At 66.4% G+C, this 56,024-nt stretch carries 58 protein-coding genes, 1 tRNA gene and 1 rRNA gene (1 of these 60 running past the window's edge); 14 read left to right on the top strand and 46 right to left on the bottom strand.

The window, feature by feature from the left end:
* Positions 1–1,257: the 3' portion of an MFS transporter gene (locus E0T84_RS21635; RefSeq protein WP_070946117.1), read on the top strand. Its footprint begins 36 nt before the window's first position; the window shows 1,257 of its 1,293 coding nt (coding positions 37–1,293); the start codon falls outside the window, past its left edge; the stop codon is at positions 1,255–1,257.
* On the opposite strand, the gene E0T84_RS21630 is transcribed toward E0T84_RS21635, so the two are convergent.
* A complete protein-coding gene (locus tag E0T84_RS21630) occupies positions 1,235–1,630 on the bottom strand; it encodes a DUF4267 domain-containing protein (protein ID WP_138745486.1) in 396 nt (131 codons plus the stop codon). The two genes, E0T84_RS21635 and E0T84_RS21630, sit on opposite strands and share 23 nt — an antisense overlap.
* A gap of 120 nt (positions 1,631–1,750) precedes the next feature.
* Between E0T84_RS21630 and aceA the strand changes: the two genes are divergently transcribed.
* Complete coding sequence (aceA, locus tag E0T84_RS21625) at positions 1,751–4,033, top strand: isocitrate lyase ICL2 (protein ID WP_070946115.1); 2,283 nt, start codon at positions 1,751–1,753, stop codon at positions 4,031–4,033.
* 15 nt (positions 4,034–4,048) lie between these two features.
* Here aceA and E0T84_RS21620 read toward each other — a convergent pair whose 3' ends face one another.
* From E0T84_RS21620 to E0T84_RS21605, 4 genes are all read right to left on the bottom strand, one after another.
* Positions 4,049–4,819, bottom strand: coding sequence for an SDR family NAD(P)-dependent oxidoreductase (locus tag E0T84_RS21620; protein ID WP_138745485.1), 771 nt, complete (start codon positions 4,817–4,819; stop codon positions 4,049–4,051).
* Positions 4,806–5,807 carry a hypothetical protein gene (locus tag E0T84_RS21615; RefSeq protein WP_171055132.1) on the bottom strand — a complete coding sequence of 334 codons (1,002 nt, stop codon included), beginning with the start codon at positions 5,805–5,807 and terminating at the stop codon, positions 4,806–4,808. Before E0T84_RS21615 ends, E0T84_RS21620 begins: the two co-directional genes overlap by 14 nt.
* A 64-nt stretch (positions 5,808–5,871) precedes the next feature.
* Positions 5,872–7,017 carry a sulfotransferase gene (locus tag E0T84_RS21610; RefSeq protein WP_138745483.1) on the bottom strand — a complete coding sequence of 382 codons (1,146 nt, stop codon included), beginning with the start codon at positions 7,015–7,017 and terminating at the stop codon, positions 5,872–5,874.
* A gap of 1 nt (position 7,018) precedes the next feature.
* Positions 7,019–7,894: an SDR family NAD(P)-dependent oxidoreductase gene (locus tag E0T84_RS21605; protein WP_138745482.1), complete on the bottom strand. Its 876-nt coding sequence runs from the start codon at positions 7,892–7,894 to the stop codon at positions 7,019–7,021.
* Positions 7,895–8,014: 120 nt separating this feature from the next.
* On the opposite strand from E0T84_RS21605, the gene E0T84_RS21600 reads away from it, so the two are divergent.
* Entirely contained in the window at positions 8,015–8,968 is a 954-nt protein-coding gene (locus E0T84_RS21600; protein WP_138745481.1) for a LysR family transcriptional regulator, read from the top strand.
* A gap of 19 nt (positions 8,969–8,987) precedes the next feature.
* On the opposite strand, the gene E0T84_RS21595 is transcribed toward E0T84_RS21600, so the two are convergent.
* The 3 genes from E0T84_RS21595 to E0T84_RS21585 form a co-directional block, all read right to left on the bottom strand.
* Positions 8,988–10,448, bottom strand: coding sequence for an HNH endonuclease signature motif containing protein (locus E0T84_RS21595; protein ID WP_138745480.1), 1,461 nt, complete (start codon positions 10,446–10,448; stop codon positions 8,988–8,990).
* Positions 10,449–10,687: 239 nt separating this feature from the next.
* Positions 10,688–11,992 (bottom strand): acyltransferase, encoded by a 1,305-nt coding sequence (locus tag E0T84_RS21590; protein WP_138745479.1) that lies wholly within the window; start codon positions 11,990–11,992, stop codon positions 10,688–10,690.
* A gap of 4 nt (positions 11,993–11,996) precedes the next feature.
* Complete coding sequence (locus tag E0T84_RS21585) at positions 11,997–13,232, bottom strand: hypothetical protein (RefSeq protein WP_138745478.1); 1,236 nt, start codon at positions 13,230–13,232, stop codon at positions 11,997–11,999.
* A gap of 81 nt (positions 13,233–13,313) precedes the next feature.
* Between E0T84_RS21585 and E0T84_RS21580 the strand changes: the two genes are divergently transcribed.
* Positions 13,314–13,964, top strand: a complete 651-nt coding sequence (locus E0T84_RS21580) for a glycoside hydrolase (RefSeq protein WP_371726202.1) — start codon at positions 13,314–13,316, stop codon at positions 13,962–13,964.
* 84 nt (positions 13,965–14,048) lie between these two features.
* Here the strand turns inward: E0T84_RS21580 and E0T84_RS21575 are convergent, their stop codons facing one another.
* Positions 14,049–15,293, bottom strand: coding sequence for an oxygenase MpaB family protein (locus E0T84_RS21575; protein WP_138745476.1), 1,245 nt, complete (start codon positions 15,291–15,293; stop codon positions 14,049–14,051).
* Positions 15,294–15,343: 50 nt separating this feature from the next.
* Here E0T84_RS21575 and E0T84_RS21570 point away from each other — a divergent pair, with 50 nt between their 5' ends.
* Positions 15,344–15,982, top strand: a complete 639-nt coding sequence (locus E0T84_RS21570) for a TetR/AcrR family transcriptional regulator (protein ID WP_138745475.1) — start codon at positions 15,344–15,346, stop codon at positions 15,980–15,982.
* Positions 15,983–15,993: 11 nt separating this feature from the next.
* Here E0T84_RS21570 and E0T84_RS21565 read toward each other — a convergent pair whose 3' ends face one another.
* Genes E0T84_RS21565 through E0T84_RS21555 form a run of 3 tightly spaced genes read right to left on the bottom strand, consistent with a single transcriptional unit; the run spans position 15,994 to position 20,232 of the window.
* Positions 15,994–17,952 (bottom strand): serine/threonine-protein kinase, encoded by a 1,959-nt coding sequence (locus E0T84_RS21565; protein WP_249383708.1) that lies wholly within the window; start codon positions 17,950–17,952, stop codon positions 15,994–15,996.
* Between the two features lie 34 nt (positions 17,953–17,986).
* Positions 17,987–18,925, bottom strand: a complete 939-nt coding sequence (locus tag E0T84_RS21560) for a glutamate ABC transporter substrate-binding protein (protein ID WP_138745473.1) — start codon at positions 18,923–18,925, stop codon at positions 17,987–17,989.
* A complete protein-coding gene (locus tag E0T84_RS21555) occupies positions 18,925–20,232 on the bottom strand; it encodes a hypothetical protein (RefSeq protein ID WP_070185133.1) in 1,308 nt (435 codons plus the stop codon). The genes E0T84_RS21560 and E0T84_RS21555 overlap by 1 nt, the downstream gene beginning before the upstream one ends.
* A 502-nt stretch (positions 20,233–20,734) precedes the next feature.
* Between E0T84_RS21555 and E0T84_RS21550 the strand changes: the two genes are divergently transcribed.
* The 4 genes from E0T84_RS21550 (at position 20,735) to E0T84_RS21535 (ending at position 23,499) form a co-directional block, all read left to right on the top strand.
* Positions 20,735–21,364, top strand: a complete 630-nt coding sequence (locus E0T84_RS21550; RefSeq protein ID WP_070188240.1) for a hypothetical protein — start codon at positions 20,735–20,737, stop codon at positions 21,362–21,364.
* Between the two features lie 218 nt (positions 21,365–21,582).
* The gene (locus tag E0T84_RS21545; protein ID WP_249383707.1) at positions 21,583–22,212 is read left to right on the top strand and encodes a hypothetical protein; all 630 of its coding nucleotides are present in this window, start codon (positions 21,583–21,585) and stop codon (positions 22,210–22,212) included.
* Positions 22,209–22,562: a hypothetical protein gene (locus tag E0T84_RS21540; protein WP_070188242.1), complete on the top strand. Its 354-nt coding sequence runs from the start codon at positions 22,209–22,211 to the stop codon at positions 22,560–22,562. Before E0T84_RS21545 ends, E0T84_RS21540 begins: the two co-directional genes overlap by 4 nt.
* Before the next feature lie 445 nt (positions 22,563–23,007).
* Positions 23,008–23,499: an SRPBCC family protein gene (locus tag E0T84_RS21535; RefSeq protein WP_070188243.1), complete on the top strand. Its 492-nt coding sequence runs from the start codon at positions 23,008–23,010 to the stop codon at positions 23,497–23,499.
* A gap of 525 nt (positions 23,500–24,024) precedes the next feature.
* On the opposite strand, the gene E0T84_RS21530 is transcribed toward E0T84_RS21535, so the two are convergent.
* From E0T84_RS21530 to E0T84_RS21475, 12 genes are all read right to left on the bottom strand, one after another.
* Positions 24,025–24,390, bottom strand: a complete 366-nt coding sequence (locus E0T84_RS21530; RefSeq protein ID WP_138745471.1) for a hypothetical protein — start codon at positions 24,388–24,390, stop codon at positions 24,025–24,027.
* Positions 24,390–24,701 carry a hypothetical protein gene (locus tag E0T84_RS21525; protein WP_138745470.1) on the bottom strand — a complete coding sequence of 104 codons (312 nt, stop codon included), beginning with the start codon at positions 24,699–24,701 and terminating at the stop codon, positions 24,390–24,392. The genes E0T84_RS21530 and E0T84_RS21525 overlap by 1 nt, the downstream gene beginning before the upstream one ends.
* 2 nt (positions 24,702–24,703) lie before the next feature.
* Complete coding sequence (locus E0T84_RS21520; protein ID WP_371726197.1) at positions 24,704–25,546, bottom strand: phage major capsid protein; 843 nt, start codon at positions 25,544–25,546, stop codon at positions 24,704–24,706.
* 107 nt (positions 25,547–25,653) lie between these two features.
* The gene (locus E0T84_RS21515) at positions 25,654–26,121 is read right to left on the bottom strand and encodes a hypothetical protein (RefSeq protein WP_138745469.1); all 468 of its coding nucleotides are present in this window, start codon (positions 26,119–26,121) and stop codon (positions 25,654–25,656) included.
* A complete protein-coding gene (locus tag E0T84_RS21510; protein WP_138745468.1) occupies positions 26,121–26,696 on the bottom strand; it encodes a hypothetical protein in 576 nt (191 codons plus the stop codon). The genes E0T84_RS21515 and E0T84_RS21510 overlap by 1 nt, the downstream gene beginning before the upstream one ends.
* A complete protein-coding gene (locus E0T84_RS21505) occupies positions 26,696–28,006 on the bottom strand; it encodes a phage portal protein (protein ID WP_138745467.1) in 1,311 nt (436 codons plus the stop codon). The genes E0T84_RS21510 and E0T84_RS21505 overlap by 1 nt, the downstream gene beginning before the upstream one ends.
* Complete coding sequence (locus tag E0T84_RS21500; RefSeq protein WP_138745466.1) at positions 28,003–29,475, bottom strand: terminase large subunit domain-containing protein; 1,473 nt, start codon at positions 29,473–29,475, stop codon at positions 28,003–28,005. Before E0T84_RS21500 ends, E0T84_RS21505 begins: the two co-directional genes overlap by 4 nt.
* Entirely contained in the window at positions 29,472–29,972 is a 501-nt protein-coding gene (locus tag E0T84_RS21495; RefSeq protein WP_138745465.1) for an HNH endonuclease, read from the bottom strand. The genes E0T84_RS21500 and E0T84_RS21495 overlap by 4 nt, the downstream gene beginning before the upstream one ends.
* Entirely contained in the window at positions 29,966–30,349 is a 384-nt protein-coding gene (locus E0T84_RS21490) for a hypothetical protein (RefSeq protein WP_138745464.1), read from the bottom strand. The genes E0T84_RS21495 and E0T84_RS21490 overlap by 7 nt, the downstream gene beginning before the upstream one ends.
* Positions 30,346–31,446 carry an AAA family ATPase gene (locus tag E0T84_RS21485; RefSeq protein ID WP_249383706.1) on the bottom strand — a complete coding sequence of 367 codons (1,101 nt, stop codon included), beginning with the start codon at positions 31,444–31,446 and terminating at the stop codon, positions 30,346–30,348. Before E0T84_RS21485 ends, E0T84_RS21490 begins: the two co-directional genes overlap by 4 nt.
* Positions 31,443–31,787 carry a hypothetical protein gene (locus E0T84_RS21480; RefSeq protein WP_249383705.1) on the bottom strand — a complete coding sequence of 115 codons (345 nt, stop codon included), beginning with the start codon at positions 31,785–31,787 and terminating at the stop codon, positions 31,443–31,445. Before E0T84_RS21480 ends, E0T84_RS21485 begins: the two co-directional genes overlap by 4 nt.
* Entirely contained in the window at positions 31,788–31,982 is a 195-nt protein-coding gene (locus E0T84_RS21475) for a helix-turn-helix domain-containing protein (RefSeq protein ID WP_138745463.1), read from the bottom strand.
* 192 nt (positions 31,983–32,174) lie between these two features.
* Between E0T84_RS21475 and E0T84_RS21470 the strand changes: the two genes are divergently transcribed.
* Both E0T84_RS21470 and E0T84_RS21465 read left to right on the top strand, forming a co-directional pair.
* Positions 32,175–32,717, top strand: a complete 543-nt coding sequence (locus tag E0T84_RS21470) for a hypothetical protein (protein WP_138745462.1) — start codon at positions 32,175–32,177, stop codon at positions 32,715–32,717.
* Complete coding sequence (locus tag E0T84_RS21465; RefSeq protein WP_138745461.1) at positions 32,710–33,849, top strand: site-specific integrase; 1,140 nt, start codon at positions 32,710–32,712, stop codon at positions 33,847–33,849. Before E0T84_RS21470 ends, E0T84_RS21465 begins: the two co-directional genes overlap by 8 nt.
* Positions 33,850–33,950: 101 nt before the next feature.
* Here E0T84_RS21465 and E0T84_RS21460 read toward each other — a convergent pair.
* From E0T84_RS21460 to E0T84_RS21415, 9 genes are all read right to left on the bottom strand, one after another.
* A tRNA-Pro gene (locus E0T84_RS21460) sits at positions 33,951–34,027 on the bottom strand.
* An 80-nt stretch (positions 34,028–34,107) separates the two neighbouring features.
* On the bottom strand, positions 34,108–35,049 hold the full coding sequence (locus E0T84_RS21455; protein WP_070188244.1) for a sulfite exporter TauE/SafE family protein: 942 nt from the start codon (positions 35,047–35,049) through the stop codon (positions 34,108–34,110).
* A 244-nt stretch (positions 35,050–35,293) separates the two neighbouring features.
* The gene (locus E0T84_RS21445; protein WP_371726201.1) at positions 35,294–36,061 is read right to left on the bottom strand and encodes a sulfite exporter TauE/SafE family protein; all 768 of its coding nucleotides are present in this window, start codon (positions 36,059–36,061) and stop codon (positions 35,294–35,296) included.
* Between the two features lie 81 nt (positions 36,062–36,142).
* On the bottom strand, positions 36,143–37,555 hold the full coding sequence (gene der / locus E0T84_RS21440) for a ribosome biogenesis GTPase Der (protein WP_070188246.1): 1,413 nt from the start codon (positions 37,553–37,555) through the stop codon (positions 36,143–36,145).
* Positions 37,552–38,238 carry a (d)CMP kinase gene (cmk, locus tag E0T84_RS21435; protein WP_138745460.1) on the bottom strand — a complete coding sequence of 229 codons (687 nt, stop codon included), beginning with the start codon at positions 38,236–38,238 and terminating at the stop codon, positions 37,552–37,554. Before cmk ends, der begins: the two co-directional genes overlap by 4 nt.
* Positions 38,235–39,005 carry a pseudouridine synthase gene (locus E0T84_RS21430; RefSeq protein ID WP_171055129.1) on the bottom strand — a complete coding sequence of 257 codons (771 nt, stop codon included), beginning with the start codon at positions 39,003–39,005 and terminating at the stop codon, positions 38,235–38,237. The genes cmk and E0T84_RS21430 overlap by 4 nt, the downstream gene beginning before the upstream one ends.
* A 1-nt stretch (position 39,006) precedes the next feature.
* Positions 39,007–39,744 (bottom strand): SMC-Scp complex subunit ScpB, encoded by a 738-nt coding sequence (gene scpB / locus E0T84_RS21425; RefSeq protein WP_138745459.1) that lies wholly within the window; start codon positions 39,742–39,744, stop codon positions 39,007–39,009.
* An 8-nt stretch (positions 39,745–39,752) separates the two neighbouring features.
* Positions 39,753–40,631, bottom strand: a complete 879-nt coding sequence (locus tag E0T84_RS21420; protein WP_070188250.1) for a segregation/condensation protein A — start codon at positions 40,629–40,631, stop codon at positions 39,753–39,755.
* Complete coding sequence (locus E0T84_RS21415; RefSeq protein WP_070188263.1) at positions 40,628–41,512, bottom strand: ParA family protein; 885 nt, start codon at positions 41,510–41,512, stop codon at positions 40,628–40,630. The genes E0T84_RS21420 and E0T84_RS21415 overlap by 4 nt, the downstream gene beginning before the upstream one ends.
* A gap of 118 nt (positions 41,513–41,630) precedes the next feature.
* Between E0T84_RS21415 and E0T84_RS21410 the strand changes: the two genes are divergently transcribed.
* Complete coding sequence (locus tag E0T84_RS21410) at positions 41,631–42,383, top strand: O-methyltransferase (RefSeq protein WP_138745458.1); 753 nt, start codon at positions 41,631–41,633, stop codon at positions 42,381–42,383.
* Here the strand turns inward: E0T84_RS21410 and xerD are convergent.
* The 6 genes from xerD to E0T84_RS21380 form a co-directional block, all read right to left on the bottom strand.
* Entirely contained in the window at positions 42,380–43,336 is a 957-nt protein-coding gene (xerD, locus tag E0T84_RS21405) for a site-specific tyrosine recombinase XerD (RefSeq protein ID WP_070188251.1), read from the bottom strand. The two genes, E0T84_RS21410 and xerD, sit on opposite strands and share 4 nt — an antisense overlap.
* Entirely contained in the window at positions 43,333–43,953 is a 621-nt protein-coding gene (locus tag E0T84_RS21400) for an NUDIX hydrolase (RefSeq protein WP_138745457.1), read from the bottom strand. Before E0T84_RS21400 ends, xerD begins: the two co-directional genes overlap by 4 nt.
* Positions 43,946–45,712, bottom strand: coding sequence for a CTP synthase (locus E0T84_RS21395; protein ID WP_171055128.1), 1,767 nt, complete (start codon positions 45,710–45,712; stop codon positions 43,946–43,948). Before E0T84_RS21395 ends, E0T84_RS21400 begins: the two co-directional genes overlap by 8 nt.
* 127 nt (positions 45,713–45,839) lie before the next feature.
* Complete coding sequence (locus E0T84_RS21390; RefSeq protein WP_138745455.1) at positions 45,840–46,781, bottom strand: copper transporter; 942 nt, start codon at positions 46,779–46,781, stop codon at positions 45,840–45,842.
* 15 nt (positions 46,782–46,796) lie between these two features.
* Positions 46,797–47,981 carry a putative cytokinetic ring protein SteA gene (steA, locus tag E0T84_RS21385; RefSeq protein WP_138745454.1) on the bottom strand — a complete coding sequence of 395 codons (1,185 nt, stop codon included), beginning with the start codon at positions 47,979–47,981 and terminating at the stop codon, positions 46,797–46,799.
* 100 nt (positions 47,982–48,081) lie between these two features.
* A complete protein-coding gene (locus E0T84_RS21380) occupies positions 48,082–48,603 on the bottom strand; it encodes a CGNR zinc finger domain-containing protein (protein ID WP_138745453.1) in 522 nt (173 codons plus the stop codon).
* A gap of 144 nt (positions 48,604–48,747) precedes the next feature.
* Here E0T84_RS21380 and E0T84_RS21375 point away from each other — a divergent pair, with 144 nt between their 5' ends.
* On the top strand, positions 48,748–49,209 hold the full coding sequence (locus E0T84_RS21375) for a VOC family protein (protein ID WP_138745452.1): 462 nt from the start codon (positions 48,748–48,750) through the stop codon (positions 49,207–49,209).
* A 15-nt stretch (positions 49,210–49,224) separates the two neighbouring features.
* On the top strand, positions 49,225–50,124 hold the full coding sequence (locus tag E0T84_RS21370) for a pyridoxamine 5'-phosphate oxidase family protein (RefSeq protein ID WP_138745451.1): 900 nt from the start codon (positions 49,225–49,227) through the stop codon (positions 50,122–50,124).
* Here E0T84_RS21370 and recN read toward each other — a convergent pair.
* The 7 genes from recN to rrf form a co-directional block, all read right to left on the bottom strand.
* Positions 50,121–51,884, bottom strand: a complete 1,764-nt coding sequence (gene recN, locus E0T84_RS21365) for a DNA repair protein RecN (protein WP_070188258.1) — start codon at positions 51,882–51,884, stop codon at positions 50,121–50,123. The genes E0T84_RS21370 and recN overlap by 4 nt on opposite strands.
* 6 nt (positions 51,885–51,890) lie before the next feature.
* Complete coding sequence (locus E0T84_RS21360; RefSeq protein WP_070188259.1) at positions 51,891–52,814, bottom strand: NAD kinase; 924 nt, start codon at positions 52,812–52,814, stop codon at positions 51,891–51,893.
* Positions 52,811–53,620: a TlyA family RNA methyltransferase gene (locus E0T84_RS21355; protein WP_070188260.1), complete on the bottom strand. Its 810-nt coding sequence runs from the start codon at positions 53,618–53,620 to the stop codon at positions 52,811–52,813. Before E0T84_RS21355 ends, E0T84_RS21360 begins: the two co-directional genes overlap by 4 nt.
* A gap of 6 nt (positions 53,621–53,626) precedes the next feature.
* Positions 53,627–53,833: a hypothetical protein gene (locus E0T84_RS21350; protein ID WP_070188266.1), complete on the bottom strand. Its 207-nt coding sequence runs from the start codon at positions 53,831–53,833 to the stop codon at positions 53,627–53,629.
* Positions 53,834–53,846: 13 nt separating this feature from the next.
* Positions 53,847–54,863, bottom strand: coding sequence for an HAD-IIA family hydrolase (locus E0T84_RS21345; RefSeq protein WP_138745450.1), 1,017 nt, complete (start codon positions 54,861–54,863; stop codon positions 53,847–53,849).
* Position 54,864: 1 nt separating this feature from the next.
* Complete coding sequence (locus E0T84_RS21340) at positions 54,865–55,716, bottom strand: tetratricopeptide repeat protein (RefSeq protein WP_171055127.1); 852 nt, start codon at positions 55,714–55,716, stop codon at positions 54,865–54,867.
* A 191-nt stretch (positions 55,717–55,907) separates the two neighbouring features.
* A 5S ribosomal RNA gene (gene rrf / locus E0T84_RS21335) occupies positions 55,908–56,021 on the bottom strand.
* Positions 56,022–56,024 lie beyond the last annotated feature (3 nt).

The raw sequence follows: 56,024 nt of genomic DNA, 5'->3' as shown, positions 1-56,024 counted from the left end.
GCCGCGGTCGCGTTGCTGGCCCTGGTCGGAACCCTCAATTACGTAGACCGGTTCCTGCCCTCGGTGCTGGCCGAGCCCATCAAACACGAACTCGCACTGTCGGACACCGCGATCGGAGTGATCAACGGGTTCGGGTTCCTTGTCGTGTACGCGGTGCTCGGCATCGCGGTGGCCAGGCTCGCCGACCGCGGCACCTACGGCGCGGTGGTGGCTGCCTGCCTGACGCTGTGGGGCACCATGACCATGCTCGGCGGCGCGGTGCAATCGGGATTTCAGCTCGCCCTCACCAGGGTGGGTGTCGCGGTGGGCGAGGCGGGCAGCACCCCGGCCGCGCACGCCTACGTAGCCCGCAACTTCGCCCCGCAGCGTCGTGCGGCGCCGCTGGCAGTGCTCACCTTCGCGATCCCGCTGGCCAGCGCCGCCAGCCTGATCGGCGGTGGGCTGTTGGCCGACAACCTCGGCTGGCGAACGGCTTTCGTGGTGATGGGTGCGGTCAGCGTCGTGTTCGCGCCGCTGGTGCTGCTGCTGGTCGGGGTGCGGCAGTCGCTGCCGGTGGCACCGCCCCAGGAACAGGGCACGCAGGCCAAGTGGTGGGCACTGTTGCGCAAGCCCAGCTTTTTGGCACTGGTCTGCGGTACCGCGTTCATCGCGGCCGCTGGATATTCGCTGACCACGTTCACCCCGGCCTTCCTGATGCGGACAAGGTCCATGACGCTGAGCGAGGTCGGCTGGGAATACGGCGTGGCCACCGGGACAGCCGGAGTCCTGGGACTGCTGATCGTGGGCCGACTGGCGGATCGACTGGCCGCGCGCGATCCGCGGTGGCTGCTGTGGATCGTCGTGCTGACCACAGCCCTGCTGCTGCCGGCCTCGGTGTTGGCGTTCACGGTCACCAGTCGCACGGCATGCGTGTGGTTTCTGGCGCTCAGCTACATCATCGGAACCTCGTACCTGGCCCCGTCGATCGCGGCCATCCAGCGGCTGGTGGTGCCCCGGCAACGGGCGACCGCATCGGCCATCTTCCTGTTTTTCAATGCCACCCTGGGAGCGGTCGGTCCCTTCGTCACCGGCCTGGTGAGCGACACGCTGACCCCCGATCTCGGCGCACACGCACTGGGCCGGGCCCTGCTGATCTTGGTACCCACCCTGCAACTGGCAGCCATGGGCTGCTATTTCGTGGCCACCCGCTGGTACCGCAGCGACATCGTCGAGGAGGCAGATCTCGCGGCCCGGGCTAGCCTGCAGCCGGATCCTTAGCGCGCTGCCGGCCGCGGGTGGCGCCCCACAGCCCCACCGCGATGCCGACCACGGCACCCCCGAGGCCGATGACCTGCTGTGACCGTGGCAGCCGATCGTGTACCGCCATCCCGCCGAGCAGGTCGGCGGCGTCAGCGCCGCCGGACGCCAGGAACCAGCCGCGGGTGTCCTTGCCACGCGCTCCCGCGGCAAGGAGCAGCCCGCCGATCAGTGCGTCGCGGTATCCCATCGACCGCCACATCAGCTGCGCGGTCGCGTCAGGTGCTTCCCGTCCGCCCCACCAGCGGTCCGCCCGCTTCGGGACGACGAGAAACGAGACACCCGACGCGAATCGGATGGCGCCGGCGGCCAGCGCGGCCCGGTCGATCGACATGCGGTGCAGCCTAGGACCCTCGGGCCCGCCGCACGGGGAAGTCCTGAGAAATCTCCCAACCGGCTCCGGCGTCACGACTTGCCAGCAATGATTGGGGTACCCGAGTTCAGGAGCGCACACATGGCCACAATGGAAGCCAACGCACGAACCAACTCGTCATTCGAGAGCGATGTCGAGGCCACCCAGGCATACATCGACAGTCCCCGCTTCGCAGGCATCACCCGGCTGTACTCGGCGCGTCAGGTCGCCGAACAACGTGGCACGATTCCGTCGGACTATCCGGTGACCCGTGAGGCCGCGACGGATTTCTATCTCTATCTTCGCGATCTGTTCGCCCAGAAGCAGAGCATCACCACCTTTGGGCCGTACTCGCCGGGTCAGGCGGTGGTGATGAAGCGGATGGGGATCCGAGGGATATATCTCGGTGGATGGGCCACCTCGGCCAAGGGCTCCATCAGTGAAGATCCCGGGCCCGACCTGGCCAGCTACCCGCTGAGCCAGGTGCCCGACGAGGCTGCCGGGCTGGTGCGCGCACTGCTGACGGCCGACCGCAATCAGCAGTATCTGCGGCTGCGGATGACCCCCGAACAGCAAGCGGCCACCCCGGCGGTCGATTACCGGCCGTTCATCATCGCCGACGCCGACACCGGCCACGGTGGCGATCCGCACGTCCGCAACCTGATCCGCCGCTTCGTCGAATCCGGGGTCCCGGGATATCACATCGAGGATCAACGGCCGGGCACCAAGAAGTGCGGGCACCAGGGCGGCAAGGTGTTGGTGCCCTCGGACGAGCAGATCAAACGGCTCAACACCGCCCGGTTCCAGCTCGACATCATGCGGGTGCCGGGCATCATCGTCGCGCGCACCGATGCGGAGGCGGCCAACCTGATCGACAGCCGCGCCGACGAGCGTGACCAGCCGTTCCTGCTGGGAGCGACGAACCTGTCGGTGCCCACGTACAAGTCGTGTTTCCTGGCGATGGTGCGGCGGTTCTACAACCAGGGGGTCACCGAGCTCAACGGACACCTGCTCTACGCCCTTCCCGAGGGCGAGTATGAGACTGCCGAGGCCTGGCTGCAACGCCAGGGCATCACGAACACGATCGACGAGGCCGCCAAGGGTCACCGGACCGGTGACTCCGTGGATGCCATGTTCGACAAGGTCGAGTCGGCGTTCGTCGAAGCGTGGCAGGACGACGCCGGCCTGAACACCTACGGTGAGGCGGTCGCCGAACTTCTGGAATTCCGGGAACGCGAGGGCGAACCGGCCGCGATGAGCGCTGCCGACTGGCGCACGTTCGCCGCTCGCGCGTCGCTGTACACGGCGCAGCAGAAGGCACACGAGTTGGGCGCCGACGTGGCTTGGGACTGTGAGCGGGTCAAAACCCCCGAGGGTTACTACCAGGTGCGCGGCGGCATCCCGTATGCGATCGCGAAGTCCCTGGCGGCAGCGCCGTTCGCCGACATCCTCTGGATGGAGACCAAGACCGCCGATCTGGCCGATGCCAAGCAGTTCGCCGACGCCATCCACGCCGAGTATCCCGACCAGATGCTGGCCTACAATCTCTCGCCGTCGTTCAACTGGGACACCACCGGGATGACCGATGACGAGATGCGGGCCTTCCCCGCCGAACTCGGCAAGATGGGGTTCGTCTTCAACTTCATCACCTACGGCGGCCATCAGGTCGACGGCGTGGCGTGCGAGGAGTTCGCGACGTCTCTGCAGCAGGAGGGCATGCTGGCGCTGGCCCGACTGCAACGCAAGATGCGGCTGGTCGAATCTCCTTACCGCACACCGCAAACCCTGGTCGGCGGGCCACGCAGCGACGCCGCGCTGGCCGCCTCGTCGGGTCGCACCGCCACCACCAAGGCGATGGGTGCGGGCTCCACGCAGCATCAGCACCTCGTCCAGACCGAGGTGCCCAAGAAGCTGCTCGAGGAGTGGCTTGCGATGTGGGGCGACTACTACAAGATCGGCGAGAATCTGCGCGTTCAGCTTCGGCCGCGTCGCGCCGGCTCGGACGTGCTCGATCTCGGTATCTACGGCGACGGTGCGGAGCCGCTGGCCAACGTCGTCGTCGACCCCATCAAGGATCGGCATGGCCGCAACATCCTGACGGTGCGCGATCAGAACACCTTCGCCGAGAAGCTGCGCAAGAAGCGTCTGATGGACCTCATTCACGTGTGGCTGATCCACCGGTTCAAGCCGGAGATCGTCTACTACGTGACGCCGACGGAGGACAACGTCTATCAGACCGAGAAGATGAAGGCGCACGGCCTGTTCAGCGATGTGTACCAGGAAGTCGGCGAGATCATCGTCGCCGACGTGAACCAGGACCGCATCGACGAACTGCTGGCACCCGACCGCGAGGCGCTGGGCCGGTTGATCCGCAAGGAGGACTGAGGTTTTCGCGGTGCGTCACTGCCGCATGTGCGACGCACCGCCGATGTACCACGTCTGGCCGTTGATCCATTCGGCGTCGTCGGACAGCAGGAACGCGGTGACGGCGGCCAGGTCGGCGGGCCTGCCGAGCCGGGTGACCTTGGCCGCCATCAGAAACATCTGCTGGATCTGCTGATCGTTCTGGCGTTCCTGGGTCTCCCCCATCACCAATCCAGGCATGACAGCGTTGCTCCGAATACCCTTGGCCCCGTAGTTGTTCGCCACATGCCGGGTGAGCTGGTTCACCGCGGCTTTGGAGGCATTGTAGGCCACGTGCATCGGATCGGTGCCCAGTGACCCGCCCGATGAGGTGTTGACGATGCTGCCGCCGCCGGCGTCGAGCAGGTGCGGCAGCACGGCACGGATGGTGCGCACGAAACCGAGCAGGTTGACGTCGAGGGTGCGGCGCCATACCTCCAATGGGGTGTCGAGAATCGTGGTGTCGCGACCGAGATTGTGCTCCGACAGGTCCGCACCGACGTTGTCCAATCCGTGGACCGCGCCGAACTCGGTGATCGCGGCGTCGATCAGGCCACGGACGGAATCGTCGTCGGCCAAATCGAATTCGACGGCAATCGCGGCGCCGCCGGAGGCGGTGATGGTCTCGACGGTGGCTTTCGCGCCTTGCATGTTGACGTCACCCACCACCACTGCCGCACCCTCGGTGGCCAGACGTTTCGCGGTGCCGGCACCGATCCCTGTGGCTCCCCCGGCGATGATGAACGTCTTGCCCTCAAGCCCGAGCATCGCCGAGGTCAATCTTCTCGATCGGGTTCGAGCGCTCGAGCATGCCGTAAGTTTCCTCACCGTCCCAGCGATAGCGCACCCCGGCCTGCTGCAGGGCCGGGAAGTTCGGGTTCTCCTTCTTCATCTCCCGCACCGAGAAGGTGTTGTCGTTGTGGTGGATATCGTGGGTCGAGAACACCGTTTCACCGTCGATGTGCACTGTGCCGTCGTCGGTTTCGAGCACCACGGAGACGTCCTCGCCGACTGACTGCAGCTTGGTCAGCCAGGGCGCCTGCACCGCCCGGGCCGGGATCAGATCGCCGTCACCGGTGAAGAGGTAGCCCTCGTTGAACGTGGGCTGACCATCGTCGCGCGGCGGGTAGGCGATGTAACCAAATGCCTTGCCACTCGGGAACACCGCCGATTGCCAGGCATGTCCCCAGAAGCTGCCCAGCTTACGCACCCCCTGCCGACGGATTCGCAGACCACTGCCGGTGAAATCGTGCCTGTTCCCGTTGATCGTCACCGATCCGTGGGCCCGGAACAGTTGCTCGTAGCGCGGCCCGCCCATGAGGTCGCCTTCCACCGAGTTCTTGATCTGTTCGCCGGCGTCACGCTGCAGCGCGCCCTGGATCCAGGGTGGGACAGCCATCTTCGCCTCGACGTGGAACTCCACATCGACCAACGGCCCGTCCGATTTTCCGGCGACCAGGTCGGCCGAGGACGTCTCGACGGCCTTGCCCGCGTATGTCATCGTCCACGTCTCGAACGGCTCGACGCACCGGAAGGCCAGCCCGCCCGCGCCGAGAACGGTGGGCTTGCCATCGGGTCCTTCGGGTGGCAGCGACGGCCCACCGTCACGCAGGCGGTACACCCGCCCGTCCGGAAACGCGAGGTTGATCTGCATCTCGTGGTTGTCCCAGTTTGCGGCGACCGCCTCGATCCCGATGCGGGGCAAACCGATCTGGCCGCGATCGTCGACGGTCCAGAAGCTCACCGAATCCCGCATTTCGGGATTGTCCGGGCGCTGCGCGAATACGTACTCGCGGGACGTGTCGATTCCGCCCGAGAGGTCAATGGCCATGCGAACTCCTGTTCTCGTGGGTGGTCCAAAGGGAGACACGTTCGGTGTAACGCGCGAAGCGGGGACGCACCTGTGCAAGGTCGATCTCGAACAATGCCGGGTCGGCGTGGGAGCTGGGTTCCCGTTCGGCCGCGGCCTGAGCCCACCAACTGTCCATCCGCTGCGCGAATTCGTCGGTCATCTCCATACCCAGCCAGCTGTACAGGCCGCGGACTTCACCGATGGGGTCGGTCTGCATCGCCCGAAAATCGATGTCGTAGAACCGGTCCTGGATGTTGGCCGTGCGGAACTGCAGTGCCCGGTCCATGCCCAGCGACCAGTGTTCGACGTTGAGCCGACCTATGTACGGCCGGTCGATCTGATCAGTGAACGTACCGATGATGTCAGCGTAGAGATCGGCTACCGACAGGATCACGTCGGTGGGATCCCGATGTGTCATCACGAATCGGGCATCGGGAAAAACTTGGCTCACCGCGTCCAGCCACAGCACATGCGAGGGACACTTCAGCCGCCATGGCCGCGCGGGCTCGCCCCACTGCAGTAGCTTCATCACCCGCCGCTGGTACGCCAGAGTCGTTGTGAGATCGGCCTTTTCCACGAGCCAGGAAGAGTACGTCGGGACCTGGGCGAAAGACTGGAACAGGTGGGATTTGAAGTCGAGAGCCATCAGCTCGTGGCATTCCATCGGACCGTGCGTGTCGGTGGGAACGTGATATCGGGTGCCGACCATCTCGCCCTTACCTTCGGGCGCCCCCGACTCTGCCCGCGTCGACGGCGGCGGACATGGCTGCGCCGATTCCCACTTTCGCAGGTAGCGCACTCCAGGGTCCTGGGCGAGCAACATCGACAGCGCTGTGGATCCGGTGCGCGGCAGACCCAGACCGATGACGGGCGCGACGACCGGCACGTCGTCCATCTCGGGATGGCGCCGATACCAGTCTTCGACCTGTAGTCGCTGCGCGAGATATCCGATGATTCGCGGATAGAGAAAAGCCTCGCCGCGCGCGTTGAGTCGGGCCTCGGTATCCAGGGACTCCAGCAGGATCGCCAGACCCTCCGCGAAGGAGTCGTCACCGAAGTCCGTCAGGCCGGTCTGTTCTACCGCCTTTGCCTTGATGTCTGCGACGGTCGGCATGTCAGTTCATCCACTGCCCGCCGGCGACGTCAATTGTCTGGCCGCACAGATAATCGGCTGCCTCCGAGGCCAGGAACGCCACCATGTTGGCCGCTTCCTCGGGCAATGATGCACGCCCAAGCTGCACTTGCGTGGTGATCGCTTCGAGGATGGCGCCCCGGCCGGCGAAATGCGCCGGTGTCTTCGGGTCGAGGAGGTACTCCATCATCTCAGGTTTGATCATGATCCCGGGCGCCACTCCGAGCACGTTCACCCCGCGGGAGGCCACCTCGTGGGCGAGATTGCGGGTGAAGCCGACGACGCCTGACTTGCACGCGTTGTACACCACCAGGCCGCGTTGCTGGATCCGGCCACCCACCGAGCCGATGTTGATGATCTTGCCGGAACCTTGCGGCAGCAGGAATTCCAGCGCGGCATGGGCGCCGTACATCATCATCGTCAGGCTCCCCAGCACGGTGTGGTCGATGTCGGCCTTGGTGTGCTTCTCGAACGGGCCGCCGACGACCATGACGGGGTTGTTGACCATGATGTCCAGCCCACCCAATGCGTCATGCGCGGCACCGACCGCGTCATGTACCTGGTCCCAGTCGGACATGTCGGCCTTCACGGGATGGGCGTTGACACCCCACCGCTTTTCGATCTCGGCGGCGCGGCGCTCGACCTTCTCGAATGTGCGCCCGATCAATGCCACGTCGGCGCCCAACCCGGCCAAGCGGTTGGCGATCGCCTGGCCCAGGCCATCACCGCCGGCGCCGGTGACGAAGGCCTTCTGGCCCGACAGATCCATCAACTCGGTGACGCGTTTGTCGATGATGTGCCGAGGCAGGCTGTCGAGATTCAAAGCGGCGATGGCGTCGGCATCGTCGTGGACCGTCATGGGGTGTCTCCTCTCACCATGGCTTGTCTGGAGACGCTAGGGCCCCGGCCGAGTGGTGAGGTAATACCGATTTCGGCATCCAGTCATGCCGATATTCGATGGCTGGTATATCTCGAACCGATGGATACCCACCGGCTCAAATACTTCTTGCGCATCGCCGAGGAGCGCTCGATCACCCGCGCGGCTGCGCTCTTGGGTATCGCGCAACCGGCCCTGAGTCGTCAGCTACAACTGCTCGAAGATGACCTCGGCGTCACGTTGTTCACGCGTACCCGTCGCGGTGTTGAGCTGACCGAAGCCGGCGAACGACTGCGGGTATCCACCGCGGGGCCGCTGCGGCAGTTGGAATTGGCCGTGCAGTACGCCGGCACTCCGTTGGCTCGGCTCGACCGCACCTTGCGGCTCGGGTTGCCCGAGACGACCGTCGACCTGCTGGCCGCACCACTTCTCACCAGCCTGACCACGGTGTTTCCGGAGGCGACGTTCTCGGTGACCGTCGGGAGCACCGACCAACTCGTCGAAGCCATGCTCAAAGGCGCGGTCGACGTGGCGCTGATCAACCCGGTCCCCGATGAACGGGTGTTCTACCGAGAGTTGTTGGCCGAACAGCTGTTCCTGATCGGTGGGCCCGAGACGAGTCTCGAATCCACCCGCGCCGTCGCATTCGCCGATGTCGTCGCACTCCCCCTGGTGGTACCGCGCTCATCCTCGGGCGTCGGTGTGGCGCTGCAGAATGCGGCGCTGCGCGCCAAGGTGACTTTCAGCCATCGTACGACGACCGACTCCGTTGCCGTGATGAAGAACGTGATCGAGGCGGGCATCGCCTTCGGGATCCTGCCCCGCTCCGCCTGCAGCCGCGAAATCGATGACGGGCGTTTGCGATTCGCGTCCATCGCCGACACCGCACTCAGCCAGCGCATCGGCGTCGCCGCAACCGAGCAACTCGATCTGCCGCGCGAGGTGAGCGTCAAGATCGGCGACACTATCCGCGAAGAGGTGACGATGCTGATCAAATCGGGCGCGTGGAGCGCGGACCTGATCGCCGCCTCGGAATGGAATCCGATGCGCGGATAATCCGAGAAGACGGCCCCGCTCAGAAGGGTGGTGGTGGTCCGTATTCTTCGGCGAGCCAGGCTTGGTAGTCGTGTTCGGTTTGGAGGTCGTTGTTGAGTTCGGCGCGTAGCCGGCGTTCTTCGTTGATGCGTTCTTGACGGTCGTGTTCGCGGGTTTTGCTGCGTTTGGGCATCTTGGTGTCGCGGTGGGGGCTGGGTGGTTCGGGTTCGGGCAGGTTGAGGTTTCCGGTGGGGTGGGCCAGGGTCGGAAACATCCCTGCCCCGTGGGGTTCGGTGAGGTAGGTGTGGCCGGTGGGTGCGATGACTATGACTGTGCCATCGGGGAGTTGGCGGTCGGACCAGCCCGGGCAAAACGTTTTGACCAAGTGGTGGGCTCGGCAGTAGAGCTTGGTGTTGGACGGATGCGTCGGGCCTGCGGGCCAGGGTGCGGTGTGGTCGATGTCGCAGCGTTGGGCTGGGGCGTCACAGCCGGGGAAGCGGCAGGTGAGGTCGCGCCAGCGGATGAATTCGGTGAGCGCGACCGAGGGTCGATACCGCGGCTCACCCACGCTGGCCTCGGTGGGCTCCTCGCCGGGCTCTGGCTCGGGTACGGGTAGGGGTTTGATTTTGGCTGAGCGGGCCAGGTCCCGCACGGTCTCGGCGGGCAGGATCCCATGCCCGGGTAGATATCCAGGATCGTTCGAGGTGCCGTCGAGGGTGGTCTGGTTGGCCAGCACGTGGATCACCGCGGCATCGGCGGCCGCCCGCTTCTGGCCGGCGGCACAATCCTGGCGTCCGCACCGGCAGGCCAGTTGGGCTTGCCCGCGGGCCACCGGCCCGACCGCATCAGCACGGCGCTGCTCATGGGTACGTGGATCATGCTCACACACGGTGCCGGCCACGGCATCGAGGCGCTGATTCAACGCTGCCCCATCGGCCGCGTCCAGATTGGCCCAGATGGTGGCCTTGCCGGGGCTGCCCGCCTCGATCTGCACGAACCGTTCCTCGGTCAGATCCGGCGGGACGCGCACTCCGTTGGGATCGAGTTTGGCGACCCACTGATCGATGCGGTCGCGCAGTTGTCGTTGCGAGAACCGCATCCACCGGTGTGCGCGGGCGGCCAGTTCGGCATCCAGCCCGGCCCACACCGACCGGTCCACGATGCCGGTGCGGGCAATGATGGCGCACACCACCCGATAATCGATCTCCCCGACCGCGAACCGGGCGGCGACCAGCGGGAGTTTGTCGCGTAGCACCCGGGCGTGATGCACCTGGGTGCCGGCGCGGCCCCGGCTCAGCCGCATCGCCGCGGAGACTTCGGCGCACACTTCCTCGAACGGATCGGTGCGCCACAAAATGCTGTCGATCAACTCCTGTTCGCGCAGGCTGTCCAGCGCCCCGATCGCGGCCAACCGGCCCGCGATCGCCACCGACTCCGCCCGGGTGGCGGCGCTGATCGCATCGATCAGCGCCACATCGGAAACAGCATTCGGATCGAACACATGTTCGATGCTACACCCTTCCACTGACTCAAACTTTTTGGCAGGGTCGCCACTTGTGGATAACTGCGGCCACGGCACCTCAGGGCCGTTGCCAGATCCGCAGTTGCACGGTGACTTCGGCCAACGCCAACTTCAGCTGTTCGTTTTCGATCTGTCCGGATCCCAGTGAAATCTCCTCAGTCCAACGGAGTCGTCGAACGGTTCTTCGGCGCCCTCAAATACGAGCATCTGTTCCGCGGCTACATCGGCGACAGTGCTCGTCCGGCACTCACCCGCGCAGCGATGCACGCGATCACGAACCCACCGAGGGCCGACCAACCCAGCACTCCGTCGAGGCCGTTCTTGGCCATCAGCGTCAACGCGGCGCCGGCGACGCACAACAGCGCGCCGGTCAGCATCGACCGGATGCCGCGGACCTGGACCGCATCGTCCCACCACGGCAGCGGGCGGTGCTCCAACGGTGACAGCAGCCGGAAGGCCACTGCCATGAGGACACCGAAAACGACTGCACGCAAAGCCAGATGAGCCCAGAAGCCCGGTGCATGAGGATCGAACGCGTCAAGGCCGAGCGCGTGCAGACTGAACGCGGCAATCGCAATCACTGGGATGTGCCACAGGTACAGCGTCATGGCTCCCCCGTTGCCGGTCGCCACCCAATGCCAGACCCGCGGACGGGCTGCCCAGCGCCGGATCGGATCCGCGGCCGCGATGAACAGACACGGCATCCAGGTGCAGTGCAGCGCCAGCAGCAGGGTGGGCGGTGACACATTCGAGATGTGCTCGGTCCCGGTGACGACGAGGGAAACGTCGTAAATGCCGGTGAGAGCGAGGATTACCTGTGCGGCGAAGGTGACGACCGCGATCGCCATCGCACGCTTGGCACAAATCAGACGGCGTGCGTAGGCCACCCCGATCACCACGGGAATCAACCAGACGATGACCAAGTTGGCAGTGCCCGCCTCGGGGGTGCCCACGGCGAAGCGGATCGCATCCATCGCCCCCGCCGCCGCGAGGAGTCCTGCGGCCGACAGCGCCAGCGCCCGGCCGGTACGCAGGCGCATCAGCGCCGGGACGAAGGCCAGCACCACCAGGTAGACACCCAGGAACCACAGCAGCGCCACGCACTCGCGTCCGAGTGCCGCGGCGGACTCGGCCCCCATCGTCGCGTGCACCACGAGCAGGATCACCGACCACGCGGCCAGGTACCAGAACACCGGACGACACAGCCGCTGGGCACGGGCAAACAACCACGCGCCCCACGAGCGACCGGCATGCCAGCTGTAGGCCCCCGCGGCCCCGCCGGCGAGGAAGAACAGTGGCATCACCTGCAGTACCCAGGTGATCGGGGCCAGCGCAGGCAACGCGCCGAGGATGTTGCCGACCCGCACGCCCCCGGAATCGATCGTGGCCAACAGCAGCGCGCAGTGCCCGAAGATCACCACCAGAAGCGCACCGAGTCGGGCTACGTCGACCGCGCGGTCGCGGTCGGGTTTGGCGCTGAGCGTCACGGCATCTGCCGACGGCACCACATCGGGACTTGGCATGGGTTCAGTCTGCCGGGCGATGGACCGGGTTGGGATGGGTAGTCCTACCCTGTTTTCCCGGTTTTGGCCACAACATCACACCCGCCGCGAGCAGCAACGCCGAGGGCACGGCCCACACCACAAACCACGCCGACCGTCCCGAACCTGCGTTCAGCGCCGCGTCACCCATGGGCACCGTGCGCGCCCACCCGATGAACGCATCAGCCACCGGGAGCACACCGAACAGGTACCGGGTGGTGCGCAGCCCCACCGGCAGTCCGATCAGCTCGACCTGCCGGGTCAGCCGACCGGCCAGATCCCGGTCGCCGTTGGCCCGAGCTGCCGCCAGACCGACCGCCGATGCACTCAGGCTCACCCCGAAAATCAGCGGCCCGCTGTCGACGTCCGCGGAACCGCTGGCGCCGGAGGGGTACTCCAAGACGCCGACCAACCCGGCCTTCCTCGTGACGAACCGGGAAGAAAACCGCTGCCACTGATCATCTTTGGCTCCGACCACGTCATCGACCGCGGGCCAGAAAGTCTGAATGATGGCCTGGGAAGACCCGCGCGGGCCGGTCAGCGCGCCGGCCCGGTGATCGACTCGGTGTGGCAACAAGCCCGTGTCCGGATCGGCGGCGACCAGTGCCCGCTCACGCCAGTGGGCAAGGTCCCTGTGCCACGGCAGTGCAAGCAGTGAGATCGCTTCGGCGAGCGCTCCCGCTGCCACAACCGAATCACACGGCCAGAACTGGCCCGGATAGCTGGCCGGAAACGGTGAAGTCGATTGTCCCAGAGCTGAATGCACGATATCGGCCCGTTCCCGCACCGCCGCACGATCCGCATCGGAGCCCGAAGCCTGCGCAATGGCCACAGCCAGGGCCAGTGACCAGCCTGCCGCGAAGATCCCGTGGTCCGGGACCATGCCGCGACCGAATACTGCCAGGGATTCCGGGGTTTCGATGGCGGCGAGCCGGGTTCGGGCCCGAGCAAGGTACTCGGCGGATCGAGGGACTGCTCCGAGCTGCGCAGCCACGTGAGCCTCGGCCAGGCCGGCCAGCACCCTGGTGAAATATTCGCCTTCCGGGAACAGGCCCTGCATCTCGGTGTCACGCCCGGATGCCAGGGCTGCGTCGAGGAATCCGAGCTGGCGTTCGGCGCGGTCGGGCAGCGGGCCGAACCCGGCGTAGAGCACGTGGGCCAGAGACACGAGTCCGAGCACTATCGCCAGCGTCGCGGCCACCGCCCGTGCCCGTGTCACCATCCTGGGGAGTTTAGGCTCCAACGAGCCTGGCACGCGGTTGCTGGAGCAGTTCCCGTCCCGCCGACCTCGTGAGCGCAGTAGATTGCTGCGGTGGGCAAAAGACGGTTGGCCGGCACCAGGGGCCGATTGCTGGCGCTTGCGGCCTCGGTGACGGTGGCCGCGGGCATGGTGTACGTGCAGAACACCGAGCCGAAATGCTGTGCAGACGTCCCCGCTGCCGAGGCACCTGTCGGCCAGCAACAACCGGCACAGGTTCCCGCTCGCGCCGAGTTGGTTGCGGCTAGCGCGCCCGTTGTCGCGCGCGACTTCCAGTTCTCCCTTCCGAAGGGCCCGGCGCCCGAATCCGGCCTACAGGTCAAGACCATCTGGGTGGCCCGCGCCATCGCCGTGATGTTCCCCGAGATCACCACGATCGGCGGGTACCGGCAGGATCCACTGAAATGGCACCCAAACGGTCTGGCGATCGACGTGATGATCCCGAACTATCACTCCGAGGCAGGCATCGAGCTCGGTAACCAGATCGCCGGATTCGCTCTGGCCAACGCCAAGCGCTGGGGTGTGCTGCACGTGATCTGGCGGCAGGGCCTCTATCCGGGCATCGGCGCGCCCCACTGGACCGCCGACTACGGCAACGAGACCCTCAATCATTTCGACCACATTCACATCGCCACCGACGGTGGTGGCTACCCCACGGGCAACGAAACCTATTTCCTCGGGTCGATGGCGAAGTAGGTGCCGCACCGGCGTGGCCCGCTTGAGTGTCCGTGTGGCGGGTGGGATGCGCAGGCCCGGGGGGCGCTCATCCGGATCTAACTGCTACGCGGCGCTGCTCACATGGTCCGCGGACTCACCGATCCTGGCCGCATCGTCGCCGATGATGGTGCGCAGCAAGGCTTGTTGTTCGTGTTGCCCACGGGCGACAGCGCGTGCCATCCCGGCGGGCGATGCCATCGCCGCGGCGCTGCGGATCAAGTTGACCGGCATCTTCACCAGCGGATACCACGGTGGCATGTAGGCCGGCAGGCCGAGGACACGCATCGCGCTCGGCCCGAGAAACGCGCTGGTGATCGACAGGTGCTGGGCCCACGCCAGCCGACGGCGAAGGGCCCCGCTGCCGCGGTAGTGCCACGACAACGGGTCGGCCGCCATCGGAATCGACAACTGCTGCGTCGTCTCGTCGGGAACGGCCAGCGCCGTGGACGTGTGGTAGAGCACGCGGACGCTGTCGCGGAATGACCGAGGCAGCCATTCGTCTTCCACGCCGATCAACCAGCCGACATAGCGGGTCAGGTGCGCGATGGCGTCGAGTTCTCCTGGCGCAGGCAGGATCCCCATCCCCAGCGCGGCAACCGGCGGGGCGACGAGCGCACCCACCAACGTCGCGGCCATGTCGGTCTGGTTGACGGGCAGACCCCACTCGTCGCCGCGCCAGTCCGGCATCGCCGCGACGTGGCGGCGCACGAAAGCATGGATCAACCGCACGTGCAGGGTGGACCGATAACCGACACCAAACGGTTCCAGACCGCCATCGGAGATGACGTCCATCGCCCACTGCATCGTCTCGGCGAAGCGCTTGTTGGAGCCCTTCTCCAAGGCGCCGGTGCGCAGCAGCGTCTTGTTGAATCCCGAGAACTGGTAACCGCCGAGCAAGGACACGTCCCGTGCGACGGACATGCCGTCGGATCCACCCCGAAGCAGGCCCCGCTGCCCCTTGCGCAGCTTGTCCCGGTCCAACCAGTCCGGGACGGTTTCCACACCGATGAAGAACTCGCGCAACGGTTCCGGAGCTTCGGGAACATTGTCGATGCCGTCGGCAAGGGCCTTTTCGAACAGCGCACGCATCTGTGCCATCCCGGCCGACGACATCCAGTCGACCAGGCGGTCCATCGGCTCGTCTCCGGCCGTCAGCCGCTCACCGAGTCGACGCCACTGCTGGGCGTCGGGTTCGCGAATGCCCAGCATCATCGCGAACGACCGAATCGCGGCGGGAACGCGGACGGGACGGTCGGGATGGCGCGCCGGGATGTTCAACGGGACCTCCTGGGCAGAACGGACCGACATGATTGACTACATCCGTAGTCAGAATGTAGGCGCCGGGTAGGCTGCTGTCAATGAAGCGCGTACAGGTGGTGCGCGGCTACGGCGGCGTCAGTGCGGCCGATCGCCGCACAGAACGACGGGGCAAGTTGCTCGCCGCCGGACGGCAGATCTGGGGCGAATCCGGGGTCACCGAGGTCACCGTCCGAGCCGTCTGCACCGAAGCCGGACTGACCTCGCGCTATTTCTACGAGCAATTCCCCAGCCGAGACGCATTGCTGTTCGCCATTTCCGACGATGTTCGAGACCAATTGCTGACCGCGCTGGTCAACGCAGGCGTCGGCGACCCCGGCACGCTGACCGACAAACTGCGGTCCGCCCTCACCGCGTTCCTCGACATCATCGCGGCCGACCCACACATCCACCGCATCGCCACCGGCGACGTCAGCAGCGTCGCCGGCCTGGCACAGCACCGCACGCACATCCTGGAGATGATCACCGACGTGATCGTCCAGCTCGCACCGGACGTGCTGCAGCCCACCACACCGAATTCAGCCGAGTTGCGCCGCGGCGCACAGTTCATGGTCGGCGGCGTGAACCAGATCATCGAGTCTTGGCTCGCCGACCCGACCGAAACCACCGAAGAACTCGCCGCCGAGTGTGCGGACCTCTGCGTCGCTGTGGTGCGCGGGGTCACGCGCTCGGATGTCTAGCTCACCGCACCTCACATCCAGCTCGATGGCCTGATCGCGTTCGCCACGTCGACAAGCCGGTAGCGATGCCGGCGCCGTGGCGAGTGCCGCGCCAGCTCCCGCAGCGCCTCTTCGATGCCGACGCGCAAACCCCGTTGATCGAAGGCTTGATCGAGAATCGGTTCGCTCGTGGACGTCGCGGCGCCGGACCGCAGCCAGTCAAGGGCGATACCGAGGACGAACGCGCGGATCTGCAGAACGCGCGGCTCGGTGTCGGGCAGACCACCCACCCGCCGCGCAGCATCGCGCAAGTCCGCTTCGGTGACCTCCGCACACCCGTCGAGCAGCATCACCGCCGAGGTCAGTTCGGCCTCCCCGTAGTGGCGCGAGGTCACCGGAACCTGGTCGAGCACCTCGATTGCGGCAGCCCGGTCGCCCTGCCCAGCAAGAAGCCGGGCCAAGCCGAACGCCGCGCTGACCATCGCGTGGTCGGTGCGCCACAACGTTCGGTAGTACCGTGCTGCCAACTGCCGCAATCGTTTCGCATCAGGCAGATCATCCGATGCCGAGAGCAGTTCAGCGGTCGCAGCCGCCGCCAGCTTGGGCACGGCCTCACCGGGCAGCATGACGACGACCCGCTCGAAACACGCCAGCGCCGCACCGTGATCACCGGCCGACAGGCCGGCGATCCCGTCGTCCCAGTCCTCTCGCCAGTCTTCGTCGGCGCCCTCGACCGGCGCCGGTTCCGGCAGCGCGTGTACGACGTCATGGGCCTGCAGCGCCGCGGCGCGCCGACGGCCGTCGACGAAGACGTCGGTGCTCTGCAATGCCAGATCCGTGCCGAATGTGGCGGTTGGAGCATTGAAGAGCCTCGACGCTCGCGGGCTCGGAGACCCGGTCTGCTCGGCAACGATTTCGTGAAGCACGCCCCGGCATTGGTCTGCCATATCGTCGACCGACGAGAATCGTTGCGCCGGATGAGGATTGGTGGCACGGACCAGCAACCGATAGAAGGATTCATACCGGTCGAACAGAGGAACCTCGTCGCGGGCGGGCAAGGTCTCGGCGTAGGGATCGTTGGGCAGGTCAACGGTCAGCTTGGCCAGCGTCCGGCCGACGGTATAGACATCGGTGGCGATCGACGGTCCGGTTCGGACGATCTCCGGAGCCTGAAACCCCTTGGTGCCGTATATGTATCCGAAATCCCCGACGCCTGAAACCGCACCCATGTCGATCAACTCGACGTTGTCCTCGGTGAGCATGATGTTCTCGGGTTTGAGGTCGTTGTAGACCAGGCCGAGTGAGTGCAGATACGCCAGGGCCGGCATCACGTCGAGCAGATAGCCGAGCGCCTGCTCCACCGGCATCATCTGCGTGGTTTCCCCTGACAGCGTCCGCGTCTTGTCCAGGACAGCCTCCAGGGTGGTGCCGCCGAGGTACTCCATCACGATGTAGCCGACGGGGCGTCCGTCGAACCCCGGATGTTCGACGAAGTTGTAGATCTTGACGATGCCAGAGTGGTTGACCATCGCGAGGAACTGGCGTTCGGCCACCGCGATCGCCTGCGCCTTCTGCCCACCCGGCTGCAGCAGACCCTTGAGCACCACCCACCGGTCACTGACGTTCCGGTCGATCGCCAGGTAGATCCAGCCGACACCGCCGTGGGCGATACAGCCCTGGACCTCGTACTGACCCGCAACCAACTCGCCGGTCTCGAGCTGCGGGGAGAACGAATACAACGCGCCACACTGGGGGCACACTCCTTCGCTCGCCGCCGGCGCACCCGCACTCCCCCGACCCACCGGTCGCCCGCAGCCACCGCACTCCCGTTTCGACTCGGCGACAACGGGGTTGGTGAGGATTGCGTTGACCGGCTCGATGTCCTGTGCAATCGGGATCTCCACCAGGCCGTCGCCGACCCTGCGCCGGCCGGTGCGCAACCGCGGGCGGGTGGTGGCGCCTTCGACGTTGACCGGTGACGATTCGGTCACCAGCACAGCTCGCGTTCCCTCCTGCCCGGCCATGTCAGTCCCGGTACCTCGGTGACGGCGGGCTCGGCGGCGGGCCGAGGACGGACAGCCACCTGCGGTACAGCGACACCCAGGTTCCGTCGCCACGGATCCGCTCCAGGCTCGCGTTGACGGCTCGCACCAGATCCTCGCGGGACTTGTTCATTCCGATGCCGTAGGGCTCGTCTTCCAAACTGGGGCCGACCAGGTGCAGGTATGGATCCTGCACAGCCATCCCGGCCAAGATCGAATCGTCGGTGCTCACCGCGTCGGCCTGTCCCTGCTGCAGCGCCACCAGGCAATCGTCCCAATTCTGAACGGCAAGCAGGGTCGCCGTCGGTGCCACCCTGGCCACCGTGGCCAGCGATGTCGTATCCACCTGTGAACACACGCGTTTGCCCGCCAGGTCAGCCGGCCCGTGGACCGGCGAGGCTTTCGGTACGAGCAGACGCTGCCGAGCGTCGAAATACACTGTGGAGAAGGCAATCTGCTCGGCGCGCGCGCAGGTGACCGTCATCGCCTTGACCACAATGTCGACGCTGCCGTCCTGCAGGGCGCTGATGCGTTCGGGCGATGTCAGCAGGCGGAACTCCACCTCGGCGGGGTCACCGAGCAGGTCGCGGGCCACTTCGCGCGCGATATCGACGTCGAACCCGGCCAGTTCACCCGACACTGGATCGCGAAAGCTCATCAGATTGGTGCTCTGGTCGATACCCACCACCAACCGGCCTCGTTGCCGGATCGCCTGCACTGCCGGACCGGGCACATCTGAGGGACGCAAACTCGCTGTGGCATCGCAACTCTCGACCGGAGCGCCGTGGACCCCTGACGCCACCACGGCGCCGCTCGGCGTGGGCACGGTGGTCAACGAGGCCGACACCTGGACGAGTGGCTGCGTCGTGGTGCACCCCGCCACCACGGAAGCGAGGACGAAAAACCCGGCGGCCGCCCGCATCAGTGGTACTCACTCAGTCTCGGCGCGACGCCGGCGGCAACGGCGAGTGCGGCCAACACGCTGATGGCCGCGGCACCGGCGGGCAGCGCATTCAACGCCGCATATGCTCGGGTGATGCCGTCGCGCTGCCGGTCACGCAATCGGGCGATGTCCTCCCCCAGCGCCTCATCCAGGCGGGTGAACTGTTCCTTCGAGCTCTGCGGCGTGCCGTCCCGGGCGATCGCGACCGCGCCGGGATAGTCACCACGGGCCAGCTTGCCGCGGATCTCGATGTGGGCGGATCTCCAGGCGTGCAGCGCATCGTGCGCTCCTTCGACTGCATGCGCGTCGAGGATCCGGCCGACCTGCCCGGTCCGCTCTTCGAATCGCACATCGGAGAGCGAGTCGGAGCCCCGCTTGAGCAGCCCGAGGATTTCGTCCGCACGGGCCTGCTGAACCAGAATCCGCGCGGTCACCACCGATTCGAGGGGCTCGCCACCCGATGTCCGGGCGGCATTGACGCCACGCAGCAGCACCAGTCCGGCCAACGCCAGCCACACCGCGAGCACCGTCATCAACACCGATGCGACCACCAGGCCGGGGTTGAGACGACGATGGCTGCGCCTGGCCAGGAAAACCTGCGCGAGCACCAGCAGTCCCACCGCCAGCACTGCTCCCGCGACCAACGCCGGCGTCACGACGGCCGTCCGTCCGGTCGCCGTCACCGTCTCGGCCTGGGTCCGGTACAGCTGCTCGGCCGCCGGAAGCATGGATTGTTGCAGCAGTGTGGAGGCTTCGCTGAGATACGCCACGCCGATGGGGCGGCCGTCGCGGTTGGCCGCGCGAGCCGTTCCCATGATGCCCGTGTAGACCGCGAGCTGATTGGACAGATCGGTCAGCAACGTCAGTGAGCGAATATCGTTGGGCGATACCCCGTTTGACGCGGTGACCAGGCCGGCCGACGCCTCACCGACTGCGGCGTCATAGCGATCGCGGACATCGCGCGGTTCCACACCGCCGGCCAGAAACGCCGTGGCCGCGGTGGTGTTGGCCGCCGACAGGGCGCTGTAGATGCGTTGCGCCGCATCGGCGAGCGGCTCGGTGTGCAGCCGAAGAGTCTCCAGCTCGCGCTGGCGATCGGCCGTCGTCGCCGACGACGCCACGCCGATGGCGAGCACCGCCGCGATCAGGATGACCGCGATCACCGCTATCTGTCCGGGGGTGGCTCGCAGGAAGTCGACGACCGGGCGGTCCGGTTCCTCGGCGTCGGCGAGCACGGACTCGTCGAGTGTGAGCGTCTGCCGGCTCTCCAGCTCACCGCTGTGCACTCGACATCACCTCGTCGCAGGCTGGTCCGGACCAGCGGAACCGGACTCGATCAAACGCCGATGAATTTCACGGTAGCCCCCGCCAACGCGTGGCGTGGCCTTATTACGCGGCTACCACAGTCTCGGAGTCGCCCCCCGTTTTGCGGGCCAGATTCGCTCAAATTACGCCGTCGTCAACCGCCGTGTAGGCGCAGTTGACCGATAAAAGTGGTAAAGGCCATAAATTTTGCCCCGGTAGGGCCGGATCACGCGATGGGCACTTAATTCGGCCGACAACCCGCCCCACCCCGAGTATTGAAAACCCGGGCCGCCCGCGGCCGCTGACATGATTGCTGACCTGGCACTTCTTCGACGTTCGCCAGGTGTTCACCTGGCGTTCCTCGGATACCCCTTCTAGTCAACCACCAGTTGACGCTGCGCGGTGGCGATGGTTGCCAACGGCACTACCAGACAACTTCACGATTCCGGCGATGATCCGCTGCGCCGGTAGGGTCCGGTCCTCGTGGGTAGACACCGTTTGAAAATGGATCGGCGCCGCCGGTCTGCAGCCATGGCTGCGGTCGTCGCGCCTGCCGCCGCATTCCTGGTCGTCGGTGCAGACGCCGGACCGGCCAACAAGGGCGGGGCCGAGGTGGTGCCGGCAGCGGCCGTCGAGCCCGCGGCCGCCCCTGCGGCACCTGCCGTCCGCGCAGATCGCGCCGATCGCGCCGTACGCCGCAACATGCGCTTTCCGCTGCCCGTCGGCCGCGCGCCGGAAAAGGGCCTGCAGGTCGAGACCATCCTGGCGGCCCGTGCGGTCAGCGCGCGATTCCCCGAAATACTCAACATCGGCGGGGTTCGGGCCGATTCGATGAAGTGGCACCCGAATGGGTTGGCCATCGACGTGATGATCCCGAATTACGCCAGCCCTGAAGGAAAGGCGCTCGGCGACCGCATCGTCGCCTACGTGCTCGACAACGCCGATCGGTTCGGCGTGAACCACGTGATCTTCCGGCAGCACATCCTGTACCGCGGCAAGGCTCCCAGAAAGATGTCCGACCGCGGCGGGGACACCGCCAACCACTACGACCACGTGCACATCGCCACCAACGGTGGTGGATTCCCGACCGGGGACGAAACGTATCTGACGTAGCCGCTGCTACTCACCCGGGCAGCGCCCATGGAATTGCTGAGACCCCGGCGTGCCGGACCGATATCGGACCCAACCAGCGCGATGATGCAGATGTGGTTGTTGATGCGAATGTGACAAGTGGTGCGCCGACACCCGAAACGTCCGAACCAGAAACCGACCAGGCGCAGGGTGAATCGCCAACGGCTGCCGGCGAGCAGTCGCAACAGCGCGTGTGGACGATGCCCAAGCCCGAGGTGGCGCGCAAGAAAGCCGACGAGGCGGGACGGATCGCGCTCAAAGCCGGCACGGCCGTCGTCGGGGCCGTCGGCGAGGCCGCTCGATACGGAGCCCGCGCCGCAGGGCAGCTGTCCCGCGGGATCGAAGCCGTGCCGCCGACCGTGCGCCTGCTGGCTTTGGCGGGTGTGACGATGCTGTTGGGCATCGTCGGCGCGCTGGCCATGCAGAAACCCCTCGGAGTTCTCTGCATCGTCGTGGTGGTGCCGGTGTGCTCATTCGTCCTCGGCTCGCTCGCACACCGTTGGTACTGCGGGCTCGCAGGCCAACCTGCGGCGCACCCAGAGGCCCCGGCCGCAGGACCCTCGACATCGGAGCTTCAGCGTTCAGTCGAGTATGTCGACAAGAAGCTCTCCCTCGCCCTCACCGCCTTCGGCGCGGAACGTCAGCAACAGGCAATGATCGCCCTTTTCCAGGCCAAGACCGCGGTCGAACTCACGCTCGGGACCGAGCAGGACGAGACGACTCACGTCGACGCGCTGCTGTCGGTGGAAGGCCTGGACGCGCGACCGCGAATCCGGGCCGGCTCCGCACCCAAATCCTTGCGAGAGAGCAACTCTCTGGCGGCGTCATGAACGCTCGCCTGTCCGGTCAGGTCGCTCTCATCGAAGACGACTACACCTTGGTCATCAATCGTGGCGCTGAGGCAGGTGTCGTGCCAGGCATGGTCTTCGCCGTGCACTCCGACTCCGACCAGGTGATCACCGATCCCGAATCCGGTAGGGAATTGGGCAGACTCACGCGCGAAAAGCTTCGGGTGAAGGTGTTCGACGTGCAGCCGCTGTTCTCCCGTGCGCACACCTTCGCCAGGACCGACGACTTCTACGGCCTGTTTCAAGCGACAGCGGTGGTCACGGTAGACGTCGGTGACAGCCTGGAGCTGGTGGCGGGCGAAGCCGAGACTCGACGGGCCGCGTCGGGATAGCGCGTCCGGCGACCACCGCCGGCGCATAGGACTGAAGGCGGGTTTCCCAGGCCGGGAAACCGACCGGTACGGGAAGCATTTCGTTGCCGCAGATCAGTCTGCGAGGGCTTCTGAGTTTCGGCTTTTGAACTGCGTCTCTCCGTCATTGTCGCGGGTACGGCGAACGGATTGTGTCGGCGGCCTGGCGGATCAAGGTGCGGTGGGCGGGATACCCGCCGGAGGCGACACAGCCATTGCACATATTGCGATCTATGCATATGTTCGAGGTAGGCCCCGAAGGGTGAAGGTCCGAATAGGACACGGGCCATGTGCGTCGCGCCACTACTACTCGATCCGCGGATGCCCAGCGCTTCGGCGATCCCCGCCGACCGGGCCAATCTGCTTCCCGCACAAGGCGCGGCACACGATTCGCAGCAGCACACCAATGCGAGATGGAGGTAACGGAATGTTCGAATTCACTGAAACCATCACCATCGATGCATCGCCGTCGGCCGTCTGGGACGTGATGATTGACCTTGAAGACTGGTGGCCGCCGTCCAATCCCGAACACGAGAGCCTCGAACGCCTCGACGATCGCGGCATCGAGGTCGGCGCCCAGATTCGGATTCGGGAAAAGGTCGCCGGGATTCCCTGCGTCGCCGACGGTGAGATAACCCGCGTTGACCCCATGTCGGCGGTCACGTGGGAAGCACGCGCGCAGTACAAATGGTGGGGTGTGCCGGTTCCGATTGGCGAGGGGGTTACCTGGCGCATCCAGCCCGGCGACCAAGACGCCACGCAGGTGAGCGCCCACGTGTGGGCAACGTATCCGCGTGGCCTGTTCGGCCGTTTTGTGGGCTTCGTTTTCACCCGCCTGCTCGACGGCATCGAGAAGGACCGTGAGCACGCCCGCACCGAACTGCGGTACTTGAAACGAGTCATCGAGGCGAGCGGCTAAGGCAGTCGTTCAGACAGGGCGAGGCCCGGTGTTGTGGTGCCGGGAAAGCCTCGTGACGGAACGGCCATCGTGCCTGTGCGGACCGATCGCCGAGCTGCGCGGCGCAAGCGTCGCGTCAGGCGCCCACGGCTCCGACGGTGCCTTGCCGACGCGGTCGGGATGCAATTCTGATTGGTCTCGCAAGCGACAAAACCCGCTCCGACACTGGTCAGAGCGGGTTTTGAACTGTCGGGCTGACAGGATTTGAACCTGCGACCACTTGACCCCCAGGCATCGCAAGTGTGTTCGCCCATGTTCGCGGATGTCCCCTATCCCGTTGCACGCCAATGGTTTACGACGTTAGCGAACGTGCGCGTACATCGGCGGAAATGGGCGGAATTCTGGCCTGGTTTGGGTACGCGTTTGGGTACGGGGTGGGTGCAGGTACACCACCGGCGACGGAGAGGCGCGCCTTACTCGGGTGTCCTTCCGTAAGGAGAGCGGTTGACACCCACCCCGCGTTTCATTCCCACGTCGAACGCGGTCTCAGCCGACGACGACCTTGGTCACGAACTCGTAGTGATGCAGCCGGCGGCGCAGGATGTGCCGCTCCACGCCACCATCGAGGGCGAGCCCGGTGCTGTCGTCTTCGGTGGCGACGTACGGGCCCCAACCGATGCGGATCCCCAACTCGGGTACCGGCCAGGGCAGCACGGCCTGGGGTGCGAGTAGCACTCGGTACCGGGTGACGACGCTACTGCCACCCACTGCCGAGACAATGGTTTGCTCGGCATCGACCGGGGAGACCGCCGCCGGGTATTCCTGGCTGTCGGTCCAGATCAGCGTGTCGTTGCCCATGTCGTCTATGCCGATGGTGGCAACCCAGAGGTCGACCCGGTCGGGCCACAGCATTAGACGGCCCTCCGTCGATACCTGTTGAGCACGAACAGCTCTGCCAGTGTCCAGCCGTTGAATCCGCCCCGAATCGACACGTTGCCCACGTCGGTGGAGAGCTGTTCGGGGTTGGCGACCAGGCGCGCTGTCGCGGTGGTGATGACCGCGGCCAGGTCGTCGGCCGGCTCGGTGCCGGTGAATCCCTGATCGCGGGTGTAGGCCCGTGCCATTGCGGTGATGATGGTGACGTGCTGCCCAGCCAGGGCGACGACGGTGGTGTCGTCGCCCTGGCCGAGGAAATCGGCCACCTGTTGACCGGTGACAGCCACGGCTACGGCGCGTCGGTGCCGATAATGACGGCCTCGGGGTGCAGCAGGCCGAGGTCATAGCGGGCGGTGACCCGCAAACCCACCTCGTCAAACTCGGCGTAGCGCTCGTTGAGCACGGTCACCGAGGGGGCGACGTCGCGGGCCACGGCGATCTGACTGGTGTCGGCCAGGATGAACTTGCCGGCGGGCACCTTGTTGGACACGGTCACCGGAATGCCGAACAGTCGCAGCGTTTCCCCGGCGTGGATGTCGCCCTCGAACAGGTACTTGTTCGATCCGGTGGCTTCCTTGAGCTTGCGCAGCTCGATCCAGTCCGATCCGTTGATGAACCACCGGTTCGGGGTGACCTCGGCGGCATACGCGAGGTCAATCGCGTCAAGCATGGTGTCGGGCAGCGCCTTGTCCCACACGACGGGCTGTGTGCCGACCTGCGCGAGGATGCCGGTGATCGAGTTCGCCGCACCGGTCCCGGACAGCAGAGCGGTGTCCAGTGCGTTGGACACGTCGGTCACGAGACGCTGTTTGAGCACCGAGTCGATGCCGATCACGGACTGGCGCACCAGTTCCCGTGTGTAGCGCAGGATGATTTTCAGCGATGTACGGGTCGACGGCATCAGCACGAGCTCATCGAAACCGACGTCGCCAGTGTCGGGGATCTGGGCACCCTCGGCAACGAATCCAACGGTCGCGCCGCTGGCGAGCTTGGGGACGCGCAGCTGGGCGCTGGTGTCGAACACGCGGACACCGCTGGACAACACGATGCTGGCAGCTTCGAGGGGTTGGACCAGGATGCTCGATACCTGGTCTGCGAGTAGTTCGGGGTTGGCCGAAGTGGTCTCGGTCATGATTGCCTCCTGGGCGATAGCTGGGGAAGTGTTCACCCGCGCCACCAGGACGACTGAAGGGGCCGCGTTCCAGACGCGACCCCTTCACTATACCCCTGGGGGTGTCCTCAGCCGTTGCCGCGCAGAATCGCAGCGAGGTCGACGGTACTGCCGGACGGTGTTGCACCTTGCCCGATTTCGCCGATCGGCCGTCGGGCGGCCAGGTGTGGCTTTGCAGTCAGCAAGTCCTCGATCGCACCAGCCAGTTTGTCGGGGTCGGCAAGGTGGTCGGCGTCGAACGGCAGGTCGGTCGGGTCAGCCAACCGGCCTGTAGCCCGGACGAGTTCGGTGTGCAGCCGGGTTGCGAGAGCGTCGGCCTGCTGGGCACGCTGTCGGTACTTGCCGTTTTCCTGCCGCAGCTTCTCCACGTAGTCCCGCGAGAACGTCTCGGGATCCTGCTCGGATTCCGACTCCGACCCTTCGCCGGGGGCGTCGATCTGGGCGACACCCTCCTCGGGGGTCGCGTTTGAAACGCCACCCTCGGACTGGGTTTCTTCGGGCACCTCGGTCGTCTCAGCGTTGTCGGTATCGGTCATTACGATGCTCTCCTACTTCTGGTGAGTTGGGTTTCTCGGATGCCCTCAGCCCATACGGGCCTCGGGACGCATGCGCAGCCGGCGTGTGTCGGCATGCGGTGATTTTTCGGCCACACCCGACCGTCGCGGTACCACCACAGGCACAACTGACACGGGTCGCCGTCGAGGTGGCGCACCCACCCCTCGGTCAGCGTGGATTCACGGATCGCGTCGGAATACGTTCTGGCGGCAGTGTTGAGCGGTTCAGCGCGACCGAGACGGCCCACGATCTTCTCCGGCACATCCGATGCCCTCGCAGTGTCGAGGACGCTGGTCGCGGCCTTGGCGAGCCGTTCGGTGTCATCGAGGACCGGCAGCCCCAGCACCGGTGTTGCCGTCCTGGTAGCAATCGTTGCCTCGGCGGCAAACGCGGTTTCGGCCAGTGATGCGGCGCGACCGTTGTACGTCGCCAGGACCGCAGCCAGTGACGCGCTGAACAGGTCGTCGCCCAACTCCCCTATCTGCGCCCACAACGCCACAGCCGCCGCTTCGGATTCACCAGCCAAGGCGAGCAGCGCCAACTGATACGGGGTCATCAGCCGACCAGCTTCGACAGATCGACGGCCTGGGAGTCCAGGGCCTCAGCGCGTCGGGCGGCGCGGATCGCGGCAACCTCGTCGTCGGAGTAGCCCAACCGCTTCAGCGCGTACGAGGCCGGTAGCAGGTTGGCGGCGAACAGCTTGGTCACCGCATCCGCTTCCTGGGCAACGCTTCTCGTCGCCGCATCGGCCCACTGCACGCGGCAGTCCACACGCAGCGGATCGGCCCCGTCGCGCACGGCGACGACCAGGCGGGCCACGTCCTCCCACGACCGGCCGAACTGCGCCTGGCGGGCCTCAGCACGCGCCGTCAGACTGGCCTCTGATGCTCGCAGCGCATCCGCCGATGCGGGGTTGTCGTGACTGATGCCGAGGTAGTGCGCCGGCAGGCCGGACACCGCAGAGATTTGGGTGAGCAGAATGTCCACTGCGTTGGAGTAGCCGCCCATGTTCGCGGCGTCGAGCTGACCGAACTTCGCGACCTCCCCCTCGGCAATCATCATCCGCGTGCCCTCGGGGTACGGGTTGACCGACTCGGTTTCGCCGGTCTCGGCCCCGGTCTCATCGAGCACCGGCACCTCTTCGAGCTCCACACCGGTAGCCCAGCGGCGAGGCCGGCCGGTGTACTCCGAGGCCACCATCAGATCGGCCAGGATCTTGTTCAGCGCGTCGACCAACGGCTTCAGATCCTCAATCTCGCTAACACCCTCATCGAGGATGCGGTCGGAGTTGAGCAGCCGAACCACCGGCACCACACCCAACGGGTTGGCGATCTCGTCCACCACTTTGAACCCGGCCGTGGTGGCACCGGTGTGGTTGGCCCGGTACCGGGTGATCACCTGCGGCCCGTACACGACAGCCTCGGTCGTGGTCGCCGTCTCCCACCGCTTGATCGCGGCCGTCAGGGTGCGGGTACTGGGATCACGTAAACAAGCCATCTGCTTAGCGGACTCCACGGTGACCTTGGGCCGGCCGAACGCATCCGCCCACACGATCACGTAGGACGCACCGAGTAGCAGTGCTTCGCGGTGCGCCACAACGGACTCCTGGTCCATGTCGTTGCGCAGCCAGTCCGGCCACACATCGGCGCCGGAGAATCCGGTCACCCGCAGACGTTCGGCCAGGCTGGTCACGGCCACCCTGGGAATGTTGGTAGCCATCCGCCCGAACCGAGTGCCCAGTGCCGCCTTCGACTCCGGGGACAGGAATGCCAACGGCTGGGTACCGGAGTAATAGCGTTCCAGCTCACCGTATTTCGCTACCGGTTCATCGAGCTTCTGCAACAGGGTGGTGAGTGTGTCGGTCATTTGAAACCTCGTGCTTTCTTTCTCGTGCGATGGGTTGCACGCCAGGTGGCGCGACTGTGAGCCATGACCAAACAAGCGGCCAGGTCGATCTTTCGGGCAGCCCTAGACCGGGACGCCTTGTCCAGACGGATGCCTCGGGCGTCCTCCCGAATCACCGCAGCTGCCACATGTTCGGCTAATTGCGGATCCCCGCTGTGGGACATGCGGCCGTTCACCGCAGCCGAGTACAGGTCGGTGGTCGCTGCGGTCAACCGGCTTGGGCTATGCGGGAACTCGACTATCGGTAATTTCTCGGCTTCCAGGGCCTGCATGGTGCGGGTCCACCGGAACGGGTCAGCGATGACCTCGACGACGCGCCACCGCTTGCAGGACTCCCGGATGACCTGCTCGACCTCGGCGACCGGCACCCGATAGTCCCCATCCCCCGGTGGCCGCTGCCACACCTGGATCTTGTCGAAATGCGGTTCCGCCGAGACCGTGGCGACCAGCAGAGCCGTCGTGTCATCAGAAAACGAACCATCGAGGGCCACCACTACCTCGGCGCCGTCGGGCACCGGTGCCGTCGTGGACAAGCTGTCCCACACTCCCGGCGGCAGGAACGCGCCGTCGTCGTCGGCCGGCAACTGACACAACCGGGCACGCCGGAACGTCGATTCTCGAGTCTTGGGCGGCAGCAGCGCAGCGAGAGCGTCACGGTGCAGGTAGTCATCTAGCGCCGGATTCGCCAACTCCCAGCAGTGCACACAGTTGACCGGGTGATCCTCGAAACCCGCTGCGCTGTACTCCCGGAACCGCAACGACATGTCCCCGGGATGATCGCGGTGATACTCCCGCAGCGACAGCAACACCTGATCGTCCAACTTCGGGCCCGGTGTCCCGATGGCCACCACGACCGAGCGTTCCCGCTTGCCCTGGGCGAGCTGGACAATCTCAAACACGTCGCGGTTGATCACCCCGGCCTCGTCACAGATCGCCATGACGTAATCGAGACCCTCCAACGCGGCCGGGGACGCCGGCAGACACGAGAACGTCGAATCGGTCAGCGGCAACACCAACTTGTCGGCGTACACATAGCAGCGAGACGACAGATCCTCGGACAGCTCCACCATCCGCCGAGCCGCCGAAAACGCCAGACCGGCCTGCCTCTCATCCACGGCGACCACCACGACGTTCGCACCCTCACCCCAGCAGAAGAACGCATACAGAGCGATAGCGGCGTTCAACGTGGTTTTGCCTTGCCCGCGCGGCAGCATCAACCCGACAGTGCGAGCACCGGAGTCGAGCACATCCCGCACGATGTCCATCTGCCACTCACGCGGCCGAAACACACCCCGCGCACCCGTACCCTTCGGCACCCGGATGAACTTCTCGCAGAACTTCACGAACCGCTCCGACTCCACATCGGACTGCGGCCGAAACGGCAACGGGCGGTCTGCGTTTTCGAGCTTGCCCTTGTTCCCGGACCTCACCCACCACCCCCCTTATTGAAAACCATTGTCGTCTTCATTCCCCCCTGCGCCTTGCGGCCGGGAGGGGAAGCGTGCCCTTGGGGGTATCCCCCCTGGTCACAGGCTCGCTGAGCGACGTTCACGCGCTCGCGGCCTTTCGTGGTGGGTCGACGTTTCTGACTCGCGACAAGGCGCGTGAGGACTGCTTGCGCCTCGTCGTGCGTGAACTTGTTGCCGCGCTTGCCGTTACAGGATCGGCAGAGCACTCGACAGTTCTCCTCGGCGTACACCAGTTCGGGGTAGTCGGAGATGGGCAGGATGTGGTCAACGGCGAGAGCTTTTGTTGCACCGCAGAACTCGCAGAACGGAGACAGGCGGCGTAGACGCTTGCTTAGGTTCTTCCACCGGGTCGGGTTGCTGCGGATGTGGTGGCGTTCGCGTTCGTCGGCGGGCCGGCAGCCCGGGCAGTAGGTGCCCGGGCTCGGCTCTCCGCAGAACAGGCAGGGTTTGTTCACCATGTGAGGTCTGTCTCGAACTCACGCGGCGGCTCGGGGTTGTCGACGTCAGTGCGGCCCCATGCAACCCACTCGCCACGTTCGGTGTCGTAGCGGTACTCCACGCGGTCATGGACGAAGTGCCCACTGCGGGCGGCACTGAGGATCTGGAGGACCGCGCCGGGGTCAGGTTCGGTAGGCCGGCCTTTCAGTGCCTTGGCGCCTGCGCGTAGTTCCTTGCGTGCGGCCTTGAGGTGGTTGAGGTCTGCCAGGTCGAAGCCGATGATCATGGGCTCGTCCTCGTCGGGGCCTGCGATGGTGACGTAGGCCAGGCACTCGTGCGGGGCAACTTGGTAGGCGTAGACGGTCCCGTCGACAGGCTCGAGAATGTTGTCGGTCATGAGTTGTTCCCTTCGTTGTTGTTGGCTTGCGCTTTCCAGGTTCGGAATGCCTTGCCAGTCCGGTCGTTTCGCCAGCCGAGGCGCTCTCGGGCGTCCTTGATGGTGGCGGGGGGTGGGTCGAGTCCGGCGATAGCTGCCACGTCGTCGGGATCGGCGGCCTCGTCTGGGTTACGTTCGTCGCCGTTGGGGGCCGCGATACTGCACTTGCCGCCGAGGATCACGAACTTGCCGCACAGTGGTTCTCGGTCACCGGCTGGTGAATGGCGACGTAACCCGCCGTGGCGGTCCTTGTTGATACTCAGGTAGGCGGATCCGCCTTTGTCCGGCGTGAATGCACTGTCGACCTTGACGCGGATGCTGGTGCCACCGATGGCCCGCTTTTTGGCGGCGGTGCCAGTGGAACCGAACGCTCGGGAATCGGAGCCTTTGGCGAGGTGGTCGATCCCGATGACGCACGCACCGGTTTTCGTCAGCGGCTTGATGACTCGGGTGTGTACGTCGGTGAAGTCGTCAGCCGAGTTGCTCCCCGCCCCGAACAGCGGCAGTAGTTCGCCGATGCTATCGATGATCACGAGCGTGGGTTTCCAGTTACTCATGTCCTCGATGACCGCGATTGCCTGGGCGCGGTCGGCCGGTTCGACGTAGAGGAACCGGTCGGGGTCGCGGAGTGCGTCCTCGGCGGCGCCAAAGTCGATCTGGCGGTTCACCGTGGAGTCGGGGCCGTTGTGGTCGAGGTCAAGTCGCAGCACCTTGCCACCGGTCTTTAGTTCCTCCACTGTGGCGTAGTCACAGAGCAGTGTCTTGCCGCTCTCGGGATCACCGAAGAAGACGTTGAACTGGCCGCGGTAGGCCAGGCCAACCCCATCGCTACGTCGGCAGACCTCCGGGGCCGGTGGATCCGGTATGCCGTCGTCGAGTAGTTCGGCAATGTTGACGTACCCGCACTCGGGATTTCGGATCGGGAACGATCCGGGAACGTTCCCGAGAACATGCAGGTCAGGGCGCCGGGAACGTTCCGCACCCCTATGTGGGAACGTTCCCGGGAACTCGTCGGGTGGTTCATCTGGTGGCGGCACGTCGGCGTAGGGGTCTGTCACGCGCCGACTTCCCAGCGTTCGGCAATAGCTCGGACCAGATCGCGGTCTGCTCCCCCACGTCGCCAGAGTCCGCGCATCGCGGGCAGGTTCGGCGCCGGGGTGAGACCCTGGACCATCAGGTGCTGGGCGGCATCCCGATAACCGTCGATGTACTGATCGGTGGCGTTATCGGAGTCGTTGTGGCACTCACATGTCCAGGGGTCGACGTGGCCGCAGCCGAGAGCGGTCAGCCGTTGCGTTGCGGCTCGTCGGCGCCGGAGTCCGGCGATATAGTGGTGTGCATCAGCTGTTGTTGACGCCGCCCCGTTGCCCGCGGGGCGGCGTTTTTCGTTGTCGAGCATCTAGTCCTCCTGGGTGATGCTGGTGATGTAGTTGGCGATGGATTCGCCGGTGATGAAGGCGCGGCGGCCGATGCGGCAGCGGACCAGGTGGCCCTCTTCGATGAGCTTGTAGAGGGTGGTTCGACCGATGCCGCCGAGTTCGTTCTGTGCGTCCTCGATGGGTACGAGGTGGCGCACAAGTTCGCGTGTTTGCATGTCACCTCCTCTCAAGAGATGCGTTGTTGTGCAATGCGATTGGGTCACTGTGGAGTTTTCAAGCAACGTGCGCCGGTGTTCGTTGGCGCTTCCGGGTGTTCCGGCGTTGTTGACAGTCTGTCCCATGCAGCGCACACTGACACGTGACAGAAGGTGTCAATTGCAGAGTTCCTGATGGCCCATTGAGAGGGGATGACGTTGCGAGGACTTCTCGTTGAGATGCCCGACGGCGGTGTTGTCGAGGTGACAGACCCCGACCTGGTGCCAATGGGCGACGTGTTCGCCTGCCGAAAGCTCACCTACACGCACGACGGCGGCGATAACAAACCGTCGTGCCGGATCGTGTTCGAGGTACAGAACGGCGTACCGGCCTGCACCAGCCTCGCGATCGAATCCAGACCCGGAACGCCAGTCCGCGCGAAGGACCTGACCGCGGTGAAGCTCGACAACATCAGGGACGACGCTTTCGCGGCGGGTGGTGTCTACCGCAGCAATCCAAATGGCGGTTACGTACGGACGTGGGGGCCGGCGTCGTTCCTGCGAGACCGCAAGGAGACCGAGCGCGCGGGCCGGCACCGGAAGATGACGCCGGAACTTCTGTCTCAGGTAGCCGAGGTACATAAGGCGACACCGACTGCACGCATTGCTGCGGTTGAGGCGGCGTTCGGAATCTCCGAGCGACAGGCAAAGCGGTACATCAAGGCGGCTCGGGAAGCGGGGTTGCTCGATGGCTAAGCGTGCGAACGGCGAGGGCAATATCCGGCAGCGGCCTAACGGACGCTGGGAGGGCCGGGTGTCCTACGTCGACCCGGTGACCGAGAAGCGCCGCTCGGTGTCGGTGTACGGGGCGACGGCTGCAGAGTGCCGCAAGGAATTGAAGAAGGTTCGCCAGCGCATCGAGGGCGGGCAGCCGGCCAAGGATGCGCCGGACACGGTGGCGTCGTGGTTGAAGCGGTGGCGTGCGGCGTCGTTGGCGGCGTCGGATCGCAAGGCAACTACCAAGTCCCTGTACGGGTCACTGTCTCGCAAGCATCTGGAGTGCACTGCCATCGGCAGTAAGCGGCTGGACCGGTTGAAGCCGTCCGATGTCGAGGCACTGATAGTCGAGCTGCGCGGCAACAAGCTGGCTGACTCCACGGTGCGGCAGGTGTACACAGTGCTGCGCCAGGCGCTCGACGTGGCGGTGCGGGACGGACTGTTGGCGGCGAACCCGGCTACCAAGGTGAAGCGGCCAGGGGTCGCGCGACAAGAGGCGAAGTACCTCCCGGCTGCCGACGTGGCGCGACTGCTCGACGCGGCGCGCGGTCTCCGCTACTACGTGGCGGTGGTGGTGATGGCGGCAACCGGTTTGCGCCGCGGCGAGGTGGCCGGCCTGTTGTGGACCGACGTGGATCTCGACAAGGGTGAGTTGACCGTGCGTCACACCCTGTCGCGAGTGGATGGTGCGCTGGTGTTGACCGAACCCAAGACGGACCGGTCGCGGCGGCGGGTGCCGCTGCATGCCGGTGTGGTGACGGCGCTCAAAGGGTGGCGGACACAGCAGCTACAGGAACGGCTCGCGGCGGGTGATCAGTGGACGGATACCGGGGTGGTGTTCGCCACCGAGTTGGGCACGATGCTGGATCCAAGGAACTTGCTGCGCACGGTCGAGTTGGCGGCGGCCAAGGTAGGCATCGAGGACGTGGGTGCCCACACGATGCGGCATTCCGCTGCGGTGGCGTGGCTGGAGTCGGGGGTGCATATCAAGGCGACCGCGGACCTGCTCGGGCACTCGTCGATCAGCATCACGGGCGACCTGTACGGGCACACCAGCGATGACACGGCGCGGGCCGCGGTCGACGGCCTGGGCACTGCCCTCGGGCTCTGACAACGAATCGGTGGAAGGAGATGCGATCTGGTTTGGGTACACAGTTTGGGTACGGCATGAAAAAAGGCCGCTTCCGAACCTCGGAAACGGCCTCTGATCTGTGGTCGGGCTGACAGGATTTGAACCTGCGACCACTTGACCCCCAGTCAAGTGCGCTACCAAGCTGCGCCACAGCCCGCTTGCTTCCGGCTAGCACCGGCAGCGAGTCGAAAGCTTACCGTAGAGACCCGCTTTCACCCCAATCGCTCCCCCTGCGCGTCACCGGGCGGCGGTGTCCGGCTCGTCTGCCAGCTCTTCTTCGGCAGGCTCCTCGGCGTCGAGCGCCTCGGGCAGGTATTCGGGGGCCCGGGAGACTCGCCAGGCGTACAGCACCAGCCCGGCCCAAAGAACCACGATCGCGACGCACACGGCCGTCGAGGCGGCGCCGTGAATGCCGAAGTACTTCAACAGCTTCTGAGCGTTGCTCAGGACGATCACACCGCCCACCGTGGTGCCCAGCAGTGCTGGACTGATCTTCGACACCAGCCACGCTGCCAGCGGCGCGGCGAGCACTCCACCCACCGCCAATCCGGCCACCACGGGGAGGTTGTGCAGGAAATCCTGCCGCAGACCCACCAGAAAGCCCAGCGATGCCGACACCGCGACCAGGAACTCCGAGGCACTCACCGAACCAATTACCGTCCGGGGCGCGGTCTTGCCCCGCGACAGCAGCGTGCTGGTCGTGATCGGGCCCCAGCCGCCACCTCCGGACGCATCGATGAACCCGCCGAACAGCCCGAGCGGGGTGAGGAACTTGGCAGTGTGCGGAGTGCTGCCCGACCGCAGGGCCGGCGGTGTGCGCAATGAAAACCGCAGGAGTACATACACCCCGATGCACAGCAGGATCGTGGCCATCAGCGGGGCGGCGTCTTCGGTCGACAGCGACGAGAGCACTGTCGCTCCGAGGAACGCGCCGGTCGCGCCCGGTACACCGAGCTTGAGCACGATGCCCCAGTCGATGTTCTTGAACCGCCAGTGCGACAGACCCGACGCCAAGGTGGTACCCACCTCGGCCAGGTGCACCGCGGCGCTGGCCTGCGCCGAAGCCACGCCGCTGAGCACCAGGAGGGTCGAGGCAGTGACACCGAAGGCCATCCCGAGCGCACCGTCGACCAACTGGGCTCCCAGGCCGACGAGCGTGAAGATCAGAAGCGAACGCATGGGTTCGGCTGCTTTCGATTGTGGTCGCGCAGCGACCTGACGATTGACGGGCGCGGATCAGCTGCGCGCGCGACACCATTCGTCGAAAGCCATCAACCGGCGCGACGGCCAGAACGGCTCGAGAGCAGCAAGGGTGGACGGTGCGGTGCGGTACGCGCGCTCGGCCACCGGGTCACCCCTCTCCCTCGTCGTCAGACAGACTGAGCAAGCCTACAAGAGTCCGGACCAGATCGCGCCAACGGGCTCAGACCGTCAACAATCGGTACAGCCCGATCAAGCCCACCACCACGATCACGGCCCGCAACGCGTTCGGCGACAGCCGCCGGCCGTAGTGCGCGCCCAGGAAGCCGCCGATCAACGAACCGACCGCGATCAGGCCTGCCGCTTCCCAGCTGATCCGGTCGAACGCCACGATCGTGTACGCCAGTGCGGCCACGACATTGACCAGCAGCGACAGCAAGTTCTTGGCGGCGTTCATGCGCTGCATCGACTCTGGCAGCAGGGCACCCATCACCGCGATCAGCAGGATCCCCTGGGCCGCGGTGAAGTAGCCGCCGTAGACACCGACGGCGAACGTGCCGATCACCAGCACCGCCATGCGACCCGGACTCACGTGATCGGCGGATTGCCCTGAGGCCTCGGCGCGTCGCCGCGCCCAGCCCTGGATCCGTGGCCCGACGACCACCAGCACCAACGCCAGGATCAGCAGGACCGGCACCACGGTGACGAACACCTTTTCCGGCAGGTGCAGCAGTAGCCAGGAGCCCAGACCGGCACCGATCAGTGATCCGGGAATCTGCCAGCGCAGCCGCTTCCACTGCCCGCGCAGTTCCCGCCGATAGCCCCAGGTACCCGAAACCCCGCCGGCAACCAGACCGACGGCGTTGGACATCGTCGAGGTGACCGGCGGAATTCCCAGCGCCACCAGCGTCGGGAAGGTGATCAGCGTGCCCGAACCGACGATGGCGTTGATCGCACCCGCGCCGACACCGGCCAGCGCGATCAGGATCATGTGGGTGACCGACACTCGGGCCAGCCTATCGGCCCGAGGGGTCAGCGCCTCTTGGGTGCGCCGTGCTGGATGGTCGCTCCGCTAGCGCTTCGCTCCGCGCTTCTCCCGGACCCGGACATTGATCCGCACCGGGCTGCCCTCGAAACCGAACTGCTCACGCAGCCGGCGCTCCAGGAACCGGCGGTAGCCGGCCTCCAGGAACCCGGAGGTGAACAGCACGAAGGTCGGCGGCCGGGTGGCGGCCTGGGTGGCGAACAGGATCTTGGGCTGCTTGCCGCCCCGCACCGGCGGCGGCGTCGCGGCCACGATCTCTTTGAGGAAGTTGTTGAGCTGGCCGGTCGAGATCCGCTTGTCCCAGGACGCCAGCGAGGTCTCCAGGGCCGGCACCAGCTTCTGCACGGCCCGACCGGTCATGGCCGAGATGTTGACCCGCGGCGCCCACTGCACCTGGACCAGTTCGCGGTCAATCTCCTTGTCCAGCAGGTAACGCCGGTCTTCGTCGACCAAGTCCCATTTGTTGAACGCGATGACCAGTGCACGGCCGGCATCGATCACCATCGACAACACCCGTAGGTCCTGCTCGGTCAGCGGCTGAGAGGCGTCGATCAGCATGATCGCCACCTCGGCCGCATCAATCGCGCCGTGGGTGCGCACCGAGGCGTAGAACTCGTGTCCGCTGGCCTGGCCGACCTTACGCCGCAAACCCGCGGTGTCGACGAAACGCCAAGTCTTGCCGCCCAATTCGATCAGCGAGTCGACGGGGTCGACCGTGGTGCCCGCGACATCGTGCACCACCGAGCGCTCGTCGCCGGCCAGCCGGTTCAGCAGCGAGCTCTTACCGACGTTCGGCTTGCCCACCAATGCCACGCGGCGTGGCCCGCCGCCACCGCTGCCGGCCACCTCCGAAACCTCGGGCAGCTTCTCCATCACGGTGTCCAGCAGATCGGCGACGCCGCGCCCGTGCATGGCGCTGATCGAGTGCGGCTCACCGATGCCCAGCGACCACAGCGCCGCGGCGTCGGATTCGCCTCGCTGCGTGTCAACCTTGTTGGCCGCCAAGAAAACCGGCTTGCCCGACTTGCGCAGCATCCGGGCCGCCGCCTCGTCGGCCGAGGTGGCGCCGACGACGGCGTCGACGACGAGGATGATCGCGTCGGCGGTACGCATCGCCACCAGCGCCTGATCGGCCACCAGCTGCTGAAGGCCTTTGGCGTCGGGCTCCCAGCCGCCGGTGTCCTGCACCATGAACCGGCGGCCCAACCAGTTCGCGTCGTAGGACACCCGGTCGCGGGTGACCCCGGGGATGTCCTGCACGACGGCTTCGCGACGGCCCAGGATCCGGTTTACCAGAGTCGATTTCCCGACGTTGGGCCGACCGACGACGGCCAGCACCGGCGGTGGCGTGGCGGCCTCCTCCAGCACCTCGGCGACTTCGTCACTGAACTCCCAGTCACTTTCGTCCGACCAGGTGCCGTCCCCTTCAGAGACGTTCATCGCCGTACCCCCGCATGCTGGGTCACCAGGTCGAGAAGGTGTGCCACGACCTGTGTTTGGTCCATGTCGCTGGTGTCGACCACCAGGGCGTCGTCAGCCGCGCGCAACGGCGACACGGCGCGAGTGGAATCGAGGTGGTCGCGCCGCTGCACGTCGGCGAGCACGGTCTCGTAATCGTCGGGCAGACCGCTCGCGATGTTCTGGGCATTGCGTCGCCGGGCCCGCTCCTCCGCCGACGCGGTCAGGAAGATCTTGACGTCGGCCTTGGGCAGTACCACGGTGCCGATGTCGCGGCCCTCGACCACCACACGTCCACCCGAGGACGCCAATTGCCGCTGCAACTCGACCAGCCGCGCACGCAACCCGGGCACCGCCGAGACCGCCGACACCGCGCGGGTCACCTCGTCGCCGCGGATCTCGGCGGAGACGTCTTCACCGGCCAGGTAGGCGCGGTCCTCACCGGGGTCCGAACCGACGCCGATCACCGCACCCGAGGCCACCGCGTCGATCGCTGCGGCGTCGCTCAGATCGACCCCGGCCCGCAGCACCGCCAGCGTGACGATCCGGTACATCGCACCGGTGTCCAGGTAGCTCGCACCCAGCGCTTGCGCCAAACCTCTTGAAACCGAGGACTTTCCGGTTCCGGCCGGGCCGTCGACCGCCACCACCAGAGATCCGCTCACATTCCCACCGCCTGATAAAGCTCGCCGATTTCCTTGCGGCTGAGCGCCCTGATACTGCCCGGCCGCTGCTCACCGAGAGCCACCGAACCGATGTCGGTGCGGACCAGTTCCTGCACCGGGAAGTCCACCGCGGCCAGCATCCGCCGCACGATGCGGTTGCGGCCCTCGTGGAGGGTGACCTTGACCAGCGTCTTGCCCGGAACCGTGTCCACCACCGCGAAGTCGTCTACGTGGGCCGGGCCGTCGTCCAGTTCGACACCGGCGCGCAGCTTCTTGCCCAGCCCCCGCGGCACCGTGCCGATCACCGTCGCCACATAGGTTTTCGGGATCTCGTAGGACGGATGCATCAGCCGGTGGGCGAGCTCGCCGTCGTTGGTCAGCAACAGCAGGCCCTCGGTGTCGGCATCGAGCCGGCCGACGTGGAACAGCTTCTTGTTACCCCGAACCCGGTGCTCGACGAGGTCTCCGACGCACGGCCGGCCTTTCTCGTCGGACATCGTGGACAACATGCCGCGCGGCTTGTTGATCGCCAGATACACCAGGGTGTCGTCGAACACCACCCGCGAACCGTCCACCCGGATCTCGGCCGTCGCCGGGTCGACGCGGGTGCCCAGCTCGGTCACCAGTCGGCCGTCGACCTCTACACGGCCATCGGTGATCATTCTTTCGGCCACCCGCCGGGACGCAACTCCGGCCTGTGACAACACTTTCTGCAGCCGTACGCCTTCTTCGCCCCGCACGCGAGGAGGACCAAAATCGTCAGCCATGTCAGTCCTTGTCCACGTCGAACGCCGGCGGCTGATTGTTGCCGGGTGAGCCACCGTTGAGTTTGGCGAAACGCGGCTCGTCACCGAGTGATTCGCTCAGATCGTCGATCACGTCGACATCGGGCAGCAATGGCGCGATGTCGGGCAGATCGGACAGCGAGGTCAGGCCCAGCCGCTCGAGGAACAGGTCGGTGGTGGCGAAGCTGGCCGCGCCGCTGTCGGGGTCGTTGCCCGCCTCGGTGATCAGACCGCGCGCCACCAGGGTCCGCATCACCGCATCGACGTTGACGCCGCGCACCGCACTCACCCGCGCCCGGGTCACCGGTTGCCGGTAGGCCACCACGGCCAGGGTCTCCAGGGCAGCGCGGGTCAGTTTGGAACGAGCACCGTCGAGCAGCAGCCGCTCGACATACGGGGCGTAACGCGCCCGGGTGTACATCCGCCAACCGCCGGCGGCCTCGCGCAGGTCGATGCCACTGTCCCGGGCGGCGAAGTCTTCCGCCATCAGGCGCAGTTTGGCCATCACCCGATAGGCGGGCTGCTCGGTCGCCGAGGCAAGCGCATCCACCGTCACCGGGGTGTCCACCACCAACAGCAGCGCTTCCAGCACGGCCCCCAGCTCACCGTCTTCGAGCTCGGGAACCGTCGCCACATCGATGCCCAGGTCATCTCCGACCGGGTTCACATCACCCGGGGCATCATCGGACCGCTCTCCGGAATCGGAGATCTCGTCAGTCATTGTTCTCGCTATTCTTCCGCATCAGCGGTGGCCAGATGTTCGCTGGTCGGCCGATCTCCGGTCCACGAAACCTGGAGCACTCCAAGCGGTTCTGGTTGCTCGAATGCTACCGCCTTGGCTCGGAACAGTTCGAGCAGCGCCAGGAAGCGGCCGACGATCTGCAGTCCGTCGGTGCACTCTGCCACGAGGTCGGCGAAAGTTGCCCATTCGCCGATCCCGCGCTGTTCGAGCAGGGCGATGATCCGGTGGGCCTGCTCAGGCACCGACACCTTGGGCGCATGGATGTGGTCGGTGCCGACCGTCGGCACCGGGCGCGGGGTGAGGGCGGCGGCAGCGATCTCGGCGAATTTGCCGGCGTCGACGCCGAGCATCACCTCGGGCAGCAGGTCGGAGTATCGGTCTTCCAGGGATACCGCCCGCGGGTAGCTGCGCAGCGCCGCGGCCTCCAGTTCGGCGAACATCATCGCGACGTGTTTGAACGCGCGGTACTGCAGTAGCCGCGCGAACAACAGGTCGCGGACCTCGAGAAGCGCGAGATCCTCCTCGTCGTGCACCTCGCCCGACGGCAGCAGCCGGGCCGCCTTCAGATCCAGCAGGGTGGCCGCGATCACCAGGAACGTCGTGGTCTCGTCGAGCTCGAGGCGGGCGCCGATCTCCTTGGTGTACGCGATGAAATCGTCGGTGACCTGGTGCAATGCCACCTCGGTGACGTCGAGGCGGTGCGCGAAGATCAGCTGCAGCAGCAGATCGAACGGGCCCTCGAAGTTGGTGAGCCGAACCTGGAAGCGGTTCTGCTGCTCACCGGCGGTCGACTCATCCCCGACGGCGGCAGCTGGTTCTGCTGGATCGCCGGTCGGAGTGGCCGGGGTGTTCAGGACATCGTTCACGCGCCGAACCGGTCGATGACTTCGCGCGCCAGCGATCGGTAGGCCACCGCACCGCCGGACTTTGGTGCCCAGGTGGTGATCGGTTCCCCGGCCACGCTGGTCTCCGGGAACCGCACGGTCCGGGTGATCACGGTGTCGAACACCAGGTCGCCGAATCGTTCCACGACGCGGGCCATGACCTCGCGCGCGTTCACCGTGCGTGGGTCGTACCGGGTGACCAAGATGCCGCTGATGGACAGTTTCGGGTTGAGCCGGTCGTGCACCTTGTCCACGGTGTCGGTGAGCAGCGCCAGCCCGCGCAGCGAGAAGTACTCGCATTCGGTGGGGATGATCACACCGTCGGCGCAGGCCAATCCGTTGACCGTGAGCAGGCCCAGCGACGGCTGGCAATCGATCAGCACGTAGTCGTAGCGGTCCAGCACCGGGTACAGGGCCCGGGCCAGTGACTGTTCGCGGCCGACCTCGTTGACCAGTTGGATCTCGGCAGCCGACAGGTCGATGTTGCTGGGCACCAGGTCCATGCCGCTGACCCGGGTCTTGATCACCACGTCGTCGATCGACACCCGCGGTTCGACCAGAAGGTTGTGCACGGTGTGCTCGAGTTCGTAGTGCGGCACCCCGAGGCCGGCCGACAGTGCGCCCTGCGGGTCCAGGTCGACCAGCAGTACCCGGCGGCCGTACTCGGCCAGGCTGGCGCCCAGGTTGATGGTCGAGGTGGTCTTGCCGACCCCGCCCTTCTGATTGCACATCGCGATGACCTTGGCCGGACCGTGGGTCGAACGCGGTGGCGGTTCGGGAATGTCGCGCGGTGGCCGCCCCGTCAGGCCGAGTTCGGGCGTGTTGTGTTCGAAGAGGCCGTCGTGTGCGCTGTCGTCGTTCATACCCGACCACCGCTGGTCAGGCATCCCGCAGTATTCGCGCACATCCCGGCAAGTTTAACGTCGGTACGCAGCCTCGACGGGCAGACCCGCGGGCAATCAGACGCATATGGTGTGCGTCATGAGTCTCAAACAGCGCCTGCCGCTGTTGCGGTGGTCGTTCATCCGGATGGGAATCGGCGCCAGAAACTTCGCTCGCACCGGGCAGTGGGGCGACGGGCGGGAGGCCGCGGCTGCGGACTACGTCGAGGCCAATGCCCGCGCAGGCGACCTCGACGACGTCATCGCCACCATCGACAAGTTCGCCTACGAGAAGTCGTTTCTGATCAACGTCGGCGATGAGAAGGGCGCCCTGCTCGACGCGGCGGTGATCCGTGCCAATCCCCGGCTGGCTCTCGAGTTGGGCACCTACTGCGGATACGGGGCGATGCGCATCGCCCGCGCCGCGCCAGTGGCCCGAGTGTTCTCGGTCGAGTTCTCCCCCACCAATGCCGACATCGCGCGACGCATCTGGGCACACGCCGGGGTGGCCGACCGGATCACGTGCGTGGTCGGCACGATCGGTGACGGTGGGCGCACGCTCGACGCGCTCGCGGCCCACGGGTTCGACACCGGCGAGCTGGATTTCGTGTTCCTCGACCACGACAAGAACGCCTACCTGACCGATCTGCAGAGCCTGCTGGACCGCGGCTGGTTGCACCGGGGCTCGATCGTGGTCGCCGACAACGTGAAGCTGCCGGGGGCACCGAAATACCTGGCCTACATGCAGGAGCAACAGGGCTCGCGCTGGGACACCACACACCACAAGACACACGCCGAATACCAGACCCTGCTGCCCGACCTGGTGCTGGAGTCGGAGTACCTGGGCGGCTAACGCGCCCGCGGGTGCGCGCCCGCCCAGACCTCGCGCAGCGTGTGCACGGTGACCATGGTGTAGATCTGCGTGGTGGTCACCGAGGCGTGGCCGAGCAGTTCCTGCACCACACGCACGTCGGCGCCGCCGTCGAGCAGGTGGGTCGCGAACGAGTGCCGCAGTGTGTGGGGCGAGACCGCCGAGGTGATGCCGGCCCGTGCCGCCGCATCCTGCAGCACCTGCCAGGCACTCTGCCGCGACAACCGCCCACCGCGGGCGTTCAGGAAGATCCCCGGCGTGCCCCGGCCGCGGCGGGCCAGGTCCGGTCGCCCCCGCACCAGATAGGCGTCGAGTGCGCTGACGGCGGGACGGCCGATGGGAACCAGCCGCTGCTTGCCGCCTTTGCCGTGCAGAAGCACCGAGCGCGCCTGGGTGTCGATGTCATCGACGTCGAGTCCCACGGCTTCCGAGATTCGGGCTCCGGTGGAGTACAACAACTCCAGAAGCGCGCGATTACGCAGCGTCAGCGGACCGTCGGCCTCGCTGTCTCCGCCGGCGGCCTCGAGCAACGCGACGACCTCGTCGAGGGTGAGGCTCTTGGGCAGCCTCCGGCTCGGAGTCGGCGGTTTCACCCCGCGTGCGACATCGTTTTCGGTCATGCCCTCGGCGGTGGCGAACCGGTGCAGGCCCCGGACCGCGACGACCGCCCTGGCCGCCGAGACCGCCGACAGCGCAGCCACTCCCGTTTCGGGATCACCGCGGCGCAGTGCGATCAGAAAGTCGCTGACGTCGGTCTCGGCCACCTTGGCCAGATCGTCGATTCCCCGCCTGCTCAGGTGCTCGGCGTAGCGGCGCAGGTCGCGTCGGTACGAACTCAAGGTGTTGGCCGCCACGCCCCGCTCGATCGTCAGGTGATCGAGGTAGCCCCGGAACTGGTCGTCGAGGGCCGAGCGGAGCGGGGCCGGCGTGGTCATGACAGGCCTTTTCGCCGCCTGAACGCGCTCGGCCGGTCGACCCACTCAGCCTCGACCGGCCGTAGCGATTCGGCTCCGGTCATTGCCTGCGCCGCCAGAATGCCCGCCACCGCAATACCGTTCACGATTTCGCCGGAGAACACCTGCCGGACGGCTTCCTTGAGCGGTATCCGCTCGACCACCATGTCGGCTTCCTCGTGCTCGGGTTCAGGCCGCCCGATGTCGGTCAGGCCGGTGGCCAGGAAGATCCGCACGCTCTCGTCGGAGAACCCTGGTGTCGAGTCGAGATCCACCAGCACCCGCCATTGCTCGGCCGCCAGGCCGACCTCTTCGGCGAGTTCGCGGGCCGCGGTTACCTCGGGCCGTTCCCCGCCGAGGTCGAGCAGGCCCGCGGGTAGCTCCCAGAGCCGACGGCCCAGCGGGTGCCGGTACTGGTACACCAGCACCACGTTGCCGTCTTCGTCGAGGGCCACCACGGCCACCGCGCCGTAGTGCTCTACGACCTCGCGCCGGGCCGAACCACCGCCGGGCATGCTGACCTCGTCCGCCCGCAGCGCGAAAATGCTTCCCACATAGACGGTTTCACTGGCCAGCGTCTCGTACTCGTGTTCAGCCAAGAGATGCGGCTTCGGATTCGTCCACCGGGCTCTCGCCGTTGTCGGCCTCCTCGGCGAAATGCTCGGGAAGATCCATGCCGGGCAAGCGCTCCTCGGCCTTGTAGTCCAGCGCCGCACCGATGAACGCCGCGAACAGCGGGTGCGGTTGAGTGGGCCGGCTCTTGAGCTCGGGATGCGCCTGCGTTCCGACCAGGAACGGGTGGACCTTCGCGTCGTACTCGACGAACTCCACCAGGTGCCCATCGGGCGAGGTACCGCTGAACCGCAGCCCGCTCTCGGCGATCCGATCCCGGTAGGAGTTGTTGACCTCGTAGCGGTGTCGATGCCGCTCGGACACCTCGGTGGCCTGATATGCCTCCGCCACAATCGATCCCGATTCGAGCACGGCGGGATACGCACCCAGTCGCATGGTGCCGCCCAGATCCGCCTCGCCGGCGACGGCGTCCTCCTGATCGGCCATCGTGGAGATCACCGGATCCGATGTCTTCGGGTCGAACTCGGCCGAGTTGGCGCCGGTGATCCCGACCGACCGGGCCGCTTCGATCACGATGCACTGAAGTCCCAGACACAATCCCAGCACCGGCAGGCCGCGCTTGCGGGCGAAGGAGATGGCGCCGAGCTTGCCCTCGATGCCGCGGATACCGAACCCGCCGGGGATCAGGACGCCGTCGACATCTGAGAGCGCGGCCGCCGCACCGGCGTCGGTCTCGCAGTCATCGGAGGCGACCCATCGGATCTCCACCTTGGCCCGGTGCTTGAAACCGCCGGCCCGCAGTGCCTCAGCCACCGAAAGGTATGCATCGGAGAGGTCGATGTACTTGCCCACCAACGCGATTCGAACGGTTTCCTGCGGCTCGTGCACCCGGCGCAGCAGATCATCCCACTCCGACCAGTCCACGTCCCGGAAGGGCAGGTTCAGCCGGCGCACCACGTAGGCGTCGAGTTCCTCGCGGTGCAGCACCTTGGGGATGTCGTAGATGGACGGTGCGTCCGGGGTGGAGATGACACCGTCGACGTCGACGTCGCACATCAGCGCGATCTTGTTCTTGAGCGGTTCGGGAACATCGCGGTCACACCGCAAGATCAGCGCGTCCGGCGTGATACCGATGCTGCGCAGCGCGGCCACCGAGTGTTGGGTGGGCTTGGTCTTGAGCTCACCGGAGGGAGCCAGGTAGGGCACCAGCGACACGTGCAGGAAGAAGCAGTTCTCCCGGCCGACCTCGTGGCGCACCTGGCGCGCGGCCTCCAGGAACGGCAGTGACTCGATATCGCCTACCGTGCCACCGACTTCGGTGATCACGACGTCAGGGCGGTGGCCGGCGGCGTCCGGCGCGGCCATCGCCAGGATGCGACTCTTGATCTCGTCGGTGATGTGCGGAATCACCTGCACGGTATCGCCCAGGTACTCGCCGCGGCGTTCCTTAGCGATCACCGACGAGTAGACCTGACCGGTGGTCACGTTGGCCGACTGCGACAGGTTGCGGTCCAGGAACCGCTCGTAATGGCCGACGTCGAGATCGGTCTCGGCACCGTCCTCGGTGACGAACACCTCGCCGTGCTGGAACGGGTTCATGGTGCCCGGATCCACATTCAGATAGGGATCGAGTTTCTGCATCGTCACCTGCAGCCCCCGCGCGGTGAGCAACTGACCGAGGCTTGAGGCGGTCAGCCCCTTACCCAGGGAAGACACCACACCACCGGTGACGAAGAGGTGTTTGGTGGCGGTGTGCGGGTGCTTGCGTAAGGCGGGCAAAAGCATCCTCCGTGACGACGGGCAGGGGAATCGTGAAAGAAGCTGTGGCCTGCCGACCCACGGAAGTTCACCTTAACACCGACACCGACAAGCCGTCGCTGGCGCGCCGCCGGCGGCAGCGGGAAAACCCCGGCTATTGCGGGACGGTTACCGAGGCCGCACCTTGCCCGGTCCCGTACTTGCCGGCCTTGCCGCCGCCGACGAGGTCGGCCAGCGCCAGCACCGCAGTGATCTGCCCGGCACTGGAATCGGCGTCGTCCACGGTGCTGACGGCAGCCGCCAAACCGGCATCTGACCTGGCCACGGCCACCGCGCCGGTCCCAGAAGCCGACCCCGACCGCCCGGCGAGCACGGTGCCGGCGCCGTGCGGCGCGAGTCCGGCCGCGAACCGGGCCACGGTGGCACCCCGGTTGCCCCCGTCGACGCCGAATCCGCCGCCGGTGATGATCAGTGCGGTGTCGGCCGCACCGATGTGTGGATCGTCATAAGTCAGGAAGCCGGTGTCACGCAAGGCGGCGAGCACGGTCTGCCGCTGGGTGTCGTCCACGGGGGCCGCAGCCGGATTCCGGTCGATCAACAGCGTGATTCCCAGCAGGTCGCCGGCTTGTGACCCCTGGTCCACCGCCGCGGTGCTCAGTTGCCTACCGGCGGGCACGATCGGTGAGTTGACCACCGAAAGCAGTTTGTCCGCAGAATTCGCCTCGACGAACTCGCTGGTGAGCGAGACGTTGCCGGTCACCGTCCCGCCCGCGTCGCGGATGAACCGCGACACCGCATCGACGTCACCATCGACGGCGTCGGGCGTGCGAAACAGCACCACCGACTTGTCCTTCAACGCGTCGCGTACCATGCGGGGCGCCATCTGGGCGTCGAATTCACCTGCGGCATTGAGCTTTTCGTTCAGAGCGTTCTTGTCCTCGGTGAGGGTCTCGATCTGGTGCTGCAGATCCAACTTGTCGTCACGAAGGCCCGACAGCACGGTGTTCGAAAGCAGACCCGATCCGAGGGCCACCCCGATCGCCAGCGCCAGGAAGACCGCCGCCAGCGAGATGGCATGGGCACGTAGCGTGATCACAGCTCACCGACCTGTTCAGCTGACGAGGTTCTGGACCCAGAGGGTGAAACGGTTCCAGTATTCGACGACCCAGTCGAGCACAGCACCGTCGGCCCGGGAGACCCACAAGGCGACGACGACCGCGACGAGCATCGCCAGCACCAACAAGGCGATCGCACCGCCGGACACCCGACTGCGGTACAGGGTCGCCACCGCCTTGGCATCGACGAGCTTCTCCCCCACCTTCAGCCGGGTCAGGAAGGTCGACGGGTTGCTGCGCTGGCGCGAGCGGTCGAAGAACTCCTCGATCGAAGCGGTGTGACCGACCGTGACGATCAGTGACGCGCCGTGGTGATCGCAGAGCAAGAGCGCCAGATCCGCCGCCGACCCGGCAGCCGGGAAGGTCATCGCCCCGACTCCGAGGTCCTGGATGCGCTCCAGACCCGCGGCGTGCCCGTCGGCGTCGGCCGGCAGCACCACCTGGGCGCCGCACCGCAGCACCTCGACGCTCATCTTGTCCGGGTCGCCGACGATGAGCGCGGGCCGGTGGCCGGCCTTGCGCAGCACGTCGGCGCCGGCCCCGACGCCGACCAGCACGGGCTGGTACTCCTTGATGAACGGTTTGAGCGCCTTGAGGTCGTCGGCGGCGTTGGGCTCCTCGGCCACGATCACCACATGCCTGCGGTGCAGGTCCACGTCGATGTTCGGGATTCCGATGCCGTCGATGAGCAGCGGGCTCTCGCTGCGGATGAACTCGATGGTGTTGCCCGCGAATGCCTCCAGATGCGCCACCAGACCGCTCTTGGCGTCATGCATGAGCTCGTGGATCTCTTGATCGTTGCGCTCGGTGCCCAGCGCGATGCGCCGATCACCGGAGTAGACGCCGCCGTTGTTCAGCCGGATCCGCGCCCCGTCCTTGATCTTCTTGAAGATCTCCGGCCCGGCCTCGTCGATGAGCACCACACCGTTGGCCACGAGCACCTCTGGCCCCAAGTTCGGGTAGCGCCCGGAGATGGACGGTGAAGCGTTGACGACGCCGGCGATCTGGGCCTCGACCAGCGCGTCAGCGGTGATCCGGTCGAGATCCTGGGCGTCGAGAACCACGATGTCGCCGGGGCCGATGCGACGCAGCAGCCGATCGATGTCGCGGTCCACTCGAGCAGTGCCGGTCACTCCCGGACGAGAATTGGCATTGCGGGTGAGCAGCGTGGCCATCTTCATGCGCCGATTCTGTCGGGCATCGCCGGTCAGGGGGCGGAGGCGCGCCGTAACACCAGCCTCACAAGTTGGCTTTAGTCACATCAGTAACAGCAGTCCGGTCTCAATCGTGCTTCGCCGCATAATGTCGTGCGGCCTTCGCCCGGTTGCCGCAAGTGGCCATCGAGTGCCACCGCCGGGCGCCGTTTTTCGAGGTGTCGTGAAACCACAGGATGCAGCGCGGATGTGCGCATTTCTTGATCCGATCGGGCGCCTCGCCCACCAACCGCAGCAAATCTTCGGCGGCCAGCCATCCGGCCAGCCATTGCGGCTGCGCCACCTCGACAGCCTCCGCGGGCCCCGATGCCGTGAGTGTGCGCCGAATCCGACCTTGTTCCAGCACCTCGTTGACCTCGTCGACGGAACCGGCTTCGAGGGCCCGCAGGATCGCCTCACGGGCGGACATCAGCGCGATCCGCGACTCCTCGTCCGCCGCGCAGCGATCCGGCAGACCATTGGCCAGCAACCAGCACCGCAGGCCCTCGACGTCAGAAAGCAGGTCCTGCGGCCCATCCGCCGACATCCACCGGGTGTTCAGCAGATCCAGCGCGAGGGGTTCGCCGACATGCGGTCGCGGATCACGCATACCTGAGGGTAACCAGGCCCCCGTACCCGCAAGGACCACGCGCCGACGTAACCATCAAAAATAGGTTAGATGGTTGACGCGGCGCCGCACCCCGGCCTAACCTTCTTTAGCAATTACATCGGTTAGGCCAATCAGGAGGATCGCATGACCGGGACCACCACGCCCCAGCTCGCCACCGGACACGTCGGCATCAACGTCACCGATCTGGACCGCTCCGTGGACTTCTACCGAAACGCGTTGGGTTTCGAACCGCTCGCAGTCAACACCGAGGGTGGACACCGGTACGCCTTCCTCGGCACGAACGGGACACTGCGGCTCACCCTCTGGCAGCAGAGCAACGGCCGGTTCTCCACGGAAACACCCGGCCTGCACCACCTTTCGTTCGAGGCGGCCAGCCTCGACGAGGTGCGGACCGTGGAGGCGGCCCTGAAGGTGCTGGGCACGCAGTTCGCGCACGACGGCGTCGTCGCCCACGGCGAGTCAACCGCCTCCGGCGGCATCTTCTTCACCGACCCGGACGGGACCCGGCTCGAGGTGTACGCACCGAACGGGGCACAGGACGCTCCCGCGCCCAGCGGAACCGCCCCCACCTGCGGATTCTTCTGACCGGAACAGGTGAACATGTATCACTCGGGTGAGTTGGCGGTGCAGCGGCGCATGGGGCAGGAAGCCATCGCCACCCGCGTCGGTCGCATGATCCGCACCGAAGTTCCCGCGGCCGGCGCTGAGTTCCTCGCCGAGCAGCCGATGATCGTGATCGCCACGACCGACGACGATGGCCGGCTGTGGACCAGCTTGATCACTGGTCCACCCGGCTTCGTCCACGCCGACGACCCGCGCACGATCCTGCTCGACGCGCTGCCCGCCCCGGGCGACCCGGTCCGCGATTCGCTGCGCGGCGATCAGCAGATCGGCATGATCGCCATCGAGCCGCAGACCCGGCGCCGCATGCGGATCAACGGCACCGCCGAGCCGGTGGGGACCGGCCTGCGGATCGACCCCGGCCAGGTCTATTCGAACTGCCCGAAGTACATCTCGCGCCGCCACGTCGCCGAGGTCCGGCCCACAATGGAGCGGCCCGCCGTGCACCGCGGCCAGGTGCTGACCGAGCGACAGCAGGCGGTCGTCACCAGCGCTGACGCCTTCTTCATCGGTTCGGCCGACGCGGCGGGCAATGCCGACGCATCACACCGGGGCGGGAATCCGGGGTTTCTGCGGGTGCTCTCGCCCCGGCAGCTACGTTGGCCTGACTACCGCGGGAATTCGATGTTCATGACGCTGGGCAACATCGACGTGAATCCACGGTGCGGGCTGCTGGTGGTCGACTGGGCTTCGGGATCGACGATCCAGCTCACCGGGACCGCCGAAATCAACTGGGATGAAGCCGATTCCAGTGCCGGCACCCAGTGCGCAGTCGACTTCACGATCGGCGAGGTCGTGGAAATGAGCCACCTCAGCCCACTGCGATGGACCACCGCCGAACCGTCCCCGGCCAACCCGCCACTGGCCGACGGGAGCTAGGGCGTGCTGCGCTCCTGCTGGGCAGCCTCCAACAGCTCCCTGGCGTGTGCCCGGCCACTGTCGGACTCCCCCAGCCCGGCCAGCATCCGGGCCAATTCGGCGACCCGGTCCTCATCGTCGATGCGGCGCACGCCGCTGGATTTGGCACGACCGTTACCGCTGTCGACCACGATATGGGCATCGGCGAACGCCGCGACCTGAGGCAGGTGCGTCACCACGATGACCTGATGAGTACGGGCCAACCTGGCAAGTCGGCGGCCGATCTGCACCGCGGCCCTACCGCCGACCCCGGCGTCGACCTCGTCGAACACCATCGTGGTTCCCGCCGTCGACGCCGACAACACCACCTCGAGAGCCAGCATCACGCGGGACAGTTCACCACCGGAGGCGCTCTTGGCCAGCGGCAGCACATCGGCGCCCCGGTGGGCCGTGAAACCGAACTCGACCGCGTCCACCCCGTCATGGCCGGCATGCAACACCGCGCCGTCGGGCATGGTCACCGGCGCGGAATCATCGGCCCGCGCCTGCATGGGCATGACGCCGATGGTGAACACCGCATTGGCCATGGCCAGTCCGGCCAATTCCGCGGTCACCGCCTTGGCCAGCCCCTTGGCGGCCTTGGACCGGGCTTTGGTGAGTTCGCCTGCCGCCGCGACCAATTGGGCCTCGAGCTCGACAACCTTGCGGTCCAGGGCAGCCAGGCTCTCCTCGGACACGTCAAGCTGCGCCAACCGTTCGGCGGCGTCGCGGGACCATTCCAAAACCCCGTCGACGTCGGCGGCGTACTTGCGGGTGAGCGTACGCAGCTCGGCCTGCCGCGCCAGCTTGGTCTCCAAAGTGCTGGCATCGCTGGGCAATTCGGACAGATAGTCGCCGAGCTCGCCGGAGACGTCACCGATCACCGCCATCGCCTCGGCCAGCCGCGCGGCCAGTGCCTGCAACGCCGAGTCGTCGGTGGACTCCAGCGCCGCCTGCGCCCGGCCCACACTGTCGGCCGCCGACGTGGACTCGGGAGTGGGCTCGTCGAGTTCCCCGGCCAGCGCGAACCGAGCGCTCTGCGCGGCCTCGCGCAGCGCATCGAGTTCCGACAGCCGACGGATATCGGCAATGATCGCTTCGTCCTCACCAGGTTGCGGTGCGACCGCGTCGATCTCCTGGATGCCGAAGCTCAGCCGGTCGGCCTCCAGGGTCAGTTCCCGGGCCCGCCGACGCCGGTCGGTCAGGTCACGACGCGCCGTCAGCCATTCGTCGCGGATGCTCCGGTAGCGGGCCAGCGGCTTGTCCACCTCGGCGAAACGGTCCAGGGCCGCGCGCTGCTCATCCGGGCGCATCAACCGCAGTTGATCGTTCTGGCCGTGCAGCGTCAACACCTGGGCGGTGAAGTTGCTCAAAGACTTGGCAGGCACGCTCCGCCCGCCCAGATAGGCTCGCGACGGCCCGGCCCGGCTGACCGAGCGGGCTGCGATCACGCTGCCGTCGTCATCACGCTCGGCGCCCGAGGATTCCAGCAGCTCCTCGACCCGTCCGGTCACGTCCTCACCGAGTTCGATTGTGCTGAAACGGCCTTCCACCACCGCACGGTCCGAGCCCGAACGCACCCTCGTCGCATCCGCACGTGCCCCGCCGAGCAGGTGCAGGCTGGTCACCACCATCGTCTTACCGGTACCGGTCTCGCCGGTCAGAACGGTCAAACCGCGGTCGAACTCCGCAGTGGCAGCACTGATCGCGCCCAATGACTCGATACGAATCTCTGACAGCACAGGTATCTACTGTCCCCGCCATCCGGTGACCGGCAACCGGAACTTACGCACCAGCCGATCGGTGAACGGTGCCGAGTCCAGCCGTACCCATTTCAGCGGGGTGCCGCAGCGGGTCACTTCCAGCCGGCCGCCGGCCGGCACCACCATCTCGCGGCGCCCATCGCAGAACACCAGGGCATCGTTGCCGCTCGCCTCGATCTCGATCGCGATACTGGCCAACGGACTCGTCACCATCGGACGTGCGAACAACGCGTGTGCATTGTTGGGCACCACCAGAATCGCTTCCAAGTCCGGCCAGAGCACCGGGCCGCCCGCCGAGAACGCGTAGGCCGTGGATCCCGTCGGCGTCGACACGAGCACCCCATCGCAGCCGAACGACGACACCGGGCGGCCGTCCACCTCCAACACCACGCCGAGCACCCCGAGCCGAGGCCCCTTCTCCAGGCTGGCCTCGTTGAGCGCCCAGCCCCGGTTGACGACATCGGCGCCCACCCGCACCGCGACGTCCAGGGTCATCCGTTCCTCGATGCGGTAATCGCGGTCGATGACGCGCTCGAGGACATGGTCGATGGCCTCGGCCTCGGCCTCGGCGAGGAATCCGATCCGGCCCAGATTGACGCCCAGCACCGGGATCTCGACGTTGCGTGCGAGCTCAGCCGCACGTAGGAACGTGCCATCCCCGCCGAGCACCAGCACCAGCTCGCACCCTTCGGCGGCACGCTCATCTGCGTCGACCACCTCGATATCCACGCCGAGCGCGCGCATATCGTCGGGCGCCAGATGCAGCGGACCCCGGTCCACGGCCTCGGCCGAGAGCACCTTCAGACCAATACCGTTGTCCCCGAGCACCTTTTCCACTCGCCGGGCAACCTCGGTCGCTTCGTCGCGGCCAGTGTGTACCACCAGCAGGATCGTGCGTTCTTGAGTCATTGCGGCCCCTCCTCGACCGCCTGCCGAACCGCTTGCTCAAGCGACCCGCCGTCCAGCCGACGGTCGCCTTGGGCACGCAGGTGCAGGAAGTACTCGACATTGCCCGATGGTCCGGGAAGCGGGCTGGCCGTCACATCGACAGCATGCCACTGCAAGGCCGCTGCCTTGCGGGCGACCGTGCAGACCGCGTCGATGCGCAACTCCGGATCGGACACCACACCGCCCGCCCCGACACGATCCTTGCCGACCTCGAACTGCGGTTTCACCATCGGGACGATATCGGCGTCGGCGGCCGCGCAAGCCGTCAGCGCGGGCAGTACGGTGGCCAACGAGATGAACGACAGATCGGCCACGATCAGCTGCACCGGCCCGCCGATCGCGTCCGGCGTCAGCTCCCGAACATTGGTGCGTTCCAGCACGTGTACTCGCTCGTCCGAACGCAGCGGCCAGGCCAGCTGGCCGTAACCCACGTCGGCGGCCACCACCTCGGCGGCGCCGCGGTCGAGCAGCACCTCGGTGAAGCCTCCGGTGGAAGCGCCTGCGTCAAGGCAGCGTCTCCCCTCGACGGCGACGTCGAATGCGTCCAGCGCACCGATCAGCTTGTGAGCCCCTCGTGACACCCAGGAGCGTTCCGCTGAGGCAATCACGGTGATGTTGGTGTCGGGGGCGACCGCGGTCGCCGGTTTGGCCGCCGGCATGCCGTCGATCCGCACCCGGCCGGCTTCGATCAATTCGGCCGCCTGCTGGCGAGACCGGGCCAGGCCCCGTCGCACCAGCTCGGCATCAACGCGAGCGCGCCGCGCCACCGGCGCTCACCGTTCTGTCGCCTGCGGTCCGCTCGCTTGCCCCCTGTCGACGGATTCGAGGGCAGCCACCAGCAGATCGTGGGCCTGCTCGAGCCGCGCGGCCACCACGTCGATGTCCATCCCCTCAAGCGCGGACGGGTCCTCCGCCGGGTCGGGGACGCCTGCCAGCACTTCTGCGACCTGGGCACGCAATTGGTCTGGATCGGTAGTCATAGCGATACTCACGCTAGTCGATCGGGGCCGACAGCAACGACCACCGTTGCAGCGCCTGGCGCGCTGTGTCGTCACCGGCGCACACCATCAGAGCGCGCTGCCCCAGGCTCGCGCCCCACACCGCGTGCGCGGTCGCCCGCACCACCGACAGGTCGTCATGGGGATCCTGACCCGTGGTGTGCACGGTGACCGTGTCGGTGTCGACGTCGATCTGCCAGGCCGGGCTGGGCCCGATACGCAGCGCGTCGGCGTCGGCGTGCAATCCCCGCAGGTCCGCAGCCAGGTAGCCGGGACGTTCCGCGGGGACGGCATGCACCGCCTCGCGCGCCGTGCTGACACCGGTGAGCACCATGAGGCTCGGCAGCCCGGCGGCAACGGCCCCCGCGATATCGGTGTCGAGCCGATCTCCCACCACGAGCGGGTTCACGAAGGTCCCTCGGCTCAACGCGTCGTTCATCAGCGTCGGTTGGGGCTTGCCCGCCACCATCGGTTCCTGCTGGGTGGCCACCCGCAACGCGGCCACCATCGAGCCATTGCCCGGCAGCAATCCGCGCTCGGAAGGCAGGGTCAGATCGACATTCGCCGCCACCCACAATGCCCCAGCCCGAATCGCCAGCGCAGCTTCTGCCAGATTCGGCCACGCGGTATCCGGCGAATGCCCCTGCACCACCGCGACCGGGCCTTCGTCGAATGTGCGGACCGGGCGCAACCCGGCGTTGCTCACCTCAGCGGCAAGCGCCTCCGTCCCGACAACGAGAACCGGTGCATCCGCCGGCAGATGAGCCGCCAGCAGGTGCGCCGCACTCTGCGCGCTGGTCACCACATCGTCGGGTATCGCGGCGAACCCGAGCTCACGCAAGTGTTCGGCGACCTGCTCGGGCGCGCGCGAAGCATTGTTGGTGACATAGAGGACCCGTGCGTCCAAACCGGCCAGGCTCTCAAGTGCGCCCACGGTCGGCTCGTGACCCCGAAATACCGTGCCATCGAGATCGAGCAGCAGGCAATCGTGTTCCCGCGCAAGCGTGGTCACGTCAGGAAAGCTCCGTGATCCGGTCTTCCGCGTCGGTGATGCCATCAGTGTCGGCCTGCTCAGCATGAACGAACCACTGCAACGCCTCATCGGTCCGACCGAGCGCCAGGAGCGTGGCGGCGTACACATAGAACAGCCGGGCCGATGTCGGGCCCACCTTGGTCGGGTCGAGCTGGGGTGTCGACAGGATCGCCAACGCCTGCTCCAGCTGACCGAGATCCGAACGGGCACCGGCAGTCACGATCCGCAGCTCCTCGGCATCGTCTCCGGTGAGCGCGGCGGCCTCGTCGCTGCGAGCCAATTCCAACGCCCGCTCTGGCCGCCCGACGCCGCGTTCGCAATCGGCGATCATCGGCAGCAGCACCGACTTGCTACCCATCCGACGGGCAGCGCGCAGCTCGGCTAGTGCCTGGGCCCAGTCGCCGCTGTGATAGGCCGCGATGCCGACAGCCTCGCGCACCACCGCGATCCGCCCGGCCCGGTTGCGGGCGGCGCGGGCATGGGCCAATGCCGCCTCGGGATCCTCGTCCAGGAGCTTGCCGGCCATCACGAGATGACGCGCGACGAAATCAGCGGTGGTTTTGTCCAGCGTCACCAGTTCCCGGCGCACGTCCGGGGCCAACTCCTTGGCCTCGACATCGGCGGGCAACTTCGGGCCGTCGTTTCTGGGTTCGGTGTCCTCGGTGGGCTGGGCCGGACGGGCCCGGCCAGGCCCGGAGTGGCGGGGCGCACTGGAACGTTGATCCCGGCCCCGCTGATCACGGGAGCGGTGGTGACCCGAATTGTTCGATGCGCGGTCGTTCGATGCACGCCGCGGACGACGCTCTGCGCCGCCTTGTCTGTCTCCGACCACGTGTGCCTTTCTACCTACTCTTCCCGCAAAGGATACTGGCAGCAGCCATGGCCGACATAATCTTGCCGGCGGCGCACCACCGATATCCACTCGGGCGCCCCGTGGAATATCGACTGAATGTCGAATTGGGGAAAGAGAATTCAAAACGAATCGCCCCCCACGTAAAACGTGGGGGGCGATCCTTAATTTGTGTTCGGCGGTGTCCTACTTTTCCACCCGTGTGGGTAGTATCATCGGCGCTGGCAGGCTTAGCTTCCGGGTTCGGGATGGGACCGGGCGTTTCCCTGCCGCTATGGACCGCCGTAACT

Source organism: Mycobacterium sp. DBP42, assembly GCF_005924235.1.
Taxonomy (GTDB): domain Bacteria; phylum Actinomycetota; class Actinomycetes; order Mycobacteriales; family Mycobacteriaceae; genus Mycobacterium; species Mycobacterium syngnathidarum.
This window is presented reverse-complemented; position numbering and strand designations above follow the sequence as displayed.

Coding starts and splice junctions, on each gene's coding strand:
- steA (WP_138745454.1), bottom strand. CDS start 47,981: ATGAAGATGGCCACGCTGCTCACCCGCAATGCCAATTCTCGTCCGGGA.
- E0T84_RS21350 (WP_070188266.1), bottom strand. CDS start 53,833: ATGACTACCGATCCAGACCAATTGCGTGCCCAGGTCGCAGAAGTGCTG.
- E0T84_RS21515 (WP_138745469.1), bottom strand. CDS start 26,121: ATGACCGATACCGACAACGCTGAGACGACCGAGGTGCCCGAAGAAACC.
- E0T84_RS21560 (WP_138745473.1), bottom strand. CDS start 18,925: ATGCGGGCGGCCGCCGGGTTTTTCGTCCTCGCTTCCGTGGTGGCGGGG.
- E0T84_RS21505 (WP_138745467.1), bottom strand. CDS start 28,006: ATGACCGACACACTCACCACCCTGTTGCAGAAGCTCGATGAACCGGTA.
- E0T84_RS21475 (WP_138745463.1), bottom strand. CDS start 31,982: ATGCAAACACGCGAACTTGTGCGCCACCTCGTACCCATCGAGGACGCA.
- E0T84_RS21520 (WP_371726197.1), bottom strand. CDS start 25,546: ATGACCGAGACCACTTCGGCCAACCCCGAACTACTCGCAGACCAGGTA.
- E0T84_RS21540 (WP_070188242.1), top strand. CDS start 22,209: ATGAACGCTCGCCTGTCCGGTCAGGTCGCTCTCATCGAAGACGACTAC.
- E0T84_RS21545 (WP_249383707.1), top strand. CDS start 21,583: ATGCCCAAGCCCGAGGTGGCGCGCAAGAAAGCCGACGAGGCGGGACGG.
- E0T84_RS21455 (WP_070188244.1), bottom strand. CDS start 35,049: ATGCGTTCGCTTCTGATCTTCACGCTCGTCGGCCTGGGAGCCCAGTTG.
- der (WP_070188246.1), bottom strand. CDS start 37,555: ATGAACGTCTCTGAAGGGGACGGCACCTGGTCGGACGAAAGTGACTGG.
- E0T84_RS21375 (WP_138745452.1), top strand. CDS start 48,748: ATGACCGGGACCACCACGCCCCAGCTCGCCACCGGACACGTCGGCATC.
- E0T84_RS21490 (WP_138745464.1), bottom strand. CDS start 30,349: ATGACCGACAACATTCTCGAGCCTGTCGACGGGACCGTCTACGCCTAC.
- E0T84_RS21430 (WP_171055129.1), bottom strand. CDS start 39,005: ATGGCTGACGATTTTGGTCCTCCTCGCGTGCGGGGCGAAGAAGGCGTA.
- E0T84_RS21470 (WP_138745462.1), top strand. CDS start 32,175: ATGACGTTGCGAGGACTTCTCGTTGAGATGCCCGACGGCGGTGTTGTC.
- E0T84_RS21600 (WP_138745481.1), top strand. CDS start 8,015: ATGGATACCCACCGGCTCAAATACTTCTTGCGCATCGCCGAGGAGCGC.
- E0T84_RS21530 (WP_138745471.1), bottom strand. CDS start 24,390: ATGCTGTGGCCCGACCGGGTCGACCTCTGGGTTGCCACCATCGGCATA.
- E0T84_RS21570 (WP_138745475.1), top strand. CDS start 15,344: ATGAAGCGCGTACAGGTGGTGCGCGGCTACGGCGGCGTCAGTGCGGCC.
- E0T84_RS21605 (WP_138745482.1), bottom strand. CDS start 7,894: ATGACGGTCCACGACGATGCCGACGCCATCGCCGCTTTGAATCTCGAC.
- E0T84_RS21445 (WP_371726201.1), bottom strand. CDS start 36,061: ATGATCCTGATCGCGCTGGCCGGTGTCGGCGCGGGTGCGATCAACGCC.
- E0T84_RS21465 (WP_138745461.1), top strand. CDS start 32,710: ATGGCTAAGCGTGCGAACGGCGAGGGCAATATCCGGCAGCGGCCTAAC.
- E0T84_RS21575 (WP_138745476.1), bottom strand. CDS start 15,293: ATGTCGGTCCGTTCTGCCCAGGAGGTCCCGTTGAACATCCCGGCGCGC.
- E0T84_RS21585 (WP_138745478.1), bottom strand. CDS start 13,232: ATGGTGACACGGGCACGGGCGGTGGCCGCGACGCTGGCGATAGTGCTC.
- E0T84_RS21480 (WP_249383705.1), bottom strand. CDS start 31,787: ATGCTCGACAACGAAAAACGCCGCCCCGCGGGCAACGGGGCGGCGTCA.
- E0T84_RS21590 (WP_138745479.1), bottom strand. CDS start 11,992: ATGCCAAGTCCCGATGTGGTGCCGTCGGCAGATGCCGTGACGCTCAGC.
- aceA (WP_070946115.1), top strand. CDS start 1,751: ATGGCCACAATGGAAGCCAACGCACGAACCAACTCGTCATTCGAGAGC.
- E0T84_RS21610 (WP_138745483.1), bottom strand. CDS start 7,017: ATGCCGACCGTCGCAGACATCAAGGCAAAGGCGGTAGAACAGACCGGC.
- xerD (WP_070188251.1), bottom strand. CDS start 43,336: ATGACCACGCCGGCCCCGCTCCGCTCGGCCCTCGACGACCAGTTCCGG.
- E0T84_RS21370 (WP_138745451.1), top strand. CDS start 49,225: ATGTATCACTCGGGTGAGTTGGCGGTGCAGCGGCGCATGGGGCAGGAA.
- E0T84_RS21395 (WP_171055128.1), bottom strand. CDS start 45,712: ATGCTTTTGCCCGCCTTACGCAAGCACCCGCACACCGCCACCAAACAC.
- E0T84_RS21410 (WP_138745458.1), top strand. CDS start 41,631: ATGAGTCTCAAACAGCGCCTGCCGCTGTTGCGGTGGTCGTTCATCCGG.
- scpB (WP_138745459.1), bottom strand. CDS start 39,744: ATGACTGACGAGATCTCCGATTCCGGAGAGCGGTCCGATGATGCCCCG.
- E0T84_RS21615 (WP_171055132.1), bottom strand. CDS start 5,807: ATGCGGGATTCGGTGAGCTTCTGGACCGTCGACGATCGCGGCCAGATC.
- E0T84_RS21630 (WP_138745486.1), bottom strand. CDS start 1,630: ATGTCGATCGACCGGGCCGCGCTGGCCGCCGGCGCCATCCGATTCGCG.
- E0T84_RS21620 (WP_138745485.1), bottom strand. CDS start 4,819: ATGCTCGGGCTTGAGGGCAAGACGTTCATCATCGCCGGGGGAGCCACA.
- E0T84_RS21510 (WP_138745468.1), bottom strand. CDS start 26,696: ATGACCCCGTATCAGTTGGCGCTGCTCGCCTTGGCTGGTGAATCCGAA.
- E0T84_RS21535 (WP_070188243.1), top strand. CDS start 23,008: ATGTTCGAATTCACTGAAACCATCACCATCGATGCATCGCCGTCGGCC.
- E0T84_RS21415 (WP_070188263.1), bottom strand. CDS start 41,512: ATGAACGACGACAGCGCACACGACGGCCTCTTCGAACACAACACGCCC.
- E0T84_RS21495 (WP_138745465.1), bottom strand. CDS start 29,972: ATGGTGAACAAACCCTGCCTGTTCTGCGGAGAGCCGAGCCCGGGCACC.
- E0T84_RS21360 (WP_070188259.1), bottom strand. CDS start 52,814: ATGACTCAAGAACGCACGATCCTGCTGGTGGTACACACTGGCCGCGAC.
- E0T84_RS21380 (WP_138745453.1), bottom strand. CDS start 48,603: ATGCGTGATCCGCGACCGCATGTCGGCGAACCCCTCGCGCTGGATCTG.